At 71.8% G+C, this 44,248-nt stretch carries 36 protein-coding genes (1 of these 36 running past the window's edge); 24 read left to right on the top strand and 12 right to left on the bottom strand.

From position 1 onward, the window contains the following. Window positions 1-227: 227 nt before the first annotated feature. Window positions 228-2,546 (bottom strand): transglycosylase domain-containing protein, encoded by a 2,319-nt coding sequence (locus tag HAV39_RS36105; RefSeq protein WP_191843644.1) that lies wholly within the window; start codon window positions 2,544-2,546, stop codon window positions 228-230. A gap of 241 nt (window positions 2,547-2,787) precedes the next feature. Between HAV39_RS36105 and HAV39_RS36100 the strand changes: the two genes are divergently transcribed. The 3 genes from HAV39_RS36100 to HAV39_RS36090 all read left to right on the top strand — a co-directional run bounded on the left by HAV39_RS36100 (window position 2,788) and on the right by HAV39_RS36090 (window position 5,157). Further along, window positions 2,788-3,360 carry a YceI family protein gene (locus tag HAV39_RS36100; RefSeq protein WP_120320005.1) on the top strand — a complete coding sequence of 191 codons (573 nt, stop codon included), beginning with the start codon at window positions 2,788-2,790 and terminating at the stop codon, window positions 3,358-3,360. 299 nt (window positions 3,361-3,659) lie between these two features. Then, the gene (locus HAV39_RS36095; protein ID WP_120320006.1) at window positions 3,660-4,049 is read left to right on the top strand and encodes a TOBE domain-containing protein; all 390 of its coding nucleotides are present in this window, start codon (window positions 3,660-3,662) and stop codon (window positions 4,047-4,049) included. A gap of 58 nt (window positions 4,050-4,107) precedes the next feature. Continuing rightward, window positions 4,108-5,157 carry an ABC transporter ATP-binding protein gene (locus HAV39_RS36090; protein WP_203736344.1) on the top strand — a complete coding sequence of 350 codons (1,050 nt, stop codon included), beginning with the start codon at window positions 4,108-4,110 and terminating at the stop codon, window positions 5,155-5,157. 74 nt (window positions 5,158-5,231) lie between these two features. Here HAV39_RS36090 and valS read toward each other — a convergent pair whose 3' ends face one another. After that, window positions 5,232-7,739, bottom strand: coding sequence for a valine--tRNA ligase (gene valS / locus HAV39_RS36085; protein ID WP_191843642.1), 2,508 nt, complete (start codon window positions 7,737-7,739; stop codon window positions 5,232-5,234). Between the two features lie 294 nt (window positions 7,740-8,033). Between valS and trmB the strand changes: the two genes are divergently transcribed. The 4 genes from trmB (at window position 8,034) to HAV39_RS36065 (ending at window position 10,978) form a co-directional block, all read left to right on the top strand. Continuing rightward, window positions 8,034-8,705: a tRNA (guanosine(46)-N7)-methyltransferase TrmB gene (gene trmB / locus HAV39_RS36080; protein ID WP_191843654.1), complete on the top strand. Its 672-nt coding sequence runs from the start codon at window positions 8,034-8,036 to the stop codon at window positions 8,703-8,705. A 150-nt stretch (window positions 8,706-8,855) separates the two neighbouring features. Further along, window positions 8,856-9,866 carry a golvesin C-terminal-like domain-containing protein gene (locus tag HAV39_RS36075; protein ID WP_191843641.1) on the top strand — a complete coding sequence of 337 codons (1,011 nt, stop codon included), beginning with the start codon at window positions 8,856-8,858 and terminating at the stop codon, window positions 9,864-9,866. 273 nt (window positions 9,867-10,139) lie between these two features. Then, window positions 10,140-10,337 carry a hypothetical protein gene (locus HAV39_RS36070; RefSeq protein WP_120320011.1) on the top strand — a complete coding sequence of 66 codons (198 nt, stop codon included), beginning with the start codon at window positions 10,140-10,142 and terminating at the stop codon, window positions 10,335-10,337. A gap of 152 nt (window positions 10,338-10,489) precedes the next feature. Continuing rightward, entirely contained in the window at window positions 10,490-10,978 is a 489-nt protein-coding gene (locus tag HAV39_RS36065; protein WP_191843640.1) for a hypothetical protein, read from the top strand. 57 nt (window positions 10,979-11,035) lie between these two features. Here the strand turns inward: HAV39_RS36065 and HAV39_RS36060 are convergent, their stop codons facing one another. Next, window positions 11,036-12,538 (bottom strand): tetratricopeptide repeat protein, encoded by a 1,503-nt coding sequence (locus HAV39_RS36060; RefSeq protein ID WP_191843639.1) that lies wholly within the window; start codon window positions 12,536-12,538, stop codon window positions 11,036-11,038. Between the two features lie 221 nt (window positions 12,539-12,759). Between HAV39_RS36060 and HAV39_RS36055 the strand changes: the two genes are divergently transcribed. The 8 genes from HAV39_RS36055 (at window position 12,760) to HAV39_RS36020 (ending at window position 21,500) form a co-directional block, all read left to right on the top strand. Beyond that, a complete protein-coding gene (locus tag HAV39_RS36055; RefSeq protein ID WP_191843638.1) occupies window positions 12,760-13,593 on the top strand; it encodes an SDR family oxidoreductase in 834 nt (277 codons plus the stop codon). A 117-nt stretch (window positions 13,594-13,710) separates the two neighbouring features. Next, window positions 13,711-14,535, top strand: a complete 825-nt coding sequence (locus HAV39_RS36050; protein WP_191843637.1) for a GDSL-type esterase/lipase family protein — start codon at window positions 13,711-13,713, stop codon at window positions 14,533-14,535. 205 nt (window positions 14,536-14,740) lie between these two features. Continuing rightward, window positions 14,741-16,318, top strand: a complete 1,578-nt coding sequence (locus HAV39_RS36045; protein WP_191843636.1) for a cellulose binding domain-containing protein — start codon at window positions 14,741-14,743, stop codon at window positions 16,316-16,318. A gap of 176 nt (window positions 16,319-16,494) precedes the next feature. Continuing rightward, window positions 16,495-18,543 carry an MDR family MFS transporter gene (locus HAV39_RS36040; protein ID WP_191843635.1) on the top strand — a complete coding sequence of 683 codons (2,049 nt, stop codon included), beginning with the start codon at window positions 16,495-16,497 and terminating at the stop codon, window positions 18,541-18,543. 222 nt (window positions 18,544-18,765) lie between these two features. Continuing rightward, window positions 18,766-19,230, top strand: a complete 465-nt coding sequence (locus HAV39_RS36035; RefSeq protein WP_239120686.1) for a TlpA family protein disulfide reductase — start codon at window positions 18,766-18,768, stop codon at window positions 19,228-19,230. Further along, window positions 19,227-19,658: a DUF4395 domain-containing protein gene (locus tag HAV39_RS36030; RefSeq protein WP_191843634.1), complete on the top strand. Its 432-nt coding sequence runs from the start codon at window positions 19,227-19,229 to the stop codon at window positions 19,656-19,658. Before HAV39_RS36035 ends, HAV39_RS36030 begins: the two co-directional genes overlap by 4 nt. 68 nt (window positions 19,659-19,726) lie before the next feature. Next, the gene (locus HAV39_RS36025) at window positions 19,727-20,176 is read left to right on the top strand and encodes a VOC family protein (protein ID WP_191843633.1); all 450 of its coding nucleotides are present in this window, start codon (window positions 19,727-19,729) and stop codon (window positions 20,174-20,176) included. A gap of 67 nt (window positions 20,177-20,243) precedes the next feature. Further along, the gene (locus HAV39_RS36020; protein WP_191843632.1) at window positions 20,244-21,500 is read left to right on the top strand and encodes an MFS transporter; all 1,257 of its coding nucleotides are present in this window, start codon (window positions 20,244-20,246) and stop codon (window positions 21,498-21,500) included. 181 nt (window positions 21,501-21,681) lie between these two features. On the opposite strand, the gene HAV39_RS36015 is transcribed toward HAV39_RS36020, so the two are convergent. Continuing rightward, complete coding sequence (locus tag HAV39_RS36015; protein ID WP_203736339.1) at window positions 21,682-23,946, bottom strand: ATP-binding cassette domain-containing protein; 2,265 nt, start codon at window positions 23,944-23,946, stop codon at window positions 21,682-21,684. Window positions 23,947-24,430: 484 nt separating this feature from the next. Between HAV39_RS36015 and HAV39_RS36010 the strand changes: the two genes are divergently transcribed. From HAV39_RS36010 to HAV39_RS35990, 5 genes are all read left to right on the top strand, one after another. Beyond that, entirely contained in the window at window positions 24,431-25,957 is a 1,527-nt protein-coding gene (locus tag HAV39_RS36010) for a cation:proton antiporter (protein ID WP_191843630.1), read from the top strand. Window positions 25,958-26,059: 102 nt separating this feature from the next. Then, on the top strand, window positions 26,060-26,677 hold the full coding sequence (locus HAV39_RS36005; RefSeq protein WP_191843629.1) for a hypothetical protein: 618 nt from the start codon (window positions 26,060-26,062) through the stop codon (window positions 26,675-26,677). Between the two features lie 99 nt (window positions 26,678-26,776). Next, entirely contained in the window at window positions 26,777-27,331 is a 555-nt protein-coding gene (locus HAV39_RS36000; protein WP_191843628.1) for a hypothetical protein, read from the top strand. A gap of 86 nt (window positions 27,332-27,417) precedes the next feature. Next, window positions 27,418-28,326, top strand: coding sequence for a Gfo/Idh/MocA family protein (locus tag HAV39_RS35995; protein WP_191843627.1), 909 nt, complete (start codon window positions 27,418-27,420; stop codon window positions 28,324-28,326). 110 nt (window positions 28,327-28,436) lie between these two features. Beyond that, window positions 28,437-29,828, top strand: coding sequence for a serine/threonine-protein kinase (locus HAV39_RS35990; RefSeq protein ID WP_191843626.1), 1,392 nt, complete (start codon window positions 28,437-28,439; stop codon window positions 29,826-29,828). A 94-nt stretch (window positions 29,829-29,922) separates the two neighbouring features. Here HAV39_RS35990 and HAV39_RS35985 read toward each other — a convergent pair whose 3' ends face one another. Then, on the bottom strand, window positions 29,923-31,272 hold the full coding sequence (locus tag HAV39_RS35985) for a GH1 family beta-glucosidase (RefSeq protein ID WP_191843625.1): 1,350 nt from the start codon (window positions 31,270-31,272) through the stop codon (window positions 29,923-29,925). Between the two features lie 719 nt (window positions 31,273-31,991). Beyond that, window positions 31,992-32,588 carry a GNAT family N-acetyltransferase gene (locus HAV39_RS35980; protein WP_203736340.1) on the bottom strand — a complete coding sequence of 199 codons (597 nt, stop codon included), beginning with the start codon at window positions 32,586-32,588 and terminating at the stop codon, window positions 31,992-31,994. Window positions 32,589-32,860: 272 nt separating this feature from the next. Between HAV39_RS35980 and HAV39_RS35975 the strand changes: the two genes are divergently transcribed. Then, on the top strand, window positions 32,861-33,616 hold the full coding sequence (locus HAV39_RS35975; RefSeq protein WP_191843623.1) for an SDR family NAD(P)-dependent oxidoreductase: 756 nt from the start codon (window positions 32,861-32,863) through the stop codon (window positions 33,614-33,616). A gap of 134 nt (window positions 33,617-33,750) precedes the next feature. Here HAV39_RS35975 and HAV39_RS35970 read toward each other — a convergent pair whose 3' ends face one another. From HAV39_RS35970 to HAV39_RS35960, 3 genes are all read right to left on the bottom strand, one after another. Next, complete coding sequence (locus HAV39_RS35970; RefSeq protein ID WP_191843622.1) at window positions 33,751-34,710, bottom strand: carbohydrate ABC transporter permease; 960 nt, start codon at window positions 34,708-34,710, stop codon at window positions 33,751-33,753. 47 nt (window positions 34,711-34,757) lie between these two features. Next, entirely contained in the window at window positions 34,758-35,777 is a 1,020-nt protein-coding gene (locus tag HAV39_RS35965) for a carbohydrate ABC transporter permease (RefSeq protein WP_191843652.1), read from the bottom strand. A 91-nt stretch (window positions 35,778-35,868) separates the two neighbouring features. Then, window positions 35,869-37,215 carry an ABC transporter substrate-binding protein gene (locus tag HAV39_RS35960; RefSeq protein WP_191843621.1) on the bottom strand — a complete coding sequence of 449 codons (1,347 nt, stop codon included), beginning with the start codon at window positions 37,213-37,215 and terminating at the stop codon, window positions 35,869-35,871. Between the two features lie 340 nt (window positions 37,216-37,555). Here HAV39_RS35960 and HAV39_RS35955 point away from each other — a divergent pair, with 340 nt between their 5' ends. The 3 genes from HAV39_RS35955 to HAV39_RS35945 all read left to right on the top strand — a co-directional run bounded on the left by HAV39_RS35955 (window position 37,556) and on the right by HAV39_RS35945 (window position 39,864). Beyond that, window positions 37,556-37,759: a cold-shock protein gene (locus tag HAV39_RS35955; RefSeq protein WP_120320032.1), complete on the top strand. Its 204-nt coding sequence runs from the start codon at window positions 37,556-37,558 to the stop codon at window positions 37,757-37,759. A gap of 245 nt (window positions 37,760-38,004) precedes the next feature. After that, window positions 38,005-38,805, top strand: a complete 801-nt coding sequence (locus tag HAV39_RS35950; protein WP_191843620.1) for a trans-aconitate 2-methyltransferase — start codon at window positions 38,005-38,007, stop codon at window positions 38,803-38,805. Window positions 38,806-38,832: 27 nt separating this feature from the next. Beyond that, window positions 38,833-39,864 (top strand): adenosine deaminase, encoded by a 1,032-nt coding sequence (locus HAV39_RS35945; protein ID WP_191843619.1) that lies wholly within the window; start codon window positions 38,833-38,835, stop codon window positions 39,862-39,864. Between the two features lie 125 nt (window positions 39,865-39,989). Here the strand turns inward: HAV39_RS35945 and HAV39_RS35940 are convergent, their stop codons facing one another. The 3 genes in view from HAV39_RS35940 to HAV39_RS35930 are tightly spaced (at most 48 nt apart) and all read right to left on the bottom strand, a layout consistent with a single transcriptional unit that may run on beyond the window. After that, a complete protein-coding gene (locus tag HAV39_RS35940) occupies window positions 39,990-40,469 on the bottom strand; it encodes a type II toxin-antitoxin system PemK/MazF family toxin (protein WP_191843618.1) in 480 nt (159 codons plus the stop codon). A 10-nt stretch (window positions 40,470-40,479) separates the two neighbouring features. Then, window positions 40,480-43,455: an EAL domain-containing protein gene (locus HAV39_RS35935; RefSeq protein WP_191843617.1), complete on the bottom strand. Its 2,976-nt coding sequence runs from the start codon at window positions 43,453-43,455 to the stop codon at window positions 40,480-40,482. A 48-nt stretch (window positions 43,456-43,503) separates the two neighbouring features. Beyond that, window positions 43,504-44,248, bottom strand: the 3' portion of a protein-coding gene (locus HAV39_RS35930) for a class I SAM-dependent methyltransferase (protein WP_191843616.1). 401 nt of this gene lie beyond the right edge of the window; only the last 745 of its 1,146 coding nucleotides appear in the window; its start codon lies off the right edge, out of view; it ends in the stop codon at window positions 43,504-43,506.

Here is a 44,248-nt window from a genome sequence, read left to right as displayed (position 1 = left end):
CCGGTAACCAGCTCAACGGCAACAACCTGACCGGCGCCCTGGCCAACGCCCCGATCTCGGGCGCGTGGTTCCCGGCCCAGTTCGCCGAACTGATGGCCAACGCCTACCCGCCGCTCTCCTGACCGGCTAGCACGAAGGAAGGGCACCTTCACAACGCTCCGCGTTGTAGAAGGTGCCCTTCTTAATCCTCTGTGGCAGTTGGCCCGCGGCTGCGAGCAGTGCCGGGGTCAGCGGCCCGATCCGGGCAGCTGGTGGCCGCCGCCCTGGCCGCCACCGCGGCCCGGCCGGCCGTCGCCGGAATCGCCGCCGCCGTTACCGCCGCCGTCCGAGCCGTTGTCGCCGCCGGAGCCGTTGTCGTTTCCGTTGTCGCCGTTGTTGTTGTCGTCGCCGCGGCCCGGACGGTCGTCGCCGTTGTCGTGGGAGTTGTCCCCGTCGTGGGACTCGTCCCGGGGCTCGTCCGACTTTGTGGGCTCCGGGTCGGGCTGGGCCGAGAACGCCGATTCGCGCAGCGGGGCCGGGAAGTCCTTGGCCTCGAGGCCCTGCGAACCGGTCGCCAGCGTCGCCGCGACGGCCCGGTACACCTTCGACAGCACCGCCGCGCCGACCGCGTCGGTGGGCGTGTCCGGGTTCGCCGCGATGGCGGCCGCGGCCAGCTGCGGCGTGTACGCCACGAACGACTCGGTCATGTTGTCGGTCGAGCTGCCCGTCTTGCCGGCCACCGCGCGCCCGCCGAGCAGCCCCGACACCGCCGTGGCGGTGCCGCCGTCGCAGCGGCCGAACGCCCCGGACTGCCCGACCGGGCAGCGGGCCGCATCGGTGGCCGCCCGCGCCACCTCCGCGCTGATCGCCGGCGCGCACGAGGTGTTCGCCACGTCCAGCTGCCGGCCGGCGCCGTCGGTGACCGCGGCCACCGGCAGCGGCGAGCAGTACACGCCGTCGGCGGCCAGCGTCGCGTACGCGTTGGCCAGGTCCAGTGGGGTGGTCAGCGAGACCCCCAGCACGAACGAGCCCCAGCCGGCCGCGTCGGAGGCCGCGTGCGAGGCGTTGTCCGGGTGCCGGAACCTCACGCCCAGCCGCTGCGCCATCTCGATCGTCTTGTCCGCGCCGACCTGCTGCTCCAGCCAGACGAAGTACGTGTTCACCGACCGGCCGAAGCCGGTCCACATGTCGCGCTCGCCGTCCATGTACGCCGGGTTGGCGTTGCGGGGGCACCAGAACCCGTCGCAGCTGGCCGGGCCGGGCGCCTCAGGCCAGGCCGTGACGAGCTTGCTGGGCGCGTCGAACCGGGTGTCCAGCGTCTTGCCCGCCTCCAGGGCGGCCAGCATCGTGAACATCTTGAACGTCGAACCGGCCTGGTAACCGTGGATGCCGTTGCCCCCGGCCACGAGCTGGTTCATCGTGTTGCCCGCGCCGGGCGCGGCGCTGTAGTAGCGGTTGACCGCGAGCGCGAGCACCTTGCCGGTGCCGGGCTCGACCACGGCCATCGGCAGGGCGCGCTTGTCGGTGTACCCGTACACCTTGGCCACCTGGGCCTGCGCCGCATTCTGCAGCTTCGGGTCGAGCGTGGTGACGATGCGGTAGCCGCCCTGGCGCAGCGCCTGCTCGCGGTCCTCCGCGGTGTCGCCGAACGTGTCCTGGTCGCGCCACCAGCTGCGGAAGTAGTCGCAGAAGAAGCCCCAGCCGGCCCGCGACGCGGTGCAGTCGTTGGGACTGGAGCCCTTCTTGATCACCGGTGCGCTCGCCTTGGCCGCGTCGGCCTGCGCCGCGGTGATCGCGCCGGTGCCGGTCATCGCGGTGAGCACGTAGTCGCGGCGGGCCAGAGCGCGCTCGATGCCGCCGTTGAGCGGGCTGTCCGCCTCGGGCGACTGGAGCAGCCCGGCCAGCAGCGACGCCTCGCTCAGGCTCAGCTGCGCGGGGTCCTTGGAGAAGTACGTGTGCGAGGCGGCGTAGATGCCGTACGCGCCGGAGCCGAAGTACGCGATGTTCAGGTAGCGCTCGAGGATCTGCGCCTTGCTCAGCTCCTTCTCCACCGCCAGCGCGTACCGGGCCTCGCGGATCTTGCGGGCGGGGGTCTGCTCGGTCGCCTCGGCGCGCTGCTCGGTCGACAGCGAGGGGTCGCTCTTGAGCACGTTGCGCACGTACTGCATGGTCAGCGTGGACGCGCCCTGCGAGACGCCGCCGCTGGCCCCGTTGGCGACCACGGCGCGCAGCACGCCCTTGAGGTCCACCCCGTGGTGGGAGTAGAAGCGGGCGTCCTCGGCGGCGACGACGGCCTGCGGGACGACCGGGGCGACCTCGGCCAGCGTCACGTCGCGGCGGTTCTCGTCGTAGAAGGTGGTGACGACGGTGTGGCCGTCGTTGGCGTACAGGTAGCTGGCCTGCGCCGTGGTGGGGTGCTTGAGCACCTCGGGGAGCGTGTCGTAAGCGGGGGCCGACTTCTCCACGGCCCAGTTGGCCAGCGCGGCGGCGGGCATCGCTCCGGCGGCGACCACGGCTCCCGCGACGACGGCGAGCAGCGTGAGTCGGGTCATCCGGTTGAGCGGCATCGCGGCACCTTCGGGGGAGAGGAGCGGGATGCTCAAGACTGCACGGAGTTCCCCGTTGTGCCAGGATTTGTGGCGTGCATCTCATCTGAAATGGGCATATGTCGACCGGCTACACGGTCTTCCTGTTGATGCACCTGTTTGAGGTGACCCGGAAAACAGCGTGGCGCTGGGAGAAATATCGTTGCGATGCGTATAGTTGAACCGTCACGTAAACAGCTTCGACCAACCGGAAGGCACTGACATGACCACGCTCAGCACCCGCACCTGGAACGGCCTGACCATCCCGACGCCGGGCACCTACGCCATCGACCCCGCGCACACGCGTGTCGGCTTCGTCGTCAAGCACATGGTGGTCAGCAAGGTGCGCGGCTCGTTCAAGGACGTGGCCGGCGAGATCGTGATCGCCGAGGACCCGCTGGCCTCGTCGGTGAACGCCGTCGTGCAGACCGCGAGCATCGACACCGGTGTCGCCGACCGCGACAACCACCTGCGCACCGGCGACTTCCTCGAGGTCGAGAAGTTCCCGGAGCTCACCTTCCGCAGCACCGGCCTGCGGGCCAAGTCGGGCGAGGACTTCACCCTCGTCGGTGAGCTCACCATCAAGGACGTCACCAAGACGGTGGAGCTCGCGCTCGAGTTCGGTGGTGTGAACAAGAACCCGTGGGGCCAGGAGATCATCGGCTTCACCGCCACCACGGAGATCGACCGCGAGGACTACAACATCACCTGGAACCAGGCGCTGGAGACCGGCGGCGTGCTGGTGGGCAAGTCCCTCAAGATCGAGATCGAGGGCGAAGCCACCCGTCAGGCCTGAGCCCACTCGGGCTCCGCGCGGCCGCGACCGGAGGTCCGTAGACGCCCCGCCCCGGTGGTGCTTGGGGGAGCACTCTGGGACCTGCGGGAGGCGTCCGGCCGGTCGCGGCCGCAACCCGCCGGGGGCACACGTGGCCGCGTGTGGCGCCCGGCGATCGGGGAACCCGCTGCCTTCTCTCCTCGGGGCGGCGGGTTCCCCGACACCTGTCCGAGGCCATGCTGGTCGCAGCGACGACGGCCCGGCTCAGCTGCCCGGTCGGACCGCGCAGGCGTCGCAGATGCCAGGGTAGATTCGGCTGCATGACCGCATTTCGGATCGGTGAAGCCGCGGAACTGCTCGGCGTCAGCGCGGACACGGTGCGGCGGCTGGTCGACTCGGGCCGGCTGCGGGCGCACCGCGACGAGCACGACCACCGCATGGTGGCCGGGGCCGACCTGGCGGCGTACGCCCGCAGCCAGGCCGACGATCCCGACGGCCGCGCCGACCGCTCCTCGGCCCGCAACCGGATGCGCGGCATCGTCACCGCCATCGTCAAGGACACGGTGATGGCCCAGGTCGACATCCAGGCGGGCCCCTTCCGGGTGGTGTCGCTGATGAGCCGCGAAGCCGTCGAGGAACTCGGCCTCGACGTGGGCAGCGTCGCCGTCGCCGTCATCAAGTCCACCACCGTGGTGGTCGAACGTGACTGACCCGCGGACCGCGGTCGGCACGGGGCCGACGGTCGGCGGCTGGCCCGCGGAGCGGGCGCTGCTGTCCGCGCACCTGGTCGTCGAGCGGCCGGGATTCCGGCTCGACCTGGCGCTGTCCCTCGCCGCCGGCGAGGTCGTGGCGCTGCTGGGGCCGAACGGCGCGGGCAAGACCACGGCCCTGCGCGCGCTGGCCGGGCTGCTGCCGCTGCACGCCGGGCGGCTCCGGCTGGGCGAGGAGGTCCTCGACGACCCCGCCGCCGGGATCTTCATCCCGCCCGAGCGCCGCCGCGTCGGCGTGGTGTTCCAGGACTACCTGCTGTTCCCGCACCTGTCCGCGCTCGACAACGTCGCCTTCGGCCCGCAGGCGCGGGGTGCGTCGCGCCGGGTCGCGCGCGCCGAGGCGGCCCGCTGGCTGGCCCGCGTCGAGCTGACCGCGCTGGCCCGGCAGCGGCCCCGGCAGCTCTCGGGCGGGCAGGCGCAGCGGGTGGCGCTGGCCCGGGCCATGGCGGTGAGCCCGGACCTGCTGCTGCTCGACGAGCCGCTGGCCGCCCTGGACGCCCGCACCCGGATGGAGACCCGGGCGCGGCTGCACCATGATCTGCGCGCCCATGAGGGCGCGACGCTGCTGGTCACCCACGATCCGCTGGACGCGCTGGTGCTGGCCGACCGGCTCGTGATCGTGGAGGACGGCCGGATCGTGCAGGAGGGCGACGCCGCGAGCGTCACCGCGCGACCGCGCACCGAATACGTGGCCCGGCTGGTCGGCCTGAACCTGTATCGCGGCCGGGCCGACGGGCACACCGTCACCCTGCCCAGCGGGTTCGCCATGGTCGCCGACGACCAGGTGCACGGCGACGCGTTCCTGGCCTTCCCGCCGTCGTCGGTCGCGCTGCATCCGCAGCAGCCCGCGGGCAGCCCGCGCAACACCTGGGCGGCCACCGTCGTCGGCGTGCTGCCGCACGGCGATCACCTGCGGGTGGAGCTGGACGGCCCGATCCGCGCCGCCGCCGAGATCACCCCAGCGGCCGCCGCCCAGCTCGGACTGCTGCCCGGCACCGAGGTCTGGGCCGCCGTGAAGGCCACCGAGACCCGCGCGTACCCGTACTGACCCCGGACCCTCTTCGGCAGGCGTTAGGAAGGGCACCTTCCGCTACCTATAGCGATGTGAAGGTGCCCTTCCTTTCACAGGTGGGCGAGGTAGGTCGGGGCGGGGTGGTGGGTGATGGAGGTGATCACGCCGGCGTTGCGGACGTCCTGCTCGATGAGGGCGAAGGCGGCATCCTCAGGGACGGTCAGGGTGCGCAGTGGAGTGCGCATGGACACCTTCGCCTCGGATTTCGCGCGGCGCACCGCCTCGATGGCGGCCGTCGCGGCGGCCAGTGGCGCCGGATCGCCTGCCATGGCGTCCAGCTTGGACGGGGTGGGCCAGGCGGCGCGGTGGATCGAGCCGGGCTGCCACCACGACCAGGCCTCCTCGGTCACGAACGGGAGCACCGGCGCGAGCAGCCGCAGCAGCACCGACAGCGCGGTGCGCAGGGCGAGCCGGGCCGAGTCCGCGGCGGCCGGGCCGTGCTGGCCGTAGGCGCGCAGCTTCACCAGCTCCAGGTAGTCGTCGCAGAACAGCCAGAAGAAGCGCTCGGCGGCGTCCAGGGCCCGGCTCTGGTCGTACTGGTCCAGCGCCGCGGTCGCCTCGGCGATCACCGGCTGGAGCGCGGCCAGCAGGGCACGGTCCAGCGGCTCGGTCACGTCGGCGTCCGGCCCGGGTTCGCCGAGGCCCAGCACGAAGCGCGTCGCGTTGAGGATCTTCATGGCGAGCCGCCGGCCCACCCGCATCTGGCCGGTGTCGAAGGCGGTGTCGGCGCCCGGCCGGGCCGCCGCGGCCCAGTAGCGCACCGCGTCGGAGCCGTGCTCGGCCAGCAGGCCCGACGGGGTCACCACGTTGCCCACCGACTTCGACATCTTCTTGCGGTCCGGGTCGAGGATCCAGCCCGCGATCGCCGCGGTGCGCCAGGGCAGCGCGTCGTGCTCGGTGTGCCCGCGCAGCACTGTCGCGAACAGCCAGGTGCGGATGATCTCGTGCGACTGCGGGCGCAGGTCCATCGGGAACACCCGGGCGAACAGATCGTCGTCGAACCCCCAGCCGCCCGCGATCTGCGGCGTCAGCGAGGAGGTGGCCCAGGTGTCCATCACGTCGGGGTCGGCGGTGAACCCGCCCGGACGGCCGCGCTGGTCCTCGGCGTACCCGGGCGGGGTGTCCGAGCTGGGGTCGACCGGCAGCGCGTGCTCGGCGGGCGTGATGGGCCGGTCGTGGTCGGGCACGCCGTCGGCGTCCAGCGGGTACCACACCGGGATCGGCACGCCGAAGAAGCGCTGGCGGCTGATCAGCCAGTCCCCGGCCAGCCCGTTCACCCAGTGCTCGTAGCGGGTGCGCATGTGCGCGGGCTGCCAGGACAGCTCCCGGCCGCGCTCGCGCAGCCGCTCGCGCAGCGCCTCGTCGCGCCCGCCGTTGCGGATGTACCACTGCCGGGTCGACACGATCTCCAGCGGCTTGTCGCCGCGCTCGTAGAACTTCACCGGGTGCGTGATCGGCTCCGGGTCGCCCAGCAGCTCGCCACGCTCGCGCAGCAACGCCGTGATGCGCTCGCGCCCGGTGTGCACGGTGACCCCGGCCAGGCCGGCGTAGGCCGCCCGGCCGTTGGTGGACAGGCCGTCCGGGGCGTCGGGCAGGAAACGGCCGTCGAAGCCGAGCAAGGGCCGGGTGGGCAGGTCCAGCTCGCGCCACCAGATCACGTCGGTGATGTCGCCGAACGTGCACACCATCGCGATGCCGGTGCCCTTGGCCGGGTCGGCCAGCCGGTGCGCCAGCACCGGCACCCGCGCGCCGAACAGCGGCGTGCGCACCGTGCCGCCGAACAGCGCCCGGTATCGCTCGTCGTCCGGATGCGCCACCAACGCCACGCAGGCGGGCAGCAGCTCCGGACGCGTCGTGGCCACCGTGATCGGTGCGGCGCCGGCCGCGTCGGGGTGGAAGACCAATCGGTGGTACGCCCCCGGGCGGTCCCGGTCCTCCAGTTCGGCCTGTGCCACCGCGGTGCGGAACGTGGTGTCCCACAGCGTCGGCGCCTGCGCCGGATAGGCGTCCCCCCGGGCCAGCGCCCGCAGGAAGGCGCGCTGCGACACGGCGCGGGCCCGCGCGCCGATCGTGGTGTAGAGCAGCGACCAGTCCACGGACAGGCCCACCAGCCGCCACACCCGCTCGAACGCCTCCTCGTCGCGGGCGGTCAGCCGCTCGCACAGCTCGATGAAGTTGCGCCGCGACACCGGCAGCTGGTTCTTGCCGGGCTTGTCGGGCGGCGTGAACCCGGGGTCGTACGGCAGCGACGGGTCGCAGCGCACCCCGTAGAACTGCTGCACCCGGCGCTCGGTGGGCAGCCCGTTGTCGTCCCAGCCCATCGGGTAGAACACCGCCCGGCCGCGCATGCGCTGGTATCGGGCGATCATGTCCGTCTGGCTGTACGAGAACACGTGCCCCACGTGCAGCTCGCCGCTGGCGGTCGGGGGCGGGGTGTCGATGGCGAACACGCGCTCGCGTGGCGCGTCTCGGTCGAAGCGGTACACGCGCTCGGATTCCCAGCGCTGCGCCCACTTGTCGGGCAGACCGTCGATGGTCGGCTTGTCCGGAAGGCTCATGACCTCACCTCGGTGGGGAAAGGCGCCCGAACGCGAGAGAGGTGGGGTGACCGCCACGCGCCCTGGGGCGCGGCGATCGAAGAGACTACGCGCGGCCCGAGTCGGCTACGCGTACGACGAACGACGTGAAGAGCGTGTGGGTCATGGCTCCTCCTCCGACGTCGTTCGCTGCGTCGATGATAGCCGGTCGCCCGGTTCCGCGTCGCGCCCGTTCGGCGCCGGTGGCCGCCGCTGTATCCTGGTTCTCTTGTGACCACCTCTGACCTGGCCGACGCCCTCGGCGGCGACCGCCACATGACGCGCATCACCACGTTCTACCCCCGTCGCGGCCGGGTGAGCGGGCGGCACGAGGACGCGTTGACCAGGCTGTGGCCTGCCTACGGCGTCGACATCGCGCGGCCGTACCCGCCGCTGGACACCGCGGCCCTGTTCGGCCGCCAGGCCCCGCTGGTGCTGGAGATCGGCTCCGGCATGGGCGACGCCACGGTCGCCATGGCCGCCGCCGACCCCGGCCGCGACTACCTGGCCGTCGAGGTCTTCCCGCCCGGCCTGGGCAACCTGCTGGCCGTCGTCGAGGAGCGCGGCCTGGCCAACGTCCGGGTCGCCCAGGGCGACGCGCTGCACCTGCTGCGGCACATGCTCGCGCCGGACAGCCTGGACGCGGTGCACGTCTACTTCCCCGACCCGTGGCCCAAGGCGCGCCACCACAAGCGGCGGCTGATCCAGCCGGACAACGTCGCGCTGCTGCGCTCGCGGCTGGCCGTGGGCGGTGTGCTGCACTGCGCCACCGACTGGGCCGACTACGCCGGGCAGATGGCCGAGGTGCTCGACGCCGCGGACGGCCTGGCCAACCTGCACGACGGTTTCGCCCCCCGCCCGGCGCACCGCCCGGTCACCAAGTTCGAGCAGCGCGGCATCGCCGCCGGTCGCCAGATCTTCGACCTGCTCTACCGCCGCACCGCCTGACCCACGCCCGCCCAGCTGCGCCGCGCCCTGTCGCGCCCTTTCACTGGAGGTAATTTTCGTCGTCGAGTTGTTACTCGTAGGTTATCGACGACATCGACATATTCTCATTAATGTGTGGCCACCAGATCCTCTTACCCCGGGAGGCCTCGAATGGTGGCTACCGCCACACCCCTGCTGCGCCGTGCCGCGGCGTTCGCGGGCGGCGTCGCGCTGACCCTCGGCGCGCTGCTGTCCGTGCCCACCGCCGCGCAGGCGAGCACCGACTACGGTCCGGCGGCCTGGGTGCCTGCCAGCACCAGCAACTACACCGACGCCAGCCGCGAGTCCGACTACAACATCAACTACGTGGTCATCCACACCGTCCAGGGTTCGTACACCAGCGCCATCAACTGGTTCCAGAACCCGGCCGCGCAGGTCAGCGCCCACTACGTGGTGTCCAAGGGCGGCGCGGTCACCCAGATGGTGCGCGAGGCCGACGTGGCCTGGCACGCGGGCAACTGGACCTACAACACGCAGTCCATCGGCATCGAGCACGAGGGCTTCGTGGAGCAGGACGGCTGGTACACCGAAGCGATGTACCAGGCCTCGGCGGCCATCGTGCGCAGCGTGACCAGCAAGTACGGCATCCCGCGGGACCGCGCCCACATCATCGGCCACAACGAGGTCCCGGGCGCGACCCACACCGACCCGGGTTCCCGCTGGAACTGGTCGTACTTCATGCAGCTGGTCAACGGCACGACCCCGCCGCCGTCGTGGACGTCGACCGTGGACAACACCACCGCGGGCCGGTTCACCGCCTCGGCCAACTGGGGCACCTCGACGTACTCGGCGCAGCGCTACGGCACGGACTACCGGTTCGCCAACCCGGAGGCGATCTCGGACGCCGCCTGGTACAAGTTCGACATCCCCGCCACGGCAAGCTACCGGGTCGAGGTCTGGTGTCCGGCCAACACGGGCTACAACGCGACCACGCCGTACGTCATCGCCACCACCGGCGGCAATCAGACGGTCCACGTCAACCAGCAGGGCAGCGGGGGAGTCTGGGTGAACCTGGGCACCTTCAGCCTCGCCGCCGGCGACTACAACGCCGTCGGCGTGAGCCGCTGGAGCGGCGGAGCCGGCTACGTCATCGCCGACGCGGTGAAGCTCACCCGGGTCTGATCCCGCACCGCAGACCGCAGCCGTGCCCGCGCCGCCCCGGTGGCGCGGGCACGGCCGCGTGCGCGTCCGCCACGTTGCGCGGGTGCGGATCATCCTGCGGCCTGCTAGGCTCCTGCGCATGTACAGCTGAGCGTGATCCCCACGCCCGCGCCGTCCGACGTGCGCGGCGAGCGTGCCGCGCCGGCCCACGGGCCCGCGCCGTCTGATCCGTCTTTCCCACGCCCCTGCCCGTTCCGGCAGGTGTCGGCGTGCCCGCATCCGTAGGAGACATTCATGCGTGAAGATCACAGCTCGGAGAACCCCGCCGCGGACGAGACCGCGGAAGAGGTCGAGCAGCAGCCCATGAACCGCGCCGAGCGCCGCGCCAAGGGCAAGAAGACCCAGCAGCAGGCGTACGGCAAGCAGGCGGTCACGCCCAAGTCGAGCCAGGGCCACGGCCCGCGGCTGTGGGCCAACCGCCGCGCCGGCTGAACCGCGGTTCGCCGTCCACCGTCACCGTCCGCCGATCCCGGCCGCACCCGCGGTCAGGGGTCGGCGGATCTTCTTTGTCGGTGCCCCTGCCTACACTCCCGCGGCATGACGATGCAGACCATTGTGGACCGTCTCGCCGGGGCGGGTGGCGGATGTCCGGCCTGGTGACCTACACCGAACTGCTCGACCGGGTGGAGCGCCTGGCCGGCGGTGGAGAGTTCGACGCGGCCGCGTCGGCGCTGGTGGCGCTGCGGCGCTCGGGCGGCGCGGCGGGCGTGGACGGGATGCGGCCGTTGCTGGAGCTGGCGGCGGGGATGCCGCCGGCACGGCTCACGGCGCTGCTGCGGGCGCTGCTGCGGCACCGGAGCACCGACCGGGGCTGGCACGTCGACAGCGTGATCGGCGCGCTGTGCCCGCTGCTGCCCGACGAGCTGCCCCCGGACCTGGTCGCCGAGCTGCTCACGTTCGCCGAGGACAGCTCGTACGACATACCGGTGATGACGCTGGCCAAGCTGGTCGCGCTGCACCTGCGGCACGCCCCGCTGCCGCCCGCGGTGCTGGCGACCATGGAACGGCGCAAGCGGGAGAGCCTGTGGCTGCGGGAGCTGGCCGCCACGGCGGCGGCGCGGTCGTCCCGGTGACCGAGCCGACGGTCGGTCGCGGCGATCCGCCGGGACGGCGCGCCACTCCAGCGGCGATCAGGGGCGGGCCGCGGGGGACCGCCGCCGGTCGGTGCACACCGGCGCCGCCATCACCGTCTGGTCGGCGCTGTACGCCAGCGTGACCGTGACGCAGTAGTCCCGGCGCGGGTCGAAGCCCGGCAGGGTCACCGTCTCCGTCCCGGCGGGCAGCGATTGCAGCGCGCGCATCGGCTGCCCCGCCGGGGCGGCCGACAGCACCACCGCCGCGGCCGCGCCGTCGGGGTAGGACCAGCTGATCCGCAGCCGGGTGCCCAGGTCGGCCACGGCCAGCCCGGTCACCGGCGGTGGCGCCGACGGGGCCGGGCTGCTCGGCGTGGCGGCGGGCGACGGCTCGGCCTGACCCGTGCCGCGTGCGCCGGCCAGGATGAACGTGCCCACCAGTGCCACGATCGCGACCACCGCCGCGACCACGGCCAGCGCAGCGGCCCCGCCCCCGCGCCGCCGCCGGGGCGGTGTCGTTCTCGGCGGTGCGAGCAGTCCCGGTGGAGGCGTCGTGGCGACCGGGTAGGCCGGGTCGACGGGCACATGGGGCCGGCCGGGCGCGAGGTACAGCGCGGGAATCGCCTGCGCCGGGCCGGTGCGTGCCGGGTCGGCGGGCGAGTGCGCACGATCCTGACCGGTGAAGCCCACCTCTCTGGCGGGCCCACCGAAGCGTTCGAAGATCTCGTCGTCGGGCCACTCGTCGGGCTCGGCGGTGCGCGGCGCGGGCTGGTGCGGGCCCGGGATGAGGTCCTCCGCGTGCGGGATCAGCACCGGCAGCACGCCCGGACCGGGGTCGTGGGCGCGCCCGGCTTCGTCGGCGGAGGGTGCGGTGCCGCAGCGGTGGTCGGTCTGCGCACGGGCCCGCACCGCCGCCTGCAGCAGCCGGTGCGCGTCGTCGTCCGCGGGCAGCGCGGCGGCCTGTTCCCGGGCCGTGGCCAGCAGGGCGTGCGCCTGGTCGAAGTCGCCGCAGTCGCGCCACATGCCGGCCAGCCGGATGGTCATCCGCAGGTTGACCGGGTGGCCGGGACCGTGCTGGGACAGGTGTGCCGCGAGCACCTCCGACAGCTGCCGGCGGCCGTCGGCGCAGCTGCCGCGCGCGTGCTCCACCCCCGCCGCGTCGGCGCGGGCGGACAGGGTGCGGTCGGCGTCGGGGCCGTCGGTCGCGGCCAGGTCGCGGATCAGGTCGCGGTAGAGGTCCGCCGCCCGGTCGAGCGCGCCGGTGCGGTGCAGGCAGACGGCCAGCACGCCGAGCGCGTGCAGGGTGCGCCGGTCCAGGTCGCCGTGCAGGGCCTGGGCTGCGGTGTGGGCGTACGCCGCCCAGCTGCGGGCCGCGTGCGGTTCGCCCAGGTGCAGCAGCACTCCGGCGTACAGCGCGGCGGTGTCCGCCTCGGCCGGGTCGGCGTGGCGCGGTTCCTGGGGGGCGAGCGCGAGCTGTTCGCGCAGCAGTTGCTGGGCAGCCGGGAAGTCGAGCCGGCTCACCAGCTCGCGGGCACGCGCCAGCCGTCCCCCCTCAGGCATGGGACCCATCGTGCCCGTCTACGCACGATCTGTAAAACCCCGCCGCCGTGCCCGCCATGATCGCTCGACTTGCCAGGCACCTGTGCGTATCTTGACCCCGCATTCGCCCACCTGCCAGGCAAGTCGAGCGATCATGGCGCGGTCGGCCGGGGCGGCGCGGGGACGGGGGCGGCGTTAGGGTGTGCCACTCGCGGTTGCGGGAGTGGGCGAAGGGTGCGGAGATGGCGCGGGACGTCGCGGGGCTGACGGTGGCGGTGACCGGGGCGGCCCGGGGGATCGGCATGGCGATCGCCGCGCGGTTGGCCGGGGCCGGTGCGAACGTCGTGCTCGGCGACCGTGATGTGCCCGCGCTGACGCGGACCGCCGCGGCGCTGCCCGGCAGCCTGCCGGTCGAGTTGGACGTCACCGACCAGGCGAGCATGGACGCGTTCCTGGACCGGGCCGAGGAGGCCTTCGGGCCGGTGGACGTGCTGGTGAACAACGCGGGCGTGATGTGGGTCGGGCCGTTCGCGCAGGAGCCGGCGCAGGCCGCGCGGCGGCAGTTCGACGTGAACGTGCACGGGGTGCGGCACGGGTTCCTGGCCGTCGCGCCGCGGATGCGGGCCCGGGGCCGCGGGCAGATCGTCACCATCGCCTCGGCGGCGAGCCGGATCAGCCCACCCGGCGAGGCCACCTACGCCGCGACCAAGCACGCGGTGTACGGCTACGCCGCCGCCGTCCGCCACGAGCTGCGCGGCACGGGTGTGCGGGTCAGCCTGGTCATGCCCGCGGTGGTGGAGACCGACCTGGCCGCCGGGACCAGTCACGGCGGCGTGCCGAGGCTGCGCCCGGAGACCGTCGCCGCGGCGGTGGAGCGGGTGATCAGGCGTCCCCGGTTCGAGGTGTTCGTGCCGGGCCGGCTGGACCCGCTGACCAGGTTGCTGGCGCTGCTGCCGCAGTCCGGCCGGGACCTGGCCTACCGGCTGCTGGTGCCGGACCAGGTGGCGCTCGGGGACGGCGCGGCCCGGGCGGCGTACCAGCGGGACGCGGGACTGTCCGAAGCGGACGGCCAATAGGGATTCCGGGTCTTGTGACCTAGGACACACGGACATTACCCTTCGGTAACCGCGTGCCCGCGCGGTGGTTCGTACCCCCTTATCCGCGTTTTCCGTACCCCCGGAAGGCAGGCTCCCATGCGTCTCGCGCGTCCGTCCCTCGCGCTCGCCGCTGCCCTGGCCGCGGTCGTCCTGTCGGCGAACCCGGCAGCAGCCGCAGGTCCCATCCCCAACTCGATGGCCAGCATGGGTGACTCGATCACCCGAGGCTTCAACGCCTGCGGCTGGTACGTCGACTGCACCGCCCGCTCGTTCAGCACCGGCAGCTACGCCTCGGTCAACAGCCACTACCGGCGCATCCTGGCCAAGAACAGCGCCGTCAACGGCCGCAACTACAACGACGCCAAGAGCGGCGCGAAGGCCGCCGACATGCCGGGCCAGGCCAACACCGTGGCCGGGCGCAACGTCGACTACGTGACCATGCTGATCGGCGCGAACGACGCCTGCACCGGCTCCGAGTCGGCCATGACCTCGGTGGCCGCGTTCCGGGCGTCCATCGACACCGCGCTGAACACGATCAAGACGCGCCTGCCCGCCGCGCGGGTCGCCGTGATCTCCATTCCCGACGTCAAGCGGCTGTGGGAGGTCGGCAAGGGCTCGTCGTCGGCCCGCAACACCTGGTCGCTGTTCGGCATCTGCCAGTCGCTGCTGGCCAACCCGACCTCGACGGCGCAGGCCGACGTGGACCGCCGCGACCGGGTGCGCCAGCGGGTCGTCGACTTCAACGCCCAGCTCGCACAGGCGTGCGCGGCCTACGGGGCCAACTGCGACTTCGACGACAACGCGGTGTTCAACTACCCGTTCGCGCTGTCGCAGGTGAGCACGTGGGACTACTTCCACCCGAACACGGCCGGGCAGACGGTGCTGGCCCAGATCTCGTACGCCGCCGGCCACAACTGGTGAGCTGACGAACCAGGGGCGCTCCGCGGGGTTGGGGCGCCCCTTTTCCGCATGCCAGAATCGACAACACTCTTTACTGTTAACCGTCTTTAAATTAGTGTGGCATTCAAGCTCATGAGCGTATGACCGTCCCACCGCTCGCCGTCGGGCGACGTGCTCCCCGCAGCCGTCGCCCGCCGCGCGCTACTTCGGAAAGGACCACCGCCTCATGAGAAGGTCCCTGCGGGCCGGGCTCGCCACGCTCGGCGTGGCGCTGCTGGCCGGCGCACTCTCCCTCGTCGCGTCGTCGCCGGCCCACGCCGCGACCGCGACGTTCACCAAGGTCTCCAGCTGGGGCACCGGCTACGAGGGCAAGTTCACCGTCACCAACAACACCTCGTCGACCATCACCAGCTGGAACGTCCAGTTCGACCTGCCCTCCGGCACCACCATGGGCGTGTTCTGGGACGCCGCGGTGACCACCTCGGGTCAGCACGTGACCGCGACCAACGTGGGCTGGAACGGCACGCTGGGCCCCGGCGCGTCGACCAGCTTCGGCTTCAACGCCGCCGGTTCGGGCAACCCCGCCAACTGCACCGTCAACGGCGCGAGCTGCGGCGGCGGCACGCCGCCGAGTTCCTCGCCGCCGCCCGCGGGCGTGCCCGGCAAGCCCGGCAACCCGTCGGTCACCTCGGCCACCAACAGCTCGATCTCGCTGAGCTGGGGCGCGTCGACCGGCACCGTCACCGGCTACCGGGTGTACGAGGGCAGCACCGTGCGCGCCACCGTCACCGGCACCTCCGCCACGCACAGCGGCCTGGGCACCTGCACCGCGCACACGTACACCGTGAAGGCGTACAACAACAGTGGCGAGTCGGTGGCCAGCAACGCCGTCACCGGGACCACGACCGGCTGCCCGACCTCGAACTTCAAGGGCGCCGCGCCGTACTACTACGTCGGCTGGGGCAACCCGCCCGCACCTGCCACGGTCATGAGCGCCACCGGCATCAAGTGGTTCACCATGGCGTTCATCCTGTCCGGCGGCGGCTGCACGCCGGCCTGGGACGGCAGCCGCCCGCTGACCGGCGGGGCCGACCAGAGCACCATCAACGCGATCCGGGCCGCGGGCGGCGAGATCGTGCCGTCGATCGGCGGCTGGAGCGGCAACAAGCTCGGCCCGAACTGCTCCTCGGCGGCCGCGCTGGCCGGGGCGTACCAGCAGGTCATCAACGCGTACAACCTGAAGGCGATCGACGTCGACATCGAGAACACCGACGAGTTCGAGAACGAGGTCGTGCAGGACCGCATCCTCGGCGCCCTGAAGATCGTCAAGCAGAACAACCCCGGCATCAAGACGATCATCACGTTCGGCACCACGACCACCGGCCCGAGCTGGTGGGGCACCCGCCTGATCAACCAGGCGGCGGCGCTGGGCGCGAACATCGACATCTTCACGATCATGCCGTTCGACTTCGGCGGCGGCGCGAACATGTACCAGAACACGGTCAACGCCGCGGTCGGCCTGCGCAACGCGCTGAAGACGGCGTTCGGCTGGAACGACGCCACGGCCAACGCCCACCTGGGCATCTCCGGCATGAACGGCCTGTCCGACCAGCAGGAACTGACCAGCACCGCGACCTGGACCCAGATCAAGGACTGGGCCAACGCCAACGCGATCGCGCGCCTGTCGTTCTGGTCGGTCAACCGCGACCGCGGCTGCGCCGGTGGCGGCGTCCAGTCGGCCTGCAGCGGCATCGCCCAGCCCGACTGGGAGTTCACCCGCATCACCGCCGGCTTCACCCGCTGACCCGAACCCCCGGCCCGCGGCCATCCCCCGATGCGCGGGCCGGGCCCGACCCCACCCCTCATCGCCACCCTTGAAGACCTGCGGCCTCGGAGGACTCCCGAGGCCGCGGGTCTTCAAGAGTTGCGGACCGGGAGGAACCGGGTTTGTGGGGTGAAGCGCGCGTTTAGGGTTGGTTCATGGACCGCAGTGGCGAGCTGAGCTCGGTGCGGCGCAACGCCGTTTTCGGGACGGTGGCGCTCGGGCTGCTGCTGGCGGCGCTGGACCAGACCATCGTGGGAACGGCGCTGCCGACCATCGTGGGGGACCTGGGCGGGGCGTCGCACCTGTCCTGGGTGGTGACGGCATACCTGCTGGCCGAGACGATCGCCACCGCGCTGGCCGGCAAGCTGGGCGACCTGTTCGGGCGCAAGCTGCTGTTCCAGGTCAGCATCGCGGTCTTCATCGTGGCCTCGTTCTTCTGCGGGTTCGCGCACAACATGGCCTGGCTGGTGGCCTGGCGCGGCGTGCAGGGAGCCGGCGCGGGCGGCATCCTGGTCACCGCGATGGCCCTGATCGCCGACTACATCCCGCTGCGCGAGCGCGGCAAGTACCAGGGCGCGCTGGGCGGGGTCTTCGGCGTGGTGACCGTACTCGGGCCGCTGCTGGGCGGCCTGTTCACCGACCACCTGTCCTGGCGGTGGGCGTTCTACATCAACATCCCGCTCGGCCTGCTGGTCATGCTCATCTGCGCGTCGACCATGCCGAAGCTGCCCACGGCCGCCCGCCCGATCATCGACTACCTCGGCATCGCCATGATCGCGGTCGCCTCCACCTGCCTGATCCTGATGACCAGCTGGGGCGGCACGGAGTTCCCGTGGCTGTCCCCGGAGATCATCGGGCTGGGCGTCGGCGGCCTGGTCGCGTTGCTGCTGTTCGTGCTGATCGAGCTGCGGGCGCGGGAGCCGATGCTGCCGATGCGGCTGTTCCGCAACCCGGTCTTCACCATCTGCGGGGTGCTGAGTTTCATCGTCGGCTTCTCCATGTTCGGGGCGCTGACCTTCCTGCCGACCTTCATGCAGTACGTGCAGGGCGCCTCGGCGACCGCGTCGGGCCTGCGCATGCTGCCGCTGGTGTTCGGCCTGCTGATCACCTCGATCGCGAGCGGCACCATCGTCGGCCGCACCGGCCGCTACAAGTGGTTCCCGGTCTTCGGAGGCCTGATCACGGCGTTCGGCATGTGGCTGCTGTCGCAGATGACGGCGCTGACCACGCTGTGGGTCGAATCGCTGTTCCTGTTCGTGCTCGGCCTCGGGCTGGGCATGAGCATGCAGACGCTCACCATCGTCGTGCAGAACACCGTCAGCTACCACGACCTGGGCGTGGCCACCTCCGGCGTGACCTTCCTGCGTACGCTGGGCAGCGCGTTCGGGGTGGCGCTGTTCGGCACGGTGTACACGCACTCGCTGCAGACGCAGCTGGAGCGGTTCGGGCCGCTCGTCGGGGCGCTCGATCCACGCCGGCTGGAGAGCCCGGCCGGGGTGCACAGCCTGCCCGCCCCGATCCGGCTGCTGGTGGTCGGCGGCTACACCGAGGCGCTGCACATGGTGTTCCTGTCGGCGGTGCCGGTGGGCCTGCTGGCCGCCGTCATCGCACTGTTCCTGAAGCAGGTGCCGCTGCGCGACACGGCCCGCGCCGCGGCCACGGACCTGGGCGAGGGCTTCGGCATGCCGGAGTCTCCGGACCGCACCGAGCAGCTCGAACGCGCCGTCGCCACCGTGCTGCGGCAGAAGGGCAACACCGTCGCCCCGCAGGTGCTGGCCTCGGCCGGGGTCGACGGCGGGGTCGGGCTGGCCTGGTGCCTGTCCCGGGTGGTGCTGTTCACCGAGCACTACGGGCAGGCCCGGGTGGCCGACATCGCCGAGCACTACCACCTGCCGCCGCAGGTGCTCTGGCCCGCGTTCCAGCGCTACGTCGTCGACGGCTACCTGGGCGCGGTCGACGGGACGGTGGCCCTGACCCCCCGCGGCACCGCCGAGTACGACCGCATCGCGACCGCCTGGCGGCGGTGGGTGTCGGGCGAGCTGTCCGACTGGGACGACACCTCCGACGAGGAGTTCGAGCAGGCCGTCCGCCAGGCCGGCCGCGAGCTCGTGTTCGAGGACGAGACCCCGCCCGAGCCCGTCTCGGCGGTCCCGGCGCTCCCGGAGACGCCCGCCCGCGCGGGTCCCGGCCGCCACCGGGCGTAGGCGGCAACCGCCCGCCGCCCGGCCCGTTGATCGTTCGACTTGCCTGGCACCTGTGCGTATCTTGAGCCCGCTTTCGCCCACCTGCCTGGCAAGTCGAAGGATCTTGGAACGCCGTCGGCTGGCCCTTGGGTGCGTGAAAACGGTGTGGCCGGAGTGTGAACCGCGTCCGATCCTCGGGATGATCATCGCCAGCGGGGGTGATCGCATGTCACGCTGGCGACCATGGACATGACCGGGCTGATCGTCGGAGGCGTGGCGCTGCTCGCCGCCTCCGCGTACGGCGTGGTCCACCGCCGCCGGACGGGTAGGGTTCGCGCCGTGCCCGCCACCGCCGACCCCGTCCCGCCCCCGCAGGCCGACCTGCTCACCGACCTGGGCGTGCCGCCGGGCCAGGTCACCCTGCTGCAGTTCTCGTCGGCGTTCTGCGCCCCGTGCCGGGCCACCCGCGTCGTCTGCGCCGAGGCGGCCCGCACCACGCCCGGCGTGGCCCACGTCGAGGTCGACGCGGAGCAGCGCCTGGACGCGGTCCGTGCCCTGGACATCTGGAAGACCCCCACCGTGCTGATCGTCGACGCGTACGGCCGCATCGCGGGCCGGGCCCAGGGTGCGCCCACCCGCGCCCAGGTGCTGGCCGCCGTCGCGCCGCTGCTGCCCGCCGCGGCCGAGCCGACCGAGGAGAAGGCATGACCGACCCCCGTGGCCCCCGGTTCGCGGCCGCCGTCACCACCCTGGTGATGGTGGCCGTGCTGCTCACCGGCTCCGGCTGGCTGGCCCTGGCGCAGGCGGCGGTGTTCGCGCTGACCGCGGCGTCACCCCGCCTCGGCCCGTACGGGCTGGTCTACCGCACCCTGCTCGCGCCGCGCCTCGGCAAGCCCGCCGAGCTGGAGCCGCTGGCCCCGGTGCGCTTCGCGCAGGCGGTCGGCTTCGTCTTCGCCGCCGTCGCGACCCTGGGGTACCTGCTCGGCTCGCCACTGACCGGGGCGATCGCCGCCGCGTTCGCGCTCGCGGCCGCGTTCCTCAACGCCGCCTTCGGCCTGTGCCTGGGCTGCGAGCTGTTCCTGGCCTACCGCCGCCTCACCGGCCGCCCCCTGGCCGCCCGCGTCCCGGCCTCGTGACCCCGGCTCCCGTCGGACCCCTCTGCTAGAACGGCGGGGTTGACCGGGCACGGCGAAGGAGTGGACTGATGGCGACACGGATCCAGGTGACGATCGACTGCGCGGACCCCGGGCGGCTGGTGGAGTTCTGGGCGCTCGCGCTGCACTACCGGCCCCAGCAGCCGCCGGACGGGCACCCCACCTGGCGCTCGTACTGGCTCAGCAAGGGCATTCCGGAGGAGGAGCTGGAGGGCGCCGACGGCCTCGACTCGATCGAGGACCCGGACGGCGTCGGGCCGCGCTTCTGGTTCCAGCAGGTGCCGGAGTCGAAGGCGGGCAAGAACCGGCTGCACCTGGACCTGGCGGTCGGCGGCGGCCGCAGCGTCCCGCTGGAGATCCGCCGCGAGCGCGTCGCGGCGGAGGCCGAACGCCTCATCGCGGCCGGCGCCACCCGCCTGCGGGTGCTGCACACCGAGGGCGCCGACCACTACGGCGAGGTCATGCAGGACCCCGAGGGCAACGAGTTCTGCCTGCACTGATCGATCACGCGGCGGGCCCGCTCCAGCGGGGACAGCGCGGTCACGGGAGGCGCACTATGCTCCCGCGATGATCCTCTCCGAGCAGGAGACACCCCGTGCCGTGAGCCTGTGGCGCGACGGCGACTTCGTCCGGTTGTGGGCGGCGCGGGTGGTCTCGGTGGCCGGCTCCGCGGTCACCGCGGTGGCGCTGCCCGCGCTGGTGTACGCCCAGACGCAGTCTCCGGTCCTGACCTCGTTGCTGGCCGCGGCCTCGGCGGCGCCGTACCTCATGTTCGGACTGATCGCCGGGGCCATGGCCGACCGGACCGACCGGCGGCGGCTCATGGTGTGGACGGATCTGGCCAGGGGCGCGCTGCTGGCCACCGTGCCGCTCGTCGCGCTGGTCGCCGAACCCGCCTGGTGGCACCTGCTGGCGGTCGCCTGGCTGGTGGCCAGTGTCGGGGTGTGGTTCGACGCGGCGAGCTTCGGTGCGCTGCCCACCCTGGTGCGGGCCGACCAGCTGGTGGAGGCCAACAGCCGGGTGTGGTCGGCGAGCACGGCCGCCCAGATCGCCATGCCCGCGCTGGCGGGCCTGATGATCGCGTCGATCGGGGCCGGCGCCTCCGTCGCCGTGGACGCGGTCAGCTTCGCCGTCGCGGCGGCGCTGGTGTACGCCATCGGCCGACCGCTCAACCTGCCCCGCGACGCGGCCGACGGGTCGCGCCGCGGCCTGCTGGCCGACGTGCGGGAGGGGATGCGGTTCCTGTTCACGGAGCCGACCATCAGGCTGTTTACCGCGCTCGGGGTGAGCAGCGCGTTCAGCGGAGGTGCGCTGATCGGCCTGCTGGTCGTGTACGCGGACCGGCGGTTCGGCATCGGCCAGAGTGACAGCAGGCTCGGCATGATGTTCGCGGCCGGCGGTATCGGTGCCCTGCTCGCCACCCTGCTGCTGCCGCAGCTGTCGCGGCGGTTCGCGCCGCAGCCGCTGACCCTGGCCGGGATGGCCGCGGGCGCCGTCGTGCTGGTCGGGCTGGCGTTGGCGCCGAGCTGGCCGGTGGGCGTGGCGCTGCTGGCCGCGTGGGGCGTCGCGTCGATGTTCGTCATCGTCAACGGGATCAGCGTCCGGCAGGCGCTGACGCCCGAGCACCTGCAGGGCCGCGTGAACGTCGTCGGCCGCATGCTCACCTTCGGCGTCGGCCAGCCGCTGGGCGCGGTCGCGGCCGGGCTGCTGGCCGAGCGGCTGTCCGTGACCACGACGCTGCTGCTGTGCGCGATTCCCCTGGTAGTCGCCGTGGCACCCGGCATCGCCGCCGCGCGCCGCCAAACATCCGACGGCGTCCGATGAGCCGTGGCCTGACCTGATCGTCACCAGCGGCCCATGATCTGTTGTTGTGGACGCTGGACGTCGCCCTGGCGACGTCCAGCGTCCACGAAAACGAATCTTCACCCAGGACGGGTGAGCCGGAGACGGGCGGAGCCCCGTCCCTGCCGGGTGACGGCGGGGACGGAGCTCCGTGGTCGGACCGTCAGGAGCGGCCGGGTTCGTGGCGGCGCAGCGCCAGTCGGGTCAGGAAGATCAGCACGACCATCTGCACGCCGAGCAGGACCATGCACTTGATCCAGTTCTCGGCGGTGTGCGTGAACAGCGGGTCCTGGAAGGTCTTGGGCAGCATGGCGCCGACGTCGACCGTGGCCGCCGCCGCGCCGAAGCCCCAGCGGGTCGGGAAGATCCAGGAGATGATCTCCATGACCTGCTGTCCGGCCAGCACGAACAGGCCGCCGGAGAACACCAGCTGCGCCATGACCAGCACCACCATGATCGGGGTGGTCTGCTCCGTGGTGCGGGCCAGCGCGCTGACGAGCAGGCCGAGCACCGTGGACACCAGCGAGATGCCGACCATGGCGACGATGATCTCCGCCGTCTGGCTCGGGATGACCAGCGACTCCGTCGGCGGGCCCTCGAACAGCGTCAGGTAGACGAACAGCGCCACCTGCGCGGTGTTGATGATGAAGAAGACCGTGAGCTTCGAACTCAGATATGCCGCGGCCGACACCCCCACGGCCCGTTCCCGGGCGTAGATCGGCGCTTCGGCGACGATCTCCCGGACCGAGGCGGCGGTGCCCAGGAAGGCCGCGCCGGTCACCAGCACCACCAGGAGCTGTTGTGCCTGCAGGCTGAAGCCGGGCAGCTTGACCAGGCCGTCCGAGCCCGGGACCGTGTAGGCCAGCACCGCCAGGATCAGCGGCATGGCCAGCAGGAACGCGCTGAAGCCCCGGTCGGACAGGATCACATTGATCATCCGGAGGCAGAGCGTGAAGTACTGCCGGATCGGCGCGCTCGGGTTCCTGGCGAACAGTGAGAACTTCCGCCGGTCGATGTTCGCCCGGCCGGGTTTCGCGGCGGCCACGTTGGGCCGGACCCGGGCCAGGGCGTCGTCGACGCTGACCGAGGCGGGCTCGGCGTCGTCGACCGGAGCGCCGGGCACGGGCAGCACCGCGACGGGCTCGGTGAGGTCGGGCTCGTCGGTGCGTTGCGTCGGCACCAGCGGCTGCTGGGTCGTCGTCGGGTCGAAGACCACGTCGGCCGGCGCGGGCGGCACCGGCAGCACGGCCGGCTCGGCCCGGTGGGACGGGGTGACCGCGCTGACGTAGCGGGCGTACAGCGGGGAGTTGCGGAAGGCCCGGGTCCACCGCTCCGGCTCTTCGGTGATCTTCGTGAAGACGTCGGCGTAGTCCTCGGCGCCGAAGAAGCCGAGCAGCTGGTCCGGCGGGCCGAAGTAGCCCATCGTGCCGCCCAGGCACATCACCAGCACCCGGTCGCAGATGTCCAGGTGCAGCACGCTGTGGGTGACGACGACGACGGTCTTGCCCTTGTCGGCCAGCTCCCGCAGCTCGCCCATCACCTCCTTGTCCAGCGCCGGGTCCAGGCCCGAGGTGGGCTCGTCCAGGCACAGCAGCGACGGCTCGGTGAGCAGCTCCATGGCCACCGAGGCGCGCTTGCGCTGGCCGCCGGAGAGCACGTCGATGCGGGCCTTGGCGCGCTGGGTGAGCCGCATGGTCTCCATGACCTCGTCGACCTTGGCCCAGCGCACCTTGCGCGGCACGTCGTCGGCGAAGCGCAGCGCGGCCGCGAAGCGCAGCGCGGTGCGCACCTTGAGCTGCTTGTGCAGCACGTCGTCCTGGGGCACCATGCCGATGCGGTAGCGCAGCTGGGCGTAGTCGGCGTAGAGGTCGCGCCCGCCGTACCAGAGCCGGCCCTGGGTGGCGGGGCGCAGCCCGGTCAGTGCCTTGAGCAGCGTGGACTTGCCGCAGCCGCTGGGGCCGATCAGGGCGAGCAGGCTGCCCTCGGGCAGGGCGAAGCTGACGTCGTCGATGAGCACCTTGTTGCCCAGGCGCACCGTGAGGTCGTCGGCGATGATCGACGCGGGGCCGGTGTCGACGTGGTCGTGCAGCTGCACGCCGTCGAAGAGCAGCTCGTGCCGCCCGATCGAGACGATGTCGCCGGCGTGCATCAGCGTCGCCTTCTGCACCTGGCGTCCATTGAGGAAGGTGCCGTTGCGGCTGCCCAGGTCGACGATGTGGAAGGCGTCGCCGAGGCGGCGCAGCTCGGCGTGGTGGCGTGAGGCCTGCAGGTCGGCCAGCACGATGTCGTTGTCGGCGTCGCGCCCGAGCCGGGTGCGGATCGAGCCGTCGGCGGCGGCCGTCTGTCCGGAGCCGACCGCGGGGTCGGCGGGCGCGGCGGCGCTCTTGCGGCGTCGAGGCGTGCGGGAGGTGGAGGGGTCTGTTGACACTCGCACATCCTTGCGGCAAGACCAGTGCAGATCAAGCGCCATCCGGTCGGATCCGGCCGCCGTCGGGAACCCGATCGAGCAGGGACCGGCCCGCGCGTCCGGGTGATATTCCCGCACCATCGTGAAGATCGTCACGGCGGCGGTGTTCGGCGCACGCGGATTTCGGAGCTAAGGTGGTCGAGGTCGGTGCGTGGACAGTGTCCCCGGGCCTCACTTACAAAAGCCTTCACGGAATACCGTTCGGCTGGAGCCGTGTCGCGCCACTCGCCGCGAGGCGACCGCACGCACCGACCATAAATCTCGCAGTTGCCCGCCCGCTCCGGTGCCCGATCATCACCGGAGCGGGCGGTGCTCTCTGCCCGCGGCAGGATGGCTGCCGACGTTACTTCGGCGAGACTACCAACAAACTCGCACGAAATCCATCGCCGTCTCTTGATCGTGTCGTGCCGCGGATACCGCCAGGTCATGACGTGCAATGAGCGGTATGGACCAACGCACCGTCATCCTCCTGCTGCTGGTGCTCGGTCTGCTCTGCGTACCGGTCGGCGCGCGGTTGCGGCTGCCGGCCCCCGTGGTGGCCACCGTGTTCGGCGCCGCGCTCGGGCTGCTGCCCGGCCGCTCGCTGTCCCTGCACCCCGAAGTCATCCTGCCCGTGCTGCTGCCGCCGCTGCTGTTCGCCGCGGTGCAGCGCAGTTCCTGGCGGCGCTTCGCGCGCGGCTGGAAGCCCATCCTGCTGCTGGCGGTCGCCCTGGTCTTCGTGACCACGGCCGCCGTCGCGGCCGTCGCGGCCACCGTGCACCCCGCCCTGCCGCTGGGCGCGGCCGTGGTGCTCGGTGCGATCACCTCCCCGCCCGACCCGGCCGCGGTCTCCGCGATGGCCGGCCGGCTGGGCCTGCCCCGCCGCACCGTGACCCTGCTCGAAGGGGAAGGGCTGTTCAACGACGTCACCGCGCTGACCATCTACCAGGTCGCGGTGGCCGGGGTGCTCACCGGGACGCTGTCGGTCTGGAGCGCGGTCGCCTCGTTCGGCTACACGGCCGCGGTCGGCGCGGGTGTCGGCCTGGCCGCCGGGATCGTCTTCGGCTGGCTATTCGACCGGCTGCCGACCGCCGAGCTGCGGGCCGGGCTCAGCTTGCTCACCCCGTACGCCGCGTATCTCACCGCCGACTCCGTGCACGCCAGCGGGGTGCTGGCGGTGCTCGCGGCCGGGTTCTGGCTGGGCGCGACCCGGGCCGACCCCGACGACGTGGCCGGGCGGCTGTCCGGGCGCAACTTCTGGGACGTGGTGGAGGAGCTGGTCACCGGCTTCACCTTCGGGCTGATCGGGCTGGAGTTCATCGAGGCGCTCGACGACCTCGACGCGGGCGTGTGGCCGTACGCCCGCTATGCGATCTTGATCTGCCTCACCCTGGTGGCGGTGCGCTTCGCGTGGATGTTCGGTGTCGGCGGGCTGACCAAGCGGATGCGCTCGCGCGATCCCGCGGACGTGCCGGTCGGGTGGGGCGAGACCCTGATCGTGGCGTGGGCGGGCATGCGCGGGGTGGTCACCATCGCGACCGCGCTGGCGCTGCCACGGGACTTCCCGGCCCGCTCGCAGATCGTCTTCGTGGCGGCGGTGGTCGCCGTCGTCACCCTGCTGCTGCCCGGTGTGACGCTGCCCTGGCTCGTGAACCGGCTCGGGCTGAGCACCGGCGCGAAGCGCCGCCGCCAGGCCGAACAGGAGGTCATCGCGATGGCCCAGGAGGCCGGGCAGCGCCGCCTGGAGCAGTTGCGGGCCGACGGCACGGTGAGCGCGGAGACCGCGCACCGGCTGGCGCAGTGGCAGCGCGCCATCCTCGTCGACGAGGAGGCGGAGGACGACGACTGGGTACGCCAGCGCCAGCGCCTCGGCGACGTGCGGGCGCAGCTGCTGGCGGCCTCGCGGGCCGCGGTGCTCGACCACCGGGCGCGCGAGCCCGAGGCCGTGGACGACGTGCTGCGCCGGCTGGACCTGCACAGCGCCGTCTACTAGTGGCCCGGCGTGTCCCACCCGTCGTCGCTCCGTCCGAAGCGATGCTGTCCTAGCCGCGTGACCTGCGGTTATGTATCTGCTTCGACATGGAAGGCGGTCTCGATGAGACCATGGCGAATGTTCGCCGCACTCGCCGGCCTCGCGCTGGCGACGGCCCTGACCGGCGGCGCCGCGCAGGCCGCTCCACCGGCCGGGCACGACTGCATCACGCCCTCGGGCGCGAACCTCAACCAGATCTACGGCATCAAAGAGCGCATCGTCAGTCCGCCGATCTGCCTGGAGGTGCGCGCCGGCGAGCGGTGGGTGGTGCTGGCGAACTCGTGGACCACGGCGGCCGGCCCCGATGGAGCCGTCTACCCGGCCGGGTACACCCCCGAACTGCCCGCCCCGATCGACGACTTCAGCGCGAAGTTCCACATCGCCAAGTACGTGATCGACGGCGGCACCGATCAGGAGCGGGTCGTCGTCGCCGGCCCCGAGGCGCTGCGGACGTTCGTGGGCGCGGACGGCCTGCCGTTCGCGACCTTCCCGTCGCCCGCGCTCAAGCCGCTGCGTCCGGGCACGCACACGTTCGCCGTGTACGTCGTCATGTCCGCGCAGCACTGCGACGGCCTCGGCGTCAACGTCGAGCTGAACTGCCTGCCCGCGGGACTGACCGAGTGGTTCCCGCAGACGCCGTTCGAGGTGGTCGCCAAGTACGGGACGCCGGGCCGGCCCTGAGCCCCGCCGACGGGTGGCGCCCTCGCGGACGGGGGCGCCCCCGCCGGCGGCATCGACATTCCACCATGTGATCAACAACGTCGGCAATGGTTGCGCCGCATGATCGCGGGTGCGAGCATGTGCGGCGTGTCGATGTCCGCGGTGCGCCGCAACGCCTGGTGGCTACTGCCCGAGCTGCTGGCGCTGGCGCTGGTGGCGGGGCTGTTCGCCGTGGCGGCGCCCGCGGACCTGAAGGACGTGCTCGCCGACCGCGTCGCGGTGATCCTGGCGCAGTCGTCGCCGTCCGAGCACCACCAGCACGGCCACGACGTCGCCGCCGAGGACACCGTGCTGTGCACGGCGGAGACCATGGGCATGGAGCCCGCGGACGCGACCCGGGTGGCCGACGTGCGCGTGGTGTACGCGTACTTCTTCTGCGCCGCCGGGGAGCCGGGCCAGCCGTGGGACTTCGCCGCCCGCATCTCCGGGCCGGTCGTCGTCGAGCTGACCGAGCCGCCACGGGTGCGCATCGCCGAGGCGGGGCTGGGCTACCCCGACCGGGTCAAGGCCATGCTGCCCGACCAGTACGAGCCGTGGGCCTTCGGCGGCTTCCACGACCCGAGCCTGCCGACCGTGCTGCAGCAGCGCTATCTCGACGAGGTCGCCAAGGCCTGAGCGGCGCCACAGAGCCGACGTGGCGGTCCGAGGGCGGACAACGGGCCCCCGCCGCGCCGGACCGGTGGGCGACTAGGCTGATCTTCATGCGATTCGGATTGTTCGGCACGGGCTACTGGGCGGAGCAGACCCAGGGCGCGGCACTGGTGGCCCACCCCGAGGCGGAGCTCGTCGGCGTATGGGGCCGCGATCCGGCCAAGGCCGCCGCACTCGCGTCGCGGCTGGGCGCCCGGCCCTATGCCGACGCCGACGCGCTGATCGCCGACGTGGACGCGATCGCGGTGGCGCTGCCGCCCGACGTGCAGGCGCCGATCGCGGAACGGGCCGCCCGCGCGGGCCGTCACCTGCTGCTGGACAAGCCGCTGGCGCTGAGCACCGCCGACGCCGACCGGGTGGTCGACGCCGTCGCGGAGACCGGCGTGGCCAGCGTGGTCTTCTTCACCGGCCGCTTCGACCCGGACGTCGCGCAGTCGCTGGAGCAGGCGTGCGCCGCGGGCGGCTGGAGCTCGGCCCGGGTCACCATGTACGCCTCGATCTTCGCGCAGGGCGGCCCGTACAGCGAGTCGGCCTGGCGCAAGGTGCACGGCGGCCTGTGGGACATCGGCCCGCACGCGCTGTCGCGGCTGCTGCCCGTGCTGGGCCCGGTGACCGAGGTGACCTCGCTGGCCGGCGCGCACGCGACCAGCCACGTGCTGGCCCGGCACGAGAGCGGCGCGGTCAGCGTGCTCATGCTGACGCTGGACGCCCCGCCGACGGCGCTGCTGTTCGAATACCAGCTGCACGGCGAAGCCGGGGTGCTGGACCTGCCGGGCGGCTCCGGCGACCCGGTTGCCTGCTTCGGCCGGGCGATCGACGAACTGCTCACGCAGGCGCGGCATCCGGGTGAGGACGGTCCGGCGCACCCGTGCGACGTGCGCTTCGCCCGCGAGGTCGTGTCGGTGCTGGAGGCGGCGCAGCTGTCCCAACAGGAGGGACGCACGGTCGCCGTCCGGTGACCGGTGCCGCGAGGTCCCGGACCGGTGGGGAGCTGGATCGTTCAAGCGATCCGCAATCGTGTCCGCGCAACCGTTGACACCGCAGCGGATCATGCAGCAACGTGCCGTTCATGACCGAGTACGCCTACCCGCTGCGCGCCGGCGACCTGATGGTCGAGCGTTATCGACTGATCGACAGGATCGGCGTCGGCGGTATGGCGGTCATCTGGCGGGCCCGTGACGAGACGCTCGACCGTCTCGTCGCGCTGAAGGTGCTCGACCCTCGCCTGTACGGCGACGAGCGCCTGCGCGAGCTGGCCCGGCGGGAGGCGTGGGCGGTGGCCCGTCTGAACCACCCGGACGTGGCCGGGGTGCACGACTTCGTGCGCACCAGCACCCCGGACGGGCAGGAGATCGCGGTCATCGTGCTCCAGCTGGTGGCCGGCGAGCCGCTGGCCGACCGGATCGCGCTGGGCGCGCTGCCCTGGCGGGAGGCGGTGCGCATCGGCGTACGCATCGCCGCCGTGCTGGAGGTGGCGCACCGGCGGGGCGTGGTGCACCGCGACATCACCCCCGACAACGTGATGGTCCACGGGGAGCAGGTCACCGTCCTCGACTTCGGCATCGCGGCCCGCGTCGGCGAACCCGACGACGACAGCACCGGCGCCAGCTTCGGCACCCCGGCGTACGTCGCCCCCGAGCGCCTCGACGGCATGCCCGCCGAACCCGCCACGGACGTCTACGCCCTCGGTGTGGTGATGTACGAGATGCTCACCGGTCGGCCGCCGTTCCGGGTGCGCGGCTGGGACGACGTCGCCGCCGACCACGGCCCCGTCGTGCCGCCCGACGTGCCCGAGCTGCCCCGCTCGGTGGCCGCGGTGGTGGCCGCCGCGCTGCGCCGCGATTCCGCCACCCGCCCGTCGGCCGCCGAGGTGGCCCGGGTGCTGCGGGCAGTGCCCGCCCGCTCGCCGCGGCGGCTGCTGCCGATGGCGGCCGTGGCGGCCGGGGTCGCCGTGCTCGGTGTGCTGGTGTGGACGCTGCCCACCCGCGAGTCGCCGCGGGATCCGGGCCAGGCGGTGGGCACGCCGCCGGCGAGCACGCCCGGCTTCGGGGCGCAGTCCGCGTCGGCGGCCCCGTCCGACACGACCTCCCCGACCCCCGCCCTCTCGCCCACCGCGAACGGCTCGCGGCCCGCCCCGAGCACGCCGGCCCCGGCGGGGCAGAGCCCCGGCCCGTCGCCGGTGCCGGTGCTCACCGTCAAGCAGGCGCAGGACGCCGCGCTGAGGACGATCGACGCCGCGGCCCGCGACGGCAAGGTGCGCACCGACGTCGCGACCGATCTGCGCAACACCGTGAACAACCTGGTCCAGGCCAGGCCGACCGGAGCGCTGCTGGCCACCCAGGTGCAGGCGGCCCACGAGAAGATCGACCAGCGGGTGGGCGAAGGGGACACGCTGGCCTGGGAGGTCGGCGAGCAGCTGCACCACGACATCGCGGCGCTGGCGCGGGCGCTGGCGGCCTGAGGCCGGAAACGCTACGGGCCGGGCGACCGTTGAGGTCACCCGGCCCAGTCACCCGGCAGCGTGGACGCGAGGGTCTCCCACCGCCGAGGAGGCTCTACAGGCCGTTGTCCCGGATCACTCCGCTGTACCAGCGCGCACTGGCCTTGGGGGTGCGCTGCTGGGAGGCGTAGTCGACGTAGACCAGGCCCCAACGCTCGTCGTAGCCTTCCTGCCACTCGAAGTTGTCCATCAGCGACCACACGTGGTAGCTCTCCAGGTTCACCCCGTCGGTGATGGCCCGGTGCGTGGCCGCGAAGTGGTCGCGCAGGAAGGCGATGCGGCCGGTGTCCTGCACGGTGCCGTCGGGGCCCATCACGTCGGGGCAGGGCAGCCCGTTCTCGGTGATGGTCAGCGCGATGTCGCCGTAGTCCTTCTTGATGCGGGTCAGGATGTCGTACATGCCCTCGGGGTAGATCTGCTGCCAGAACGCCTCGCTGGTGGGGTGCTTGCGCACCGTCTCACCGGCGCCGGTGACGTAGATCGGGCAGTAGTACTGCACGGCCAGCAGCTCCACCGGCGACGAGATGACCTCGAGGTCGCCGTCCTTGATGTGCTTCTGCATGGGGGAGAACCGGGCGACGTCGTCCAGCACGTCCTGCGGGTAGTGGCCCTTCAGGATGGGGTCGAGGTAGAGGCGGTTCTCGTAGCCGTCGTACAGCACGGTGGCCTGCTGCGCCTCGGCGCTCTCGTCGGCGGGGTAGCACGGGTGCAGGTTCAGCGCGGGGCCGATCCGGGTCTGCGGGCTCAGGTGCGGGCGCATCGCCTGCACCGCGAGGCCGTGCGCGAGCAGCTGGTGGTGCGCGACCACGTAGGCCGCGGCCTCGTCGCGCTTGCCGGGGGCGTGCGACCCGTACAGGTAGCCGTTCTGCACGACGGTCTTCGGCTCGTTGAGGGTGAGCCAGTTGGGCACGGCGTCGCCGAGCGCCTCGGCCAGCACGGCCGCGTACTCGGCGAAGCGGTAGGCGGTGTCGCGGTTCTCCCAGCCGCCGATGTCCTGCAGCTCCTGCGGGGTGTCCCAGTGGTACAGGGTCACCATCGGGGTGACGTCGCGCTCGCGCAGGCCGTCCACCAGTCGGCGGTAGAAGTCCAGGCCCTTGCGGTTGACGGGGCCGCTGCCACCGGGCACGACCCGCGGCCAGGCGATGGAGAAGCGGTAGGACCGCAGTCCCAGCTCCTTGATGAGGTCGAGGTCGGTCGACCAGCGGTGGTAGTGGTCGGCGGCGACATCGCCGTGCTCACCGTTGCGCACGCGCCCCGGAGTCTTGGCGAACGTGTCCCATACCGACGGTCCGCGGCCGTCGGTGGCGGCGGCACCCTCGATCTGGTAGGCCGACGTCGCGGCGCCCCAGATGAAGCCCTCGGGGAACTGCAGCCCCATCGAGGTGGGCGACGGATGACCTGGCATGCGGTGCTCCTCAAATACTGGGATAAGGACTGATCATGGATGGGAACGCTCCCATGATCAGGTACAGTTGTCCTCATCCCGGTGACGGGTGGAGATTGGTGTTAAGACTTTCGCACATGTGGCGTAAGTCTGGTGCTGCTGGGCGCTGAGGCGGAGAATGCCGAGTGGTATGGGGACGGGGAAGGGCAGTCCCCGCCCCCATCGGGTGCTCACGCCCTGTGTCTGCCGAGCGGCAGGGTCACGAGGCAGCGTGACGCGCGGGAGCCGTTGGCACGCGACGTAGTCGCGAGCTTCACCTCCTCTCCGGCACCCGGAGGGGGGTCGGTCGCCGGTCGTAGGGAGATCGGCGACCGACCGCCTCTGGGAGCGGCCGGCGATGGCGTCCGGGCGGGCCATCGACGGGACGAATTCTTACATTGATGAACATCCGTGGAAGCGTTCCCATGGACGTTTGTTGGAACGATAGCGACAACTTCGCCGGAGGGGAAGACCCTTCATCGCCTCAGAATCTGTAGGCAACCACCAGGAAATCCTTGGCTGGTAACCGAATCGGCCCCTACCTGCGGAAGCGCTCCCACGGGCCGGGCGTCGATGTGTCGGGCATGTTTCCACATTGACACGAAGCGACGCCCGGACCGCCCCGCGCGAACGACGGCGAGACCCCGGCCGGGCACGGGAGTCGATCCCTGTTCGTGTCCGGTGGGAGCGGGACGCGGACCTCAGACCGCGGCGGGATCGCGCCACAGTGTCCACTGTGGCGGGCCGGAGCGCATGGGCGGCTGCCCGGTGACGGTGAAGCCGTGGCGGCGGTAGAAGCTCAGATTGCGTTCGTTGGACGACTCCAGGTAGACCGGCAGCCCGGCGGCGTCGAGGCGGGCCAGCGCGTCGGTCAGCAGCAGCGAGCCCAGCCCGGTGCCCCGGGCGGCCACCGCGGTGCCGATGAACTCCAGGTACCAGTGTTCGGCCGGCTGGCGCTCGTGCAGGCGGTCGATCTCGCCCATGCGGCCCAGCAGCCGTGGCAGCCGCGTGCCGGTGGCCCGCAGCAGCGGCACGGCCGCCCGGAAGACCGCGGGGGTGGGCAGCTTCCACGAGTGCGGCGGGGCCCACATCGTGACCGCCTGCCGGTCTGCCGTGGTGTGGACGTGGCCGCGCGGGATCGCGTACCGCAGCAGGGCGCCGAAGATGCGCTCCAGCCTGGCGTGGCGGCCGTGCGGGGGGACCATCCAGGTCCATACCGGGTCGTCGCCGAACGCCTCGGCCAGGGTGGTGGCCAGGGCCGGCAGATCGGCGGGTACGGCGACGCGAACACTATTCACGTCCGGCATCCTGCCGCACTTCCCGCCCCCGCACGAGCCCCTTCCCGGCCACCTCCGCCAGCCCGGACCCGCCGCCCGCGTCCGCGCGTGATCGCGTCCGCTTTCGCGCGTGATCGTCTGCAGTTTGGGGGAAACTGCGCGAATCAACGGTGCGATTCGTGCAGTTTCCCCGAAACCGTGGTCCGGCTTGCTTCCGGCGGGACGTCGGGCTTGGCGAGGTGCCGAGGCCGGGAGGGGCGTGGGTGGAGGCATGTCGACGGTAGGGTCGCCGCATGAACGATCATGGGGAGAACAGGCCGCTGGCAGTGGTCAGCGGTGCGGGCACCGGCATCGGTGCGGCCACCGCGCTGGCACTGGCCGGACGAGGACACGACATCGTCGCGATCGGACGCCGGGCGGACGTGCTGGACCGCGCCGCAGCGGACATCCGCGCAGCCGCGGGCGTCGCGGTGACCGCGATCGCCGCCGACCTCAGCGTGCCCGAGGGGGCCGAGCGGGTCGCTGCGGCGCTGGCCGGGCGGGCGGTGGACGTGCTGGTGAACAACGCGGGCGGATACGTCGGCCGCGACGGCCAGGGGCTGACCGCCGTGGCCGAGCAGTGGCGGGCGACCTTCGAGACCAACGTGCTCACCGCGGTGCTGCTCACCGAGGCGGTGCTGCCGTTGCTGCGCCGGCCGGGCGGGCGGGTGGTGCTGCTGAGTTCGATCGCCGCGCAGCGGGGCGGTGGCGGCCCCTACTCCGCAGCCAAAGCAGCGCTGCACGGCTGGGTGATGGACCTGGCGGCGCAGCTCGGCCCGGACGGCGCGACGGCCAACGTCATCGCACCCGGCTATGTCGCCGAGACGGGGTTCTTCGACGGTCGGATGACGCCGCAGGGCCACGCCTCGCGGGTGGCGCAGACGCTGGTCGGCCGGGCCGGTCGGCCGCAGGACATCGCGGACGCGGTGTGCTGGCTGGCGGGGGAGTCCGGCGGCTATGTCACCGGTCAGATCATCAACGTCAACGGCGGTTCCGTGCTCGGCCGTTGACCGTCCGGTCCCGGGTGCCGGGCGCGCGTGCCCGCAGCCCCGCACGCAGCGGGCCTGCACAGCCACCGGAAGACGTTAAGAAGGGCACCTTCTGCAACGCATAGCGTTGAGAAGGTGCCCTTCCTTCGTGCAGGTCAGCCCTTGACGCTGCCGGCCAGGAGGCCGCGGACGAAGTAGCGCTGCAGGGACAGGAACACGGTGAGGGGGACGATGATCGAGACGAAGGCGGCGGCGGTGAGGCGCTGCCACTCGTTGCCGCGGTTTCCGGCCAGCTCGGCCAGGCGCACCGTGAGCGGGGCGTTCTTGGGGCCGCCCGCGAAGATCAGGGCGACCAGCAGGTCGTTCCAGACCCAGAGGAACTGGAAGATGGCGAACGACGCCAGTGCCGGCACGATCAGCGGCAGCACCACCGAGCGGAAGATCTTGGCGTGGCTGGCGCCGTCCACCCGCGCCGCCTCGACCAGGTCGCCGGGCAGCTGCGCCATGAAGTTGTGCAGCAGGAAGATGCCCAGCGGCAGGGCGAAGCAGGTGTGCGCGAACCAGACCGTGATGAACTTGGCCGGGCCGTCCAGATCCCAGGCGGGCAGCAGCTGCACCCCGCCCAGCGAGACGCCGTAGTTGAAGAACGACAGCAGCGGGATCAGGGCCATCTGCAGCGGGACGATCTGCAGCGCGAAGATGGCGATGTAGATCCAGTCACGGCCGCGGAACCGGGTCCACGCCAGCGCGTACGCGGCGAGCGCGCAGAAGGCCAGCGGGAACAGCACCGACGGGATCGTGATGACCAGCGAGTTGATGAAGTAGCCGGCCAGCCCGCCGGAGGCGGACCGGGAGCCGAACAGCACCTGGTCGTAGTTCTCCAGGGTGAACTGCGGGTTGGCGAAGAAGTTCCACCAGCCGTTGGACTTGATCTCGTTCTCCGGGCGGATCGACGAGATCAGCACCCCGACCGTGGGCACGGTCCACAGCAGTGCGATCACCAGCGACACCGCGCTCGCGGTGCGGCTGGTCAGCTTCTTGCGGACCCGGCCCGCCACGGTGGGCGGGACCTCGGCGTCGGGCGCGGCGAGAACGGTCTCCGTACCGGTGCTCATCGTTCCTCCTCGCTGCGCTCGTCGTCGCGCTCGTAAAGCCTGGCTCGTCATCGGGCGCCCTCCAGCCGGCGGCGGCGCATGAGCCTGATCTGGTAGATCACGATGGGTATGACGAAGAGGAACAGCAGCACCGCCAGGGCGGCGCCCTTGCCCTTCTCGTCGGCCCGGAACGAGTACGTGTACATCTCGTTGGCCACCACGCTGGTGCCGAACTGGCCACCGGTCATGGTGCGCACGATGTCGAACACCTTCAGGGTGCCGATGGAGATGGTGACCAGCACGACGACCAGGGCCGGGCGGATGCTCGGGATGGTGACGCGCCAGAACATCTGCCACGGTGTCACGCCGTCGATGTGGGCGGCCTCGACGATGTCGGCCGGGATCGCCTTGATCGCCGCGGAGAGCACCACCATGGCGAAGCCCGCCTGGATCCAGACCAGCACCACGATCAGGAACAGCGTGTTCCACGGCCCGTCCAGCAGCCACTGCTGCGGCGTCCCGCCCAGCGCGACCACGAACTGGTTGAGCAGGCCGATCTGCTCGGCCCCCTCCTGGCGGTACTCGTAGACGAACTTCCAGATGATGCCGGCGCCGACGAACGAGATGGCCATCGGCATGAAGATCAGCGACTTGGCGAACGACTCGAACCTGGCGCGGTCCACCAGCACCGCGTAGACCAGGCCGACCGCGGTCGACACGCTGGGCACGAACAGCACCCAGAGCAGGGTGCTCAGCAGCACGCCGTACTGCACCGGGTCGGCGCCGAAGTCGGGGAGCATGCCGGAGTTCTTGTCCGTGAACATCCAGCGGAAGTTCTCCAGGCCCACGAACTCGCTGGAGTCGGCGTTCATGAAGGCCAGGACAACGGTACGGATCGCCGGCACGATCAAGCCCACGAGCAGCAGCAGGCCGGCCGGCGCGAGCAGGCCCAGCGCGATCCACCGGTCCTTGCGCGCGGGCAGCACGTCCAGCACCAACAGCAACAGGCCCACCACAGCGGCGAAGGCGATGACGCCGTACAGCAGCATCATCAACTTCGGGGCTTCGGCGGTGAAGTCGAAGTTCAACGCGATCTCCTCGGGCACCGGTCGGGAGGAAGACTACGCCGTGTGAGCCCAGGATCGGGACTCACACGGCGTAGATAGATCAACTACCGGCTCACTTGGGCCAGGTGCCTTCGATGTAGTCGAGGGTGGCCTTGGTGTCGGTGCCGTTGATCCAGTTGGTCATGCCCTTCCAGAAGGAGTTCGCGCCGACGGCGGCGGGCATCAGGTCGGAGCCGTCGAAACGGAAGACCGCGCCGCTGTCCTGCAGGATGCCGACCGCCACCTTGTCGATCGGGTTGGACACGTTGGCCACGTCCAGGCCCTTGTTGGCGGAGATCCAGTTGTTCAGCTTGGCGCGGCTGTTGGCGAAGTCGGCGCTGGCCAGGTAGGTCTGCACCGCCTGCACGGCCGGGCTGTCGCTGAACGCGGCGACGAACTCGCCGCCGCCCAGCACCGGCTTGCCCTTGGCCGGGTCGATCGCCGGCAGGTAGAAGGCGAAGGCGTCGCCGTCCTGGGCCACCTTGGTGCCCTGCGGCCACTGGTTGGCGTAGAACGAGGCCTGGCGGTGCATGCCGCACTTCTTCTGGACGACCGGCAGGCCGCCGTCCTGGAAGGTGGTCGTCGCGATGGACTTCACGCCGCCGATGCCGCCGTTGACGTACTTCTCGTTCTTCAGGATCGAGCCCACCCGGTCGGTCGCCGAGACGATCTTCGGGTCGTTGAACGGGATGGCGTGGGCGACCCACTGGTCGTACACCTCCGGACCCTGGTCGCGCAGCAGCACGTCCTCGATCCAGTCGGTGGCCGGCCAGCCGGTGGCGTCACCGGAGCCGATGCCCGCGCACCACGGCTTGATGCCCGCGGTGACCATCGTGTCGCTGAGCTTGATCATCTCGTCCCAGGTGGTCGGGACGGTCCAGCCCTTCTCCTTGAACAGGGACGGGGAGTACCACACGAACGACTTCACGTTGGCGCCCAGCGGGGCACCGTACAGGGTGCCGTTGACGGTGCCGTACTTCAGCCAGTCGGGGGAGTAGTTCTGCGTGGCCAGGGCCTTGGTCTTCTCGCCGGCGGCCTTGAGCTTGCCCGCCTTGGCGAACGACTCCAGCAGACCCGGCTGCGGGATGAAGGCCAGGTCGGGCGCGTCGCCGCCCTCGACGCGAACCTTCAGCTGCGCCTCGAACTCGCCGCTGCCCTCGTACTCGATCTTCGCGCCGGTGCAGTCCGCGAACGGCTTCCAGGCCTGCTCGAGCAGCCCCGCCTCGGCGTCGCGGATCGGGGAGTAGATGGTGACCGTCTCGCCGGAGATGCCGGTGTAGTCCTTGTATGCGGCGCACTCGGGGGTGTCGAGCTTGCCTTCGGAGGTGTTGTCGGACTTTCCGCCGCAGGCCGCGACGGTGAGAGCCAGTACAACCGCACCGGAGAAGGCGAGCAGACGCCGCTGTCTGTTGGATGCCATGGAGTTTCCTCCTCGTGAGCTTGTCGGAGCGCAGCCCCCTGGTACCGGACTACCGCAAGGTGACGCAAGCCATGCAAGCGCTTTCGGTCTCGAACTGTCCAGCGCTGACAACAGTAAGGTTCGTAACGATTCGGAAACCACCCCGGAACCTGTAATGACGATCATCCCGGCCCCCCACCGCCGCGCGATGTGGGCTACACTCGTGCTTGGTTTTTGATGTACGTGGTCTGCTCGCGTTGCCCTCCCTGAGAATGAGAGGACCGCCGGTTGCCGCTACTCAGTGGCCAGCCCCCGCACGAGGTGTGCGGCGCGGTTCAGTTTGTGCAAGGAAATGGTGAAAATGGCTCAGGGAACCGTCAAGTGGTTCAACGCCGACAAGGGCTTCGGCTTCATCTCCGTCGACGGTGGTGGCGCTGACGTCTTCGTGCACTTCTCCGCGATCCAGGCCAGCGGCTTCCGCAGCCTCGAGGAGAACCAGCGCGTCGAGTTCGAGATCGTCCAGGGCGCCAAGGGCCCGCAGGCCGACGCGGTCCGCCCGCTCTGATCTTCCTAAGGTGACGCCACCGGGGCCTGGTGCTCCGGCGGCGCTCGTCTAACCCTAACGGGCCGGTTCACGCCGGCCCGTTTGTCGTTCCGCGTGGCCTGTGGGCCCGCTGGAGCGTGTCGAGCCCCGCATCATGCCCTGTATGCGGGGCTCGATGCTGTCCCGGACCAGGTTGCGGAAGCTCCCGGCGGCGGGCTATCTTCAAACCAAGACGTACGTACGGTTTGTTGAGCTGGAGGCCCGTCATGTGGAACCCCGACACCTACCTGCGCTTCGCGGACGACCGCGGCCGCCCCTTCCACGACCTGGTCGCCCGGGTGGGCGCCGAGCAGCCCCGCCAGGTCGTCGACCTGGGCTGCGGGCCCGGCAACCTCACCGCCACCCTGGCCGCGCGCTGGCCCGCAGCGCAGGTGAGCGGCGTCGACTCGTCGGTCGAGATGATCGACAAGGCGCTGGCCGACCAGGGCGGCCCGGGGCCGGTGGCCTACCGGGTCGGCGACGTGCTCGACTACCTGCCGGGGCCCGAGGTCGACGTGATCGTCACCAACGCGGTCCTGCAGTGGGTGCCCGGCCAGGAGGAACTGGTCGGCCGGTGGGCGCGGGCGCTGCGTCCGGGTGCGTGGCTGGCGCTGCAGGTGCCCGGCAACCACGACAACCCGGCCCACCGGGCGCTGCGCGAGCTGTGTCTCACCTCACGCTGGTCCCCGCTGCTCGGCGAGATCGGCGCGCAGCCGCGGTCGGTGCCCGGGCCGCAGGAGTACGCCCGGCTGCTGCGCGAGGCCGGCTGCGCCGCCGACACCTGGGAGACCACATACGTGCACCAGCTGCCCGTCGGCGACGGCCCGCACCCGGTGCTCACCTGGCTCACCGGCACCGCCCTGCGGCCGGTCCGCGCCGCGCTGGCCGGCGAGCCCGGCGCGTGGGAGGCGTACTGCGCCGAGCTGGAGCCCGCGCTGCGCGAGGCCTACCCCGCCGACGGGGACGTGGTCGACTTCCCGTTCCGCCGGGTGTTCGCGGTCGGCCACCGGACCTCCGCAGCCTCGTGACCGCGGGCCGGACGGTAAAGTGCCGACATGGCTAAGGACGATCTTGCGAGCTTCGTGGCGGGACTGCCCAAGGCCGAGCTGCACGTGCACCACGTGGGTTCGGCCTCCCCTCGCATCGTGGCCGAGCTGGCCGCCCGGCACGAGGGCCGCGGCCCGGTGCCGGCCGACCCGGCGCTGCTGGCCGAATACTTCACCTTCACCGACTTCGCGCACTTCATCGAGGTCTACCTGAGCGTCGTGGACCTGATCCGCGACGCCGAGGACGTGCGCACGCTGACCTACGGCGTCGCCCAGGACCTGGCCGCGCAGCAGGTGCGCTACGCCGAGCTGACCGTCACGCCGTACTCCAGCGTCAACCGGGGCATCCCGGCCGAGGCGTTCTGCGAGGCCATCGAGGACGCGCGGCGCGAGGCGGAGAAGGAACTCGGCCTGGTGCTGCGGTGGGTGTTCGACATCCCGGGCGAGGCCGGTCTGCAGTCGGCCGAGCAGACCCTGCGCATCGCGCTGGACCAGCGTCCGGACGGGCTGATCAGCTTCGGCCTCGGCGGTCCGGAGATCGGCGTGCCCCGGCCGCAGTTCAAGCCGTACTTCGACCAGGCCCGCGCGGCCGGGCTGCACAGCGTCCCGCACGCGGGGGAGACCACCGGCGCGCAGACCGTCTGGGACGCGATCCGCGAGCTCGGCGCGGAGCGCATCGGCCACGGCATCTTCGCGGCGCAGGACCCGCAGCTGCTGGCGTACCTGGCCGAGCACGCGATCCCGCTGGAGGTGTGCCCCACCTCGAACCTGCGCACCCGGGCCGTGGCGGACCTGGCCGAGCACCCGCTCGCGGCGATCGTGGCCGCGGGTGTGCCGGTCAGCATCAACTCCGACGACCCGCCGATGTTCGGCACGACCCTGAACAACGAGTACGAGGTGGCCGCCCGGCTGCTCGACCTGGACACGGCGGGCGTCGCCGAGCTGGCCCGCCAGGGCGTACGCCACTCCTTCGCCACCGACCAGGTCAAAACCGCCCTGCTCAGCGAGATCGACACCTACACCGCAACGGCCACCGCCTGACCCACCCCACCCCCTCGCATAGACGTTGGCCTATCACATCGAAAAAACTAAGATCGAGGTCGATGTGATAGGCCAACGTCTATAAAAAAGAGGGGTGCGGGGCGCTGCTGCCGCGCGGATCGCCGTCAGGCGTGGTGGAGGGCTTTGACCTTGCGCCAGGTGGGGGTGTCCAGGGTGCCGGCGCGGTTGGAGAAGGCGGCCGTGGTGATGGTGATCGGGTCGCTCAGGTCCAGGTAGCTGTTGTGGTCGGCGTCGGCGTCCCACGACTTCGTCGCGATCTCGATGTGGTCGCTCCGGTGGCTCTGATCCTGGCTGGTGATCTTCAGGATCTCGTACGCCCCGCCCTTGACCCGCAGCACCACGCACGGCCGGACCTTCGACCCCGGGCCGTCCTCGTAGGGCACGTCGGCCCACCAGATCTCGCCGGGCTGCGGTCCGCCCGCGGGCGCGGGCGCCTTCTTCGTGGCGGTGGGCCGGCCGGGCGGGCGCTTGCCGGCGGGGCGCCTGCCCGCGGGGTGGGCGGCCGGGCGGGCCGACTTGCGCCACCGCCACCAGATGGCGAGCGTCAGCACGGCGACCGAGAACAGGGTCAGGAACAGCCACATGATCGGCAGTCTAGGCGGGCTCGCCGAGCAGGGTGCAGGCCACGTCGGCGGGCACCGGGCGGGAGAACAGGAAGCCCTGGCCGTACCCGCAGCCCAGGCGGATCAGGAAGTCGCGCTGCTCGGGCGTCTCGATGCCCTCGGCGATCAGGTCGAGCGACAGGTTGCGTCCCATCAGGACGATGGTGCGCACCAGCTCGCCGCTGCGCCGGTCGGTGTCGATCTGCCAGACGAAGGACCGGTCGATCTTCAGCGCGTCGATGGGCAGCCGGTGCAGCGCCTCCAATGACGAGTATCCGGTGCCGAAGTCGTCGACGTGCAGCTGGCAGCCGAGGTCGTGCAGGGTGTGCAGGATGTCGCGGGCCGGGGCGACGTTCTCCATCACCACACCTTCGGTGATCTCCACGGCGAGGCTGCCCGCCGGGGGCTGGTGCCGGCCCAGCGCCTCGGTGATGTCGTCGATGACGTTGCCGCTCCAGAACTGGCGGTTGGACACGTTGACCGCGACGGTCAGGCCGGGGGTCGCGACGTCGGCGGCGTACCAGGCGGCGAGCTGGCGGCAGCACTCGTCGATGACCCAGCTGCCGATCGGGATGATCAGGCCGGTCTCCTCGGCGACCGGCATGAACGCGGCCGGTGACAGCAGCCCGCGCAGCGGGTGCCGCCAGCGGATCAGCGCCTCGAACCCCTTGGTCCGGCCCGAGCGCAGCGCCACGATCGGCTGGTAGTGCACCTCGAACTCGCCGTTGTCGAGCGCCTGGCGCAGCTCGGTCTCGATCTGCAGGCGGGTCACCGCCTTGGCGTGCATCGCCACGTCGAAGATGGCGTGGCGGCCCTTGTGCCGGGACTTGGCCGAGTACATCGCGATGTCGGCGTCGCGCAGCAGGTCCTCGGCGTTGCTGTAGCGGCGGCTGCTCATGGTGATGCCGATGCTGGCGGTCACCACCACGTCCTGGCCGTGCAGCTGGAACGGCTGCGCGAGCACCCCGTGCAGGCGCTCGGCGACCTGGGCGGGGGTGTGCGGCGCGGTCACGTCGTCGAGCAGCACCAGGAACTCGTCGCCGCCGAAGCGGGCCACCGTGTCCGACTCGCGCAGCGTCGACTTGATCCGCTTGGCGACCTGCTTGAGCAGCCGGTCCCCGGCGGAGTGGCCGAGGCTGTCGTTGACCACCTTGAACCCGTCCAGGTCCAGGAACAGCACCCCGAACGGCCGCCCGCTGCGCCGCCGCGACTGCCGGATCGCCTGGCGCAGCCGGTCCAGGAACAGCGACCGGTTGGGCAGGCCGGTCAGTTCGTCGTAGAGGGCCGCGATGCGCAGCTGCTCCTTCTGCCGCAGCGACTCCTTCAGCAGCGCCTGCCGATCCAGTGCCACCGCCAGCAGCGCGGCCCACTGGTTGAACGGCTCGCGGCCGGTGGCGCCGCCGGTCGACACGGAGTCGACCACGGCGAGGAAGCCCCAGTCACTGGCCCCGCCCTTCACCGGCACCACGAACACGATGAGGTTGGCCGCCGGGTCGGCCAGCGCCCGCACCCGCAGCGGCGGGAACGCACTGACCGGCACCGACGCCTCCACCGCCGGCGGCTCGCCCGGCACGAACAGGCCCGCGATCTCCAGCGCCGCGTCGGCCAGCGAGGGCGGCAGGCCGCCGGCCCACAACCCGAGGCAGCCGCCCCGGACCCAGGTGCGCCGCATCCACTCCAGCCGGGCCGGTTCCCGGTGCCCGCGCAGCAGTTCCATGCCGACCTCGTACTGCGCGGTCAGCGTCTCGCGCAGCAGCGAGCTGTCCCGGAACAGGGTGCGGCCGCGCATCTCCATGAGGATGAGCAGCACCCCGTTGGCGGGCCGGCCGTAGTCGCGGATCAGCTGCGCGATCTCGTACAGCGCCTCAGGCCGGCCGCCGGACAGCCGCAGCAGCAGCTCCAACGCCAGCCGCACCTCCTCGCAGGCGGGCCGCGGCGACGGCGCCTCGGCCGAGCCGTCCTGCACGGCGCGCGCCACCGTCTCGGCGGCGTGCACGAGGTCGGCCCCGTCGGCCGGGGACAGCGAGCCGTGCACCGGCGCGACGGTGGTGGCGATCAGGTCGGCCAGGCGGCGGTGCGGCGCGGGCGGGTCGACGTCGGCGTGGAACGCCACGTCGCCGACGCACCCGCAGGATTCGCGCACGATGAGCGAGGTCGGCACGAGGATGCGGGCCGGCTGCTCGGCGTCCCCGCCGATCATGGCGAGCAGCGTCGTCGCGGCCGCCCGGCCGATCAGCTCCGTCGGCTGGCGCACCGTGGTCAGGCGGGGGATCAGGTAGGCGCTGGAGCGCAGGTCGTCGAAGCCGATCACGGCCTGGTCCGCGGGCAGCCGCAGGCCGGCGGCGGCCAGCGTGTGCATGATGCCGGTCGCGTTCTCGTCGGTGCCGGCGATGACCGCGGTCGAGGGCAGCCCGGCGGCCAGCATGCGCTCGGCGGCGTGCTCGCCGCCGTCGACCTGGTTGGTCGGCGCGGGGATCAGCAGCCCCGGGTCGGGCTCGATCCCGTGCACGGCCAGCGCATCGAGGTACGCCTCGTACCGCTGCCTGATGTCGTCGGTCTCCAGGCGGCCGGCGAAGGCGATCCTGCGGTGACCGTGGGCGACCAGATGGTCCACCGCTTCGGTGATCCCGGTCCGGTTGTCCGGCATGACCACGGGGAAGTCCAGGTCGTTCAGTTCGTGGCTGACGGACACGAACGGCCGCCCGGTCTCGGTGAACTGGTGCAGGTAGCGGTGCGTCACCGCCTGCAGCACCACCACGAAACCGGACACGTGCTGCCAGGCGACCGGGTACGACAGGTCCGAGGGCTCGGTGACCTCGATGTGCTCGGTGCCCGCGTCGAGGGTCTGGATCGCGATGACCCCCGCACCCGCCTCCGCCGCGGCGCGCGCGATCCCCGCCAGCACACCGCCGTAGTACCAGCCCCCGAGGAAAGGGGACAGAACCCCGAGCGTGAGGTCTGGCGACACCTTCAGACGGTACCGCGCATCCGGGGCCTGACCGGGCCGAACCGGTCCTCAGGGCCGCCGGAGCACCCACCGGTACGCCTGCACGAGGCCGGTGTCGAAGCTGGCCGCCGAACCCCAGAGGAACAGCCGGAACCGGCGGTACAGTGGGTCTCCCCAGCGCCGGACGACCTCCTCGCGGGCCGCGTCCAGCCGCCGGGCCCACTCCGCGCAGGTCAGGTGGTAGTTGTGCCGGTCATCGTCGACGCTGACCAGCTCGAACGGCGAGCGCGCCACCTGGCGCAGGTAGGCGTGCAGCACCAGCGGTGAGGACTTGCCCGGGTAGATGTAGCGGCTCATGAACGTGGACACCCGGTGCTTGGCCCGCATCGCCAGCGCGTCCAGGTAGACGTGGCCGCCCGGTTTGACCAGTTCGGCGTACTTGCGCAGGGTGGCGGCATAGTTGGGCAGGTGCTCGGTGACACCCATGTTGACGATGGCGTCGTAGCGCCGCGGCGCCTCGTAGCGCAGCAGGTGCCGCCGCACCACGGTGGCCGGCAGCTGCTCGCGGGCGAACAGGTCGGACAGGTAGCGCTCGGACTCCTGGGCCAGGGTCAGCGTGGTCACGTGCACCCCGCGCCGGGCGGCGAACTCGGCGAACGCGCCCCAGCCGCCGCCGACCTCCAGGATGTGGTCGCCGGGGGAGACCTTCAGCGCGTCGAGCGCCAGCTCCATCTTGCGGGTCATCGCGTCTTCCAGCGGCTCGTCGTCACGCGTGAACACGCCCTGCGTGTAGCAGCGGTGCCGGGAGTCCATG

The organism is Catellatospora chokoriensis, assembly GCF_011297315.1.
Lineage (GTDB): Bacteria > Actinomycetota > Actinomycetes > Mycobacteriales > Micromonosporaceae > Catellatospora > Catellatospora citrea.
The sequence above is the reverse complement of the archived record's forward strand: the minus strand, read 5'-3'. Positions and strand labels throughout refer to the sequence as shown.

Coding starts and splice junctions, on each gene's coding strand:
- HAV39_RS36105 (WP_191843644.1), bottom strand. CDS start 2,546: ATGCCGCTCAACCGGATGACCCGACTCACGCTGCTCGCCGTCGTCGCG.
- HAV39_RS36100 (WP_120320005.1), top strand. CDS start 2,788: ATGACCACGCTCAGCACCCGCACCTGGAACGGCCTGACCATCCCGACG.
- HAV39_RS36095 (WP_120320006.1), top strand. CDS start 3,660: ATGACCGCATTTCGGATCGGTGAAGCCGCGGAACTGCTCGGCGTCAGC.
- valS (WP_191843642.1), bottom strand. CDS start 7,739: ATGAGCCTTCCGGACAAGCCGACCATCGACGGTCTGCCCGACAAGTGG.
- trmB (WP_191843654.1), top strand. CDS start 8,034: ATGACGCGCATCACCACGTTCTACCCCCGTCGCGGCCGGGTGAGCGGG.
- HAV39_RS36075 (WP_191843641.1), top strand. CDS start 8,856: ATGGTGGCTACCGCCACACCCCTGCTGCGCCGTGCCGCGGCGTTCGCG.
- HAV39_RS36070 (WP_120320011.1), top strand. CDS start 10,140: ATGCGTGAAGATCACAGCTCGGAGAACCCCGCCGCGGACGAGACCGCG.
- HAV39_RS36065 (WP_191843640.1), top strand. CDS start 10,490: ATGTCCGGCCTGGTGACCTACACCGAACTGCTCGACCGGGTGGAGCGC.
- HAV39_RS36060 (WP_191843639.1), bottom strand. CDS start 12,538: ATGCCTGAGGGGGGACGGCTGGCGCGTGCCCGCGAGCTGGTGAGCCGG.
- HAV39_RS36055 (WP_191843638.1), top strand. CDS start 12,760: ATGGCGCGGGACGTCGCGGGGCTGACGGTGGCGGTGACCGGGGCGGCC.
- HAV39_RS36050 (WP_191843637.1), top strand. CDS start 13,711: ATGCGTCTCGCGCGTCCGTCCCTCGCGCTCGCCGCTGCCCTGGCCGCG.
- HAV39_RS36045 (WP_191843636.1), top strand. CDS start 14,741: ATGAGAAGGTCCCTGCGGGCCGGGCTCGCCACGCTCGGCGTGGCGCTG.
- HAV39_RS36040 (WP_191843635.1), top strand. CDS start 16,495: ATGGACCGCAGTGGCGAGCTGAGCTCGGTGCGGCGCAACGCCGTTTTC.
- HAV39_RS36035 (WP_239120686.1), top strand. CDS start 18,766: ATGGACATGACCGGGCTGATCGTCGGAGGCGTGGCGCTGCTCGCCGCC.
- HAV39_RS36030 (WP_191843634.1), top strand. CDS start 19,227: ATGACCGACCCCCGTGGCCCCCGGTTCGCGGCCGCCGTCACCACCCTG.
- HAV39_RS36025 (WP_191843633.1), top strand. CDS start 19,727: ATGGCGACACGGATCCAGGTGACGATCGACTGCGCGGACCCCGGGCGG.
- HAV39_RS36020 (WP_191843632.1), top strand. CDS start 20,244: ATGATCCTCTCCGAGCAGGAGACACCCCGTGCCGTGAGCCTGTGGCGC.
- HAV39_RS36010 (WP_191843630.1), top strand. CDS start 24,431: ATGGACCAACGCACCGTCATCCTCCTGCTGCTGGTGCTCGGTCTGCTC.
- HAV39_RS36005 (WP_191843629.1), top strand. CDS start 26,060: ATGAGACCATGGCGAATGTTCGCCGCACTCGCCGGCCTCGCGCTGGCG.
- HAV39_RS36000 (WP_191843628.1), top strand. CDS start 26,777: ATGATCGCGGGTGCGAGCATGTGCGGCGTGTCGATGTCCGCGGTGCGC.
- HAV39_RS35995 (WP_191843627.1), top strand. CDS start 27,418: ATGCGATTCGGATTGTTCGGCACGGGCTACTGGGCGGAGCAGACCCAG.
- HAV39_RS35990 (WP_191843626.1), top strand. CDS start 28,437: ATGACCGAGTACGCCTACCCGCTGCGCGCCGGCGACCTGATGGTCGAG.
- HAV39_RS35985 (WP_191843625.1), bottom strand. CDS start 31,272: ATGCCAGGTCATCCGTCGCCCACCTCGATGGGGCTGCAGTTCCCCGAG.
- HAV39_RS35975 (WP_191843623.1), top strand. CDS start 32,861: ATGAACGATCATGGGGAGAACAGGCCGCTGGCAGTGGTCAGCGGTGCG.
- HAV39_RS35970 (WP_191843622.1), bottom strand. CDS start 34,710: ATGAGCACCGGTACGGAGACCGTTCTCGCCGCGCCCGACGCCGAGGTC.
- HAV39_RS35960 (WP_191843621.1), bottom strand. CDS start 37,215: ATGGCATCCAACAGACAGCGGCGTCTGCTCGCCTTCTCCGGTGCGGTT.
- HAV39_RS35955 (WP_120320032.1), top strand. CDS start 37,556: ATGGCTCAGGGAACCGTCAAGTGGTTCAACGCCGACAAGGGCTTCGGC.
- HAV39_RS35950 (WP_191843620.1), top strand. CDS start 38,005: ATGTGGAACCCCGACACCTACCTGCGCTTCGCGGACGACCGCGGCCGC.
- HAV39_RS35945 (WP_191843619.1), top strand. CDS start 38,833: ATGGCTAAGGACGATCTTGCGAGCTTCGTGGCGGGACTGCCCAAGGCC.
- HAV39_RS35940 (WP_191843618.1), bottom strand. CDS start 40,469: ATGTGGCTGTTCCTGACCCTGTTCTCGGTCGCCGTGCTGACGCTCGCC.